Source organism: Streptomyces sp. NPDC056987 (assembly GCF_042673865.1).
Lineage (GTDB): Bacteria > Actinomycetota > Actinomycetes > Streptomycetales > Streptomycetaceae > Streptomyces.
Genome location: NZ_JBHURV010000032.1, coordinates 1 through 54,468, shown reverse-complemented (window position 1 = coordinate 54,468; position 54,468 = coordinate 1). Strand labels below are relative to the sequence as shown.

Below are 54,468 nucleotides of genomic sequence, written 5' to 3'. Positions count from 1 at the left end.
GTCACCGTCAACGACATCTACCTGCTGTTCTCCACCGCCCCCACCGACCGGCCCGCCGCCGACCGTGTCCGCTGGCTCACCCTCGTCGTTCCGGGACTGACCACCTTGGCCCGGCCCGAGGGTGACTGAGGCGCGGCCGTCAGCACGTCAGTACGACCGAGGCGCGGCCGTCAGTAGACGAGTGCCTGGACGCCGTCCGCCATGATCTCGCTGACGAAGACCTGCGCGCCCGCGATCCGCACCCCGTCCAGCACGTCCTGCTCCGTGATGTCCCGCCGGGCCGCGCACTGCGTGCACAGCGTGATCCGGCCCGCCGCCTGGATCGACTCGATCAGGTCGGGCAGCGGCGCGGCGTGCGGCAGTTCGAACTCGGCGGCCCGTCCCGGCAGCGCGAACCACGCCGATTCGCCGGTCAGCCACAGCGACACCTCCACCCCGCTGGCCACGGCGACCGCCGCCACCGTGAAGGCCTGGGAGCAGCGCTCGGGGGCGTCGGTCCCTGCGGTCACTTTGATCACGAGCTTCTTGGCGTTCTGCGCGGATTGCATGTGCCGAATCGTAATCCGCCGCCCTACAACCTCCCCGTGGCCTGGCGGGTCGGATCTGTGCGCGGGTAACGGAACCCGCGCTTCAGGTCTCGTGGGGGGACTCTTTTGGAAGCGCAGCAAGATCCGGAGCCGACCGATGCTTCGGAGACGCAGCCGCCGCCTCCGGCGGCCTTACCGGCCCGAAGACGCGGCCGTACGGCACTGCTGATCGCCGTGGCGGCCGTGCTCGGCATCGTCGGCGGCACGACCACGGGGTACGCGATCCAGGCCGACCGCCCACCGACGCCCCTGCCGCCGCTCGCCCAGCAGGGGCTCGGGTATCCGGCGAAACCCCTGCCGGCGGGGGAGGAGGCGGAGCCGCTCTCCGCCGAGGAGGACCACCAGGTCAGGACGGACGGCGATCTGCGCGAGCTGCTGATCCCCAGGCCCGCCGGGGTGCGGGAGATCGCGCCGGACTGGCTCGACAACGGCTGGGTGCCGCTCAGGTCCTACGCCCACTACTTCGACGGCGGCGGCTATTCGTTCTCCTCGATGCTGGAGAACGGCACCCGCCGGATCGCGGGCATGGCCTGGGAAGAGAGCGGCGGCCGGCAGGGAAACCTCGTCCTGGTCCAGTACCGTCCGAGCATCAACGCGCAGGGTCCGGCCGAGCTGGACATGCTGCCCCTGGGAATGATCACGCGATCCGGTAACGCCGGCGATCCCGTCAAGGGCACGGCCAAAGGCCGCTACTACGTCTACGACGCCGATTACGCGGTCGATCGTCCGCGGTTCCAGGCGTACGCCGCCGCCCATCGGGGCGATGTGCTCATCAAGATCAACCTTTTCGACAGCGAGCCGATCAGCAAGAAGGACATCCGGACACTGATCGAGCGCCAGTTGGAGCGCCTGTGAACGACCACCGCACCCACCGGTTCCTCGGAACCGCGTTGCCCGCGCTCCTCGTCGCCGGTGCCCTCGCCGGCGGGTCCGTGTTCGTCGGAGCCGTCGTCGACGGCGCGGACCGGAGCGCTCCCACCACGGTCTGGGCGGAGAGCCAGGCCAAGCCGCCCAAGGACCCGGCCGGGGACATCGGCAGAGGCCGCGCCGACACCGACCTGACCAGGAAGCTGCTGCCGGTGCCGCCGGGCTACCTGCTCGGACCCGACATGGGCGAATACGGCAACGACACCGAGCTGACCGGCAAGCAGGCGATCGAGCTGGTGAAGGCCGCCGGCGCCGATTACTCCGCCGCCGTACGCCAGCAGGTGTACAAGGAGATCGACAGGATGGGGATCGAAGGGCTCGCGCTCCGCTCGTACCGCTTGAAGGGTGGGAACGGGCAGGGTTCCCTCACCGCCGACGTGTCCCTGGTCGCTTTCCAGGACCGCGCGGCCGCGCGGTCCTGGTACGAGGTGGCGTCCCAGCGGCCCGGAGCGAGCAAGGGGCCGGTGATAGAGGGCGGCAAGCACTCCGCATGCTTCCTGGAGCCCGGGAGCGACGTGGACGGTATCGAGTCGGTGACCTGCGTGGCGTACGAGGGTGAGACCGCCGTCACGGTGGCCGCGGAGGGCATGAAGCCGTTCAACCGGTCCACCTTCACCGAGCTGGTGAAGGATCAGCTCGACCACCTCGCCTCCCCGGGGGAGTCCGTATGAGCGAGCAGACCGTCTCCCCGGCGGCGGACGAGTCCTCCCCGGCCTCCGCCCCCGTTCCGGCTCCCCGCCCGCCCCATCGCCTGCTGCGCGCGGTCGCCCGCTGGGCCCTCGCCGGGGCCGTGTTCGCCGGGCTCGGCAGCGGAGTCGCGTACGGCATCAGCGGGATGGAGCGCACCGACCTCCCCGGGCTCTCGACGCGCGGCGACGGGCGCTGGGACTACCCGGAGCTCTCGCTGCCCGCCCTGCCGGTCGGCACTCCGCGTCCCTTCAACCCGGAGAACGCCGGAGAGATCCACCACGCCGATCTCCGGGCGCTGCTGCTCCGGGCCCCTGCCGGTGCGACGCCCGACAAGAAGCTGACCGGCGGCTGGGTGAGCACGGAGCGGTACGTGTCCGAGTACGCCCCCGATCAGCGCGCCGCACTCTCGGTGCTGCTGGACGACTACGCCGTACGGCATGTCGCCGCCCGGGGCTGGACCATGCCGGACGGCACCGTCTCACGGGTCTATCTGCTGCGGTTCCCGTCGTCCGGTCTCGCGGCCGGCTTCAAGCACGACTCGGTGCTCGGGAACGGCGTGGGCACATCGTTGGCCGCCGCACCCGGCGCGGAACCGGACGCGTCGTGGCCGGACGGGGCGCCCGGCTCCGAGATGTTCGTGAGTACGGATGTGTACGTCGAGCCGGAGCCGTACGGCGCGAAGCAGGCCCGGCACGCGTATGTCGCCGGGGGTGACACCGTCGGGCTGATCGTCCACGAGAAGAAGGGTGGCGCCGCCGCCGTTCCCTTCCACCAGAGCGTGGTGCTCCAGAGCCAGCTTCTGGGCTGACCCCGGCCGGGCCCGGCGGCCCTTACACCCGTCGGCGCACCTCGTCGAGAGGGCCGGCGCCCCACCCATTAGGCTGGGGCCCGGCCCGTACCGCGTCATATCGTTCATCCGAGGAGCACCCCGTGCTTGAGGCTTTCTTCTCCGCCCTGCTGGTTCTTGTCTGTGTCGGCGTGCTCGCCTTCACCGGTCTGGCCGTGAAGAAGCTCTACCAGGGTCAGCGCTGATGATCGAGATCCCTTCCGACCTGCACCCGGACCTCGTTCCGCTCGTCTTCCTCCTCGGTGACTGGGAAGGCGTCGGCGTCTTCGACTTCCCCGGTGAGGAGAAGGCCAACTTCGGGCAGGAAGTCTCCTTCAGCCACGACGGCCGGGACTTCATCGAGTACGTGTCGCACACCTGGGCCCTCGACGCCGAGGGCAAGAAGGTCAGGCCGATCGAGTCCGAGTCCGGCTTCTGGCGCATCGACAAGGATCGCAAGGTCGAGGTCGTCATGGTGCGGGACCAGGGCGTCGTCGAGGTCTGGTACGGCGAGCTGGGGGACCAGAAGCCGCAGATCGACCTGGTGACCGACGCGGTGGCCCGTACAGCGGCCTCCGGTCCGTACAGCGGGGGCAAGCGGCTCTACGGGTACGTCAAGGGCGACCTGATGTGGGTGGGCGAGAAGTCCACCCCGGAGGTGCCGCTGCGCCCGTACATGTCGGCGCACCTGAAGAAGACCGTCAGCCCCGAGCAGGTCGCCGAGTGGGCCAAGGACCTTGGTGACCTCCCGGACGACGGCATCGCCTTCTTCAAGTAGTCCGCGACAAGTAGTTCGCGACAAGTAGGCCGCCACAGGAGGGCCGCCGTACGAAGTCGCGTCCGGGCCGCCGCCATGCCTGCCTACACTGGGGGCGTGGTGAGCACCGACTGGAAGAGCGATCTGCGGCAGCGCGGCTACCGGCTGACCCCTCAGCGCCAGCTTGTCCTCGAAGCCGTCGACTCCCTCGAACACGCGACGCCGGACGACATCCTCTGCGAGGTCCGCAGGACCGCCTCCGGCGTGAACATCTCCACGGTCTACCGGACGCTGGAGCTGCTGGAGGAGCTGGGCCTCGTCTCGCACGCCCACCTCGGGCACGGCGCTCCGACGTACCACCTGGCCGACCGGCACCATCACATACACCTGGTGTGCCGGGACTGCACGGAGGTGATCGAGGCGGACACCGAGGTCGCCGCCGAGTTCACGGCCAAGCTGCGCCGCGACTTCGGCTTCACCACCGACATGAAGCACTTCGCGATCTTCGGCCGCTGCCGGGAGTGCACGGCCCGTGCCGCGGACGGTGACGCCGCCGGGTGAGCCGGCGGCGCCCGGGTGAGTCGTAGGCTTCATGACTATGCAGCGACACTCGACCACCAGCCCCCTCCTCACCCTGCCCGGAGCCGTCGCGGCCGAAGGCCAGGACGAAGGCGTCGCCGCGCACTACGGCGATCTGTTCCGGGAACAACGCGCCCTCGCCGACGGCACCGGCTTCGTCGACCTCTCCCACCGCGGCGTCGTCACCGTCACCGGCGACGACCGGCTGAGCTGGCTGCACCTGCTGCTCACCCAGCACCTCACGGAGCTGCCCGTGGGCCGGGCCACGGAGGCGCTGATCCTCTCCGCGCACGGTCACGTCGAGCACGCCCTGTACCTCGTGGACGACGGCGCGACGGTCTGGGCGCACGTGGAGCCGGGGACGCGGGAAGCCCTGGTGGACTACCTGGAGTCGATGAAGTTCTTCTACCGGGTCGAGGTCGCGGACCGTACCGACGACTTCGCGGTGGTGCACCTCCCGGCCGGCTCCATCGCCGCTCCGCCGGAGGGCGCCGTCGTACGGGAGACCCCGTACGGCCGTGATCTCTTCCTGCCGCGCGGCGGGCTGACGGCGTACGCGGAGCAGCACGGTCCGCCGGCGGGGATCCTCGCGTACGAGGCGCTGCGCGTCGAGGCGCACCGGCCGCGGCTCGGCTTCGAGACCGACCACCGGACCATCCCGCACGAGGTGGGGTGGATCGGCGGCGCGGTCCACCTCGACAAGGGGTGCTACCGGGGCCAGGAGACCGTGGCGCGCGTCCAGAACCTGGGGAAGCCGCCGCGCCGGCTGGTCTTCCTGCACCTCGACGGCAGCGATGTCCACCTCCCGGGGCACGGCACGCCGGTGCGGCTCGCGGCGGACGGGGCCGAGGGGCGGCAGCTCGGCTTCGTCACCACCTCGGCCCGCCACCACGAGCTGGGGCCGATCGCGCTGGCCCTGGTCAAGCGCAATGTGCCGGTGGACGCGCCGCTGCTGGCGGGGGACACGGCGGCGGCGCAGGAGGTCGTGGTCGAGCCGTAGGCCGCCGGGCAGGTACGGGAAGGCCGCCCGGGGCGGTACGGGAAGCCCGCCGGGCCGGTCGTACGGCGGTGACGGGAGGCCTCAGAAGTCCAGCAGCACCGTGAACGGGCCGTGATTCGTGAGCGAGACGCGCATCTCCGCTCCGAACCGGCCCGTCTCCACCTTCGCCCCCAGCTCCCGCAGCCGCGCGACCACCGCGTCGACCAGCGGTTCGGCCACCGGACCCGGCGCCGCGGCGTTCCAGGTGGGGCGGCGGCCCTTCCGGGCGTCCCCGTAGAGAGTGAACTGCGAAATCACCAGGAGCGGGGCGTTCGCCTCCGAACAGGACTTCTCGCCCTCCAGCATCCGTATCGACCAGAGCTTGTCGGCGAGCCGCCGCGCCTGCTCCACCGTGTCCTCGTGGGTGACTCCCACCAGCACACACAGCCCCTCGCCGACGATCTCGCCGACGGTTTCCGTCCCGGACCCGGTCACGGCGACGACACTCGCGCCGTCGACCCTCTGTACCACTGCTCGCATACGGACCAACCTATCGGGGCCGAACGGGTGCGGAGCGCCCCCCTGCGCGGTGCCGGGAGTGGCACGATGCACAGAGGCGGTGCGCGGCAGGCACCCGTCGAGGGATGGGGGTCCCCAACGGTGTGCGGGACGGGTCTCCCCAGTGGAGTGAGGGGAAATACGCGCGATGAGCACATCGAGCACATCCGGCGCCGGACAGCCGAAGCAGCGGTCGAGGCCGCCCGGCCCCGCGCCGGCGACCCGTACGACCAGCGGGGTCGGCAGCGGTGGCCCCGTGGGCGGCGGACCCGTAGGGGGACGCGCGGGGGGCGGGCCTCCGGGAGGCGGGGAGGGGACGGCGGCGCTGCCCGCGCCGCGGCCGTACGACTTCAGCGTCCTGCTCCTGCCCGAACTGCGCGCGCTGCGCCGGGACTCGCACCGGGACGAGGGGGACCTCAGCTATCTGCGGCGGCTGTTGCAGGGCCGTATCGACATCCTGCGGGCCGAGTTGGCGCGTCGTACGGCGCCGGAGACCCCGTTGCTCGACCGGCTCTCCGAGATCCTCACCGACGCCCCGTCGCGGCACCGCAGCTCCGCCCGGCACGTCACGCTCTCCACGCCGCGCAGCGCGGAGTACCGGGCGCTGGCCGCGGAGACGCTGGCGGAGGTGGAGCTGTCGGACCTGGAGGCGCGTACGGACGAGGAGCTGCACTCGGCGATGAGCCGGCTGGTGCGCAACGAGCGTCAGCTCTCGCGCCGCCGTCACCAGCTCCAGCGGACGGCGGACGATTGCAGCGCGGAGATCGCGCGCAGGTACCGTGAAGGCGAAGCACAAGTAGACGACCTGCTCATGTAGGCGGCCCGCTCATGCCGGCGCGATCCGTCCGTGCGTGGGCGGGGTCCGTCCTGCCCCTCCGGAAGGCCGAGGATGACCTCCACCACGCCCAGCAGCACGTCCACCGCGGTCGGTACGGGCCCCGGCATAGCCCGGGACGCGTCGTCGCCGGTACTCGCCGAGGTCGTACGGTCCGGCTTCGTCGAGGGACGCCACCGCGGCGCGCTGGTGCTGCTCGCGGCCGACGGTACGGTCGAGCTGGAGCTGGGCGATCCGGACGCGCCGGTCTTCCCGCGCTCCAGCAACAAGCCGATGCAGGCGGCGGCCGTGCTCCGGGCCGGGCTCGAACTCTCCGGGGAGCGGCTGGCGCTGGCCGCCGCGAGCCACTCCGGCGAGGGCTTCCACCTCGACCTCGTACGGACGATGCTCGCCGAGTACGGGCTGACCCCCGACGACCTCAAGACCCCGCCGGACCTGCCGCTCGATCCGGTGGAGGCGGAGTCGTACCTCGCCGCGGGCGGGGTGCGCGAGCGGATCACGATGAACTGCTCCGGCAAGCACACGGCCATGCTCGCCGTCTGCGCGCTCAACGGCTGGCCGACGGAGAACTACCTCGACCCCGCCCACCCGTTGCAGCAACTCGTGCTGACGGTGATCGAGGAGGCGGCCGGGGAACGCGTCGCCACGGTCGGTACGGACGGCTGCGGCGCCCCGCTGATGGCCCTCAGCCTCACCGGACTCGCCCGCTCCTTCCGGCACTTCGTCCTCGCGGCGCCGGAGACGGCCGAGGGGCGCGTCGCGGAGGCGATGCGCGCGCACCCCGAGTACGTGGCGGGCACGCGGCGCTCCGACACCTGGCTGATGCGGGAGGTGCCGGGGACGCTCTCCAAGATGGGCGCGGAGGCGGTCCAGGCGGTGGCGCTGGCGGACGGCCGCGCGCTCGCGTTCAAGATCGACGACGGCGGGGCGCGGGCGCTGGGCCCGGTGCTGGCGCGGGCGCTCCGGCTCCTGGGCGTCGAGGCGGAGGTGCTGGGCCGGATCGGCCGGGCGCCGCTGCTGGGCGGGGGCGCGGAGGTCGGGGCGGTCCGGGCGGCGTTCTGAGGCGTACGGTCCGGGCGGGCCGTTCCACGGCGTACGGTACGGGCGGCCCGTTCCGCGGCGGACTGTCCGGGCGGAGAGACGGATCGTACGGGCGGAAAACCGGGTGCGCCGGTGGGAGACCGCGCATACCGTGCCGACCATGAGCCTTGAGGTCCGTACCGTCACCGAAGCCGAGTTCCCCGACTGGAATCGCGCCCTGAACACCGGATTCCTGCGTCCGCCGGGCGACGCGGAGGAGATGGTGGCGTGGCGGCGCGGGGGCGCGGACCTCACGCGTACGCGCGGGGCGTTCGACGACGGGCGGTGCGTCGGGACCTTCCGTTCCTTCGCCCAGGAGCTGACGGTGCCCGGCGGCGCGGTGCTGTCCGCCGACGCGGTCTCGAACGTCACCGTCTCGCCCACCCACCGCAGGCGCGGGCTGCTCGGCCGGATGATGGGCGCCGATCTGGCGCAGGCGAAGGAGCGCGGGGACACCCTCGCCACGCTCATCGCCGCCGAGTACCCGATCTACGGGCGGTACGGCTTCGGGCCCGCCGCGTCGATCACGGAGTGGGCGGTCGACGTGGCGCGCTCGGGGCTCGACCCGCGCTGGGCCGGCCCCGGCGCCGAGGACGGCGGCGGCCGGATCGACCTGGTCGAGGGCGCGGACGTACGGAAGCTCGGCCCCGAGCTGCACGAGCGCTTCCGGGCGCGGCAGCCGGGCGCGGTCGGCCGGGACGAGCGCTGGTGGCTCCGGCAGACCGGGCAGGCGCCCGACATCCCCGGACACGCCTGGGTGGAGCCCTTCCACGCCGTGTACCGCTCGGCGTCGGGCGAGGTGGAGGGCCTGGCCACCTACGCGTCGGACGACAACTGGGGCGACGCCAAGCAGCCGCTGAACACCGCGTCCGTACGGGATCTGATCGCGCTGACCCCGGCGGCCGAGCGCGCGCTGTGGCGGTTCGTCTGCTCGGTCGACTGGATCACGACGGTACGGACGGGCTACCGCGCGCCGGACGACCTGCTGCCGCACTTCCTGCCGGACCCGCGCGCGGCGCGCGTCGTGACGCAGGCGGACTACCTGTGGGTGCGGATCCTCGACGCCGTACGGGCCCTGGAGGCGCGTACGTACGCCGTTCCCGGCACGCTGGTGCTGGAGATCCACGACGCGGCGGGGCTGGCGGGCGGCCGTTTCCGGCTGGACGCCTCGCCGGAGGGCGCGAGCTGCGCGCCCACGACGGAGGCGGCCGGACTGGCCCTGGACGTGCGGGAGCTGGGCGCGCTGTACCTGGGCGACGCGTCGGCGCTGCGGCTCGCGGCGCTCGGGACGGTGACGGAGGAGCGGCCGGGGGCGGCGGCGGTGGCGGAGACGCTGTTCCGTACGGGGCGGCGGCCCTGGTGCCCGGACGTCTTCTGATCCTGATCCGTGCAGGGTCAGCCGTGGCCGAGCCGCGTGACGAGGAGGGCCAGGACCGCGGCGCCGATCCCCGCGCAGGTGGCGTTCCTGGCCTTGACGCCGAAGGTGAGCAGGAGAAGCGCGACGGTCCCCGCGGTGCCGAAGCGCCAGTGCACGAGCTGGTCGAGCCCGATGCCGAAGGCTGTGGTGAGGAGCGCGGACACAGGCATGGCGGTCACTCCTTTACGGCGGGTGGGACGAGCAGGAGTCGAGTTGGCTGCCAACTCGACGCCAACTAATGAAGTTGTCCCGCCAAGTTGCGATCCGTAAACAAGTTCACTGTTACAACTGCCGAGAGATGGCAGGAAGTTGTAACGTAGGGTCGTGACCTCGGAACAGGCTGCTGTGAACGGCACCGGAAAGCCCACGCCGGAGGATGTGGCGGAGGCCCTGCGTGCCCGTATCGAATCGGGTGACCTCGGAGCGGGTCAGGCCCTGCCCACGCAGAAGAACCTGGTGGCCGAGTTCGGCGTGCAGCGCGGGGTGATCCGGCAGGCCCTGCGGCGCCTCCAGGAGGACGGGCTGCTCACCGAGGTCACCCGCGGCGCCCCGCCCCGTATCGCCGACCGCGCCGCCACTGAGCGCGCCGCCGCCGAACGGGCCGCCGCCCGGCGGGGAGCGGGGGCGGGCGGGGACGAGACGCCGCAGGAGACGATGGTCGCGCTGCGCCCGCGCATCATGGCCGCCTTCGAGGCCGAGCACGTACGGATAGACGCCCTCTGCCTGACGGCGGAGTCGCTGAGCGCGGCCCTGGGCGAGCAGCGCCTGCGCGTCCGGGACCGGGCGGCCCTGTCGGCGGAGGCCGGGGCCGGGGCAGGCGTCGGCGCCGGCGCCGGGGCGCGGGGTGCGGGCGCGCTGCCCGCCACGGTGACGGTCCGGGTGCTGCTGCCCAACCGCGACATCGACCTGGCGTTCCCGCGCTCCGTCGCCGCCACCGGCACGCACCCGGACGAGAGCGACCTCGTCCACCAGCGCTGGCTCCAGCAGCGCAACGCGCACGGCACGGTCCTGAGCGACCATCTGATGGGGATGCGCTCGGCGGGCATCGACGTCGACGTACGGTTCAAGGCGCTGCCCTTCACGCCGCCGGTGAAGCTGTACGTGCTCAACGGCAGCGAGGCGCTGTTCGCTTACTACAAGGTCACCGTGCGCGAGACGGAGATCCACCGGACGTCCGTCGAGATGTACGACGCGCTCGGGGACCGGTCACCGCTGTTCTCGTTCGGGTCGGGGGAGCTGCGGGCGCAGCGCGACAACGCGTTCGTGGCGGAGTCGGGGGCCTGGTTCGACGCGCTCTGGGAGACGATCGCGACGGACCTCGCGCTGGGATGACCCGTGTCGTACGGGTGTGGTTCGGGGCAGGATGTGGGGCGGACGGTCCGAAGTCCTGACGTCCCGGGCGCCCGAAGGCCCGCAGGCTCGAAAGCCCGAGGGCCCGAAAGCCCGAACTTCTGACGTCCCGAGAACCCGAAGAACGGAGCGACGTGACCGACTCGTACGCGGCCGACTCCCGCGCGGCCGGCTCCCGCGCGACCGGCGGGGCGGGCCGGCTCGGTGCGCCCGCCCCGGCCCCGGCTCCGTCCCTGGCCCCGGCGCCGGTGCGCTGCGTGCTCTTCGACTTCGACGGTCCCGTCTGCGCGCTCTTCCGCAACCACCCGGCGCCGGGCGTGGCCGCCCGCCTGCTCGCGGCGCTCCCCGAGGAGGTCCGGCGCGCGGTGGGGACGGCGGACGGCGCGCCGGTCACCGACCCGCAGGCCGTGCTGCGCGGGGTGGGCGAGCTGGCCCCGGGCGGCGCGCGGGTGGCGGAGCTGGAGGCGTGGCTGACGGAGGAGGAGATACGGGCGACCGAGTCGGCCGTACCGACCAGGAACGCGGCGGAGCTGATACGGGCGCTGAGTGACGCCGGGGTGGCCCTGGCCATCACCACGAACAACTCGCCGAGGGCCGTGCGGCGCTACCTCGAACGGACCGGCCTCACCCGTTGCTTCGGCGGCCACGTCTACGGACGTCGGCACGACCCGAGGCTGCTCAAGCCGCATCCGGACTGCCTGGAACGCGCGCTCAAGTGGACGGGCGTACCCGCGGGCGAGTCGGTGATGATCGGTGACGCGGAGGCCGACCTCCGCGCGGCCCAGCAGCTCGGCGTCCGTTTCCTCGGGTACGCGACGAGGGAGACGAAGAGCGACGTGCTGTACGGGGCGGGGGCGCGGGTGGTGATGGACGAACTTCCGGACAACTTGACGAAGTTGGCAGCCAAAGTCCGCCAAGTCCACCAAGCCCGCCACCTTTGATGTCATAGTCGCTGCGCGACGTCGTCGGTGGGCGACGTCGGCGGGCGGGTGTCGGTGCGCGGGCGACCGCTGATCCGAGTTGGTGAAGAAGGCGCCGACTTGCCCGCACAGCGGCCACCGGAGAGGTAGCTTCCGCAGGACAGCTCCACACACGCCAGACACACCGCATAGGTCACGCGCACCGCATACGTCACACACACCCCACAGACGTCACGTAGTTCAGAGGCATCACCCGTACCGAGGGCATAAGGCACAGTGCACAGGGCAATGACAGTCGGCAGGGCATCCCGCAGGGCATCCGCGGCGGGATCCGACATGCGCAGGCGAGCGGGTGAGCTGAGCCGCGACGGCCAGGGGGTCACCGGCCCCCTGAACGGCTACCACCACGAGACGTACGCCTTTCCGCTGCCCGCCACGAACGAGCTCAGTGCCCGCTTCGAGCGCGCCAAGCTCCGTGCGCCCCGCCCCGGGCTGCTCTGGTTCGACCGGCGCTGTTTCGCCTCCGAGGACCTGTTGCTCACCGCGCTCCAGGGCCGGGTGGCACGCATCCCGGAGATCATCAGGGTGGATGACGGCGTGTACCTCCAGGGCTTCATCGAGGGCCGGACCCTCGACGCCCGCCAGGTGCCGGGACACCAGGTCTCCGGCCGTGGGCTCTCCCGGCGCCATGCCGCCCAACTCCGGGAGTTCTTCCACCAGCTGGTCTCGATCGACCCGAAGGAGCTGGCGGAGCACAGGGTCACGCGGATCTGCGCCCCGGACGACTGGACGGCCGAGGGGGACTCGGCGGCGTTCCTGGACCGGCTGATCCGGTTCACCGAGGAGCAGGTCCACCTGGGCCACGGCGAGCCCTACCGGACGCTCTTCGCGGAACTCGGCGTCGGCGCCGACGCCCTCGGCCGGCTGCGGAAGCGCACCGTGGAGCTGCACTCGCGCCCCTTCGCGCTCCTCCACTGCGATCTGCACCGGAAGAACCTGATCGTCGACCGGGGCGGTGACCTCTGGGTCATCGACTGGGAACTCGCCATGATCGGCGATCCGCTCTACGACCTGGCGACCCACCTCCACCTGATGGGCTATCCGCGACAGGAGGAGGCGCGCGTCAAGGAACTGTGGGTCGCGGCGGTGGAGGAGGCGCGCGCCGGCAGCTCGTACGGCTGGGAGGAGGACCTGCCGCTGCTCCTCGCGTACAAGCGGGTGCAGTCCGTCTTCACCGACATCATCCGTACGGCGCTGCTGCTCGGCCCCGACGCGGAGTCGAACTGGCGGGTGCTGCCCCGGGTGGCGTGGCGGATCCAGCGCGTACTGGCGGCGGCGGAGCGTGAGTTGTACGGGGCGGACGCGGCGCCGACGGTACGGCAGGTGATGACCGCCTACCGGAACTGGTTCCGTACGACGCGCGAGACCGCGACCGGGGGCGACGAGGCGACCCAGGGCGACGAGGCGAGCGGGGCGGGTCGGTAGGGAGGCGGTTCGGTAGCGAGGCGGGTCGACTGGGAGGGGACGCCCTCACGAGGTCCGCGCCCGGAACAGCACGCCCGACAGCCCCAGCGCGACGGCCAGGATCCCCGCGCTCCAGGCCAGCGCGACCCACGGCGCCGATCCCACCGGCAGCCCCAGCAGCAGGCCGCGCAGCGACTCGATCACCGGCGTGACCGGCTGGTGGTCCGCGAAGCCGTGCAGCCAGGACGGCATCGTCTCGATGGGCACGAAGGCGCTGCTCGGGTAGGGCAGGAACAGCGCGAAGAAGGTGAACCCGGACGCCGCCTCGGGGGACTTGGCGAGCAGCCCCACCGCCGCCGAGAGCCAGGACATCGCGGTGATGAAGACGATCAGGATGCCCGCGGCGGCGAGCGCGGCGGCCGGCCCCGCCGAGGGACGGAAGCCGATCAGCAGGGCGACGCCGAGGACGAGCGCGGTCGAGACGAGGTTACGGACGACGCTCGCCGCGACATGCCCGGCGAGGATCGGCGCACCGCCGACGTCGAGGGAGCGGAAGCGGTCGATGATGCCGCCCTTCATGTCCTCGCTGACGCTGACGGCGGTGCCGGCCGAACCGGAGCCCGCGCAGAGGATCAGGACGCCGGGGACGACGTACGTGACGTACTCCGTACCGGTGTTGATGGCGCCGCCGAAGAAGTAGACGAAGACGAGCATCAGCATCACCGGCAGCATCATCGAGGTGATGACGGCGTCCGTGTTGCGGCGGCTGAGGCGCAGGCCGCGCCCGGCCATCGTGCCGGCCATGGTGACGGAGTGTGTCAGGGCGTCAGACACGTGCGGACTCCTTCGGGTGGGGGTCGGAGTGGGCGGACGAGCGGGTGAGGGAGAGGAAGACGTCGTCGAGGGTGGTGCTGTGGAGGGCGAAGCGCGCCACCTCCGTACCGTCCGGGTCGATCTCGTCCAGCAGGGCGCGCACGTGGGCGGCGCTGCCGTCGGTCGGCAGGCCGAGGGTGAGTGACCCGGGGGCGTGGTGCACGGCCCGGTCCGCGAGGCGCAGATAGGCGTCGGGGCTGGTGAGGACGAGGTCGAGCCGGTGGCCGGAGACCAGGCTCTTCAGCTCGTCCACGGTGCCCTCGGCGGCGATCATGCCCCGGTCCATGACCGCGATACGGTCCGCGAGCCGGTCGGCCTCCTCCAGGTACTGGGTGGTGAGGAAGATGGTGGACCCCTGCGTGGCGAGGTCCCGTACGACCTGCCACAACTCCTGGCGGCTGCGCGGGTCGAGGCCGGTCGTCGGCTCGTCGAGGAAGACGACCTCGGGCGTGCCGACCAGCCCGGCGGCGAGGTCGAGCCTGCGCCGCATGCCGCCGGAGTACGTGGCGGCGAGGCGGTGGCCGGAGCCGGCCAGGTCGAACCGGTCGAGGAGTTCGGCGGCGCGGCGCCGGGCGGCGGCCCGGGAGAGTCCGCCGAGGCGGGCCATCATGCGGAGGTTCTCGGCGCCGGTCTGCTTCTCGTCGACGGCGGCGAACTGCCCGGTCAGGCTGATGGCCCCGCGCACGCGGCGCCGGTCGGCGACGACGTCGTACCCGGCGACGCGGGCGGTGCCGCGGTCGGGGGCGGTGAGGGTGGTGAGGATCCGTACGGCGGTGGTCTTGCCGGCGCCGTTGGGCCCGAGGAGGGCGAAGACGGTGCCGGGCTCGACACGGAGGTCGATACCGCGGAGGACGGGGACGGGCGCTTTCCCCGCCCCCTTTCCCTTGCCTCTGTAGGACTTTTCGAGGCCGGTGGCTTCGACGGCCGGTTGTGAACGCAAGATCGTTCCCCCTTCGGGTCTCTGATGCGTATGGCATACGCATTACTGTGTAAGGGTTACGCATTACTAGGATGGGCGTCAAGCGGCGGGGAGCGGCGGAAGAGAGGTGCGGCGATGACGGGCAACGCGAACAGCGCGGCCGGGGGCGGCGGTACGGGGCATGCGGCGGCTCCCGGCCCTCCGGGATCTCCGGCGGCTCCGGGACCTCCGGGTCCTTCCGGCTCTCCGGGCCCTTCGGCGCCTCCCGGGCTTCCCGCCAGCGTCGAGGCGGCATGGGGGCTGCGCGACCGCCCGTCCAAGGGGCCGAAGCCCGGCCTCACCCTGGCGCGCATCGTCGACGCGGCGGTCGGCCTCGCGGCGGCGGAAGGGCTGGCCGCGGTCTCGATGGGGCGGGTCGCCAAGGAACTCGGCGTCTCCACGATGTCGCTGTACCGGTACGTCGCCGCCAAGAACGAGCTGTACATCCTCATGATGGAAGTGGCGCTCGGCGCGCCGCCCCCGCCACCGGACCGGGCCGTCGGCTGGCGCGAGGCGCTGACGCTCTGGGCGCGGGCCCAGCGGGCGGCGTTCCACCGGAACCTGTGGTCGCTGCGTCTCCCGATCTCGGGCCCGCCCAGCACGCCGAACATGGTGGCGTGGTGGGAGCGGGGGATGGTGGCGCTGGACGGCACGGGTCTGGACGACGGCACCAGGCTCTCGGTGATCCTGCTGGTCAGCGGCTACGTACGGAACGAGGCGCTGCTGATGGCGGATCTGGACGCGGCGGTCGAGGCGAGCGGCGCCACGCCCCGGCAGGTGATGGAGGGGTACGAGAACACCCTCCGCCGGCTGGCCGACCCGGCGCGCTATCCGTCGGTCGCCCGCCTGATGGCCGAGGGAGGGCTCGGTGAGGCCGGATCCGGCGGGGAGGAGGAGTCGGACGCCGAGTTCACCTTCGGCCTGGACTGTCTCCTGGACGGGGTCGAGGCGCTGATCCGGCGAAGGGGGTGAGCGGGCGGGCGGGGTACGTGCGCACCAGGCCGTATGCCCCGCCGTCCCGGCGCCGGGCGCTGCGTAGGCTTCACCGTCATGAACGGCGACGACGACAACGAGGTCCTCGACCCCGACCCGGCCTCCCACCCGGCCCCCCACGTCTCTTCCCCCGCCGAGGTCGGCCTGCGTGAGCGCAAGAGGCAGCGCCGCTACCAGGACATCTCGGAGGCCGCGATCGCGCTCTTCCTCGCGAAGGGCTTCGACCGGGTCTCGGTCGCGGAGGTCGCCGCCGCGGTCGAGATCTCCAAGCCGACCCTCTTCCGGTACTTCCCGGCCAAGGAGGACCTGGCGCTGTACCGGTTCGCCGACCACGAGGACGAGGCCGCGCGCGTGGTCGCGGGCCGGCCCGGCGGCGTACGCCCGCTGGAGGCGCTGCGCCTGCACTTCCTGGCCGGACTCGACCGGCGCGACCCGGTGACCGGCCTCAACGACCACGAGGGCGTGCTCGCGTACCACCGGCTGCTGTACGGGACGCCGAGCCTGGTGGCCCGGTTGTACGGATACCAGCGGCGCTCCGAGGAGGCGCTGGCCGCCGCCCTCGGAAGCGGGATCGAGGGGGCGCTCGGCGCCGGGCAGATCATCGCCGTGCAGCGCATCCTCGCGCAGGAGAACTGGCGGCGGATCGCGGCGGGCGAACCGGCCGGGGCGGTCCATCCGGACGCGGTCGCGGCGGCGGAGCTGGCCTTCGAGCGGCTGCGCCACGGGCTCGTGCTCTGGTGACCGCATTTTTGATTTACTGAGTAACGTTATTTACCTGGTCACGCTATTCTCGATGGAATGACGGTATCCGAGGCGGCACCTGAGCCGGCACCCGAGACGGCATCCGAAGCGGTATCCGAGGCACTCGATGAGGAACGGACCTACCACCAGGCCTGCCGCGCCGCCCTGGCCGGCATGGTGGACGACGCGCACGAACAGATCGTCACCGGCGAGAACGCCTTCGCGTCCGGTGCGGACGCCGAAGTCCTCGGCCGCCATCTGCGCAGCTACGCCAAGGAGTTGCGGCAGGCGCCGGACGGCCCGCTGTTCTTCGGCCGGCTCGACTTCACCGAGGGCCCGGCGGCCGGCGACCACAGCGGGCAGAGCTACCACATCGGCCGCCGCCGGGTCACCGAACACCCCGCGGCCCCGCCCCTCGTGGTCGACTGGCGCGCACCCGTGTCGCGCGCCTTCTACCGCGCGAGCGCCGCCGACCCGCAGGGCGTGGCCGTACGCCGCAGGTTCGGGTGGGCGCCCTGGAGCAAGGGGGAGCCGGAGGATTTGACCGGCCTGGAGGACGAGCCTCTGGGGCCGGGGCTGGGGCAGGAGGTGGGGGCGGCGGCCGGTCCTGCCGCGAGCGCCCTCCTCACCGGTGAGATCGAGCGTCCCCGTATCGGGCCCATGCGTGACATCGCCGCCACCATCCAGCCCGAGCAGGACGAACTCGTACGCTCCGAACTCGGCCGCTCCCTCTGCGTACAGGGCGCCCCCGGCACCGGCAAGACCGCCGTCGGTCTGCACCGTGCCGCGTACCTCCTCTACACCTACCCGCGGCGGCTGCGGCGCGGCGGGCTGCTGGTGCTCGGGCCCAACCGCACCTTCCTCTCCTACATCTCCGAAGTCCTGCCCGGCCTCGGCGAGCTGGGTGTCCGCCAGTCGACGGTCGGCGAGGAGATCGCGCGCCATCCGGTGCGTGTCCAGGACCCGGAGGAGACCGCGGCCGTCAAGCACGACGCCCGTATGGCGGAGGTGCTGCGCCGCGCGCTGTACGGACGCGTCGCGACGCCCGACGGCACCGCCGACCTCGAACCGCTCACCGTGCCGGACGGTTCGTACCGCTGGCGCGTCGGGCCCGGCGAACTGGCCCGTATCGTCGCGGAGGTACGGGCCGAGGCGCCCCCGTACGCCATCGGCCGGGAGCGCGTGCGCAGCCGCGCCGTACGGGCCCTCCAGCTCCGGGCGGAGCGGCGGGCGGGGCCGCAGTCGGCGCTGTGGGTACGGCGGTTGAGCACTTCGCGCCCGGTCACCGCGTATCTGGACTCGGTCTGGCCCAAGGTGAGTCCCGAGGAGGTGCTGGCCGGGGTGCTGGCCGATCCGGCGGCGCCGGCGGACGGCATCCTCACCGCCGAGGAGCAGCGGGCGCTCCGCCGCGCCGGGATGCGCGTCCCCTCGGGGCCGCGGGCGGCGCGGTCGCTGCGCTGGTCCGCGGCCGATCTGGTGCTGCTGGACGAACTCGCCGGGCTGATCGAACACCCCGAGGGGTACGGGCATGTCGTCATCGACGAGGCGCAGGACCTCTCGCCGATGGAGTGCCGGGCGATCGCGCGCCGGGTGTCCTTCGGTTCGCTGACGGTGCTGGGGGATCTCGCGCAGGGCACCACCCCGTGGGCGGCCCGCTCCTGGCCCGCGCTGCTCGCCCATCTCGGCCGTCCCGACGCGGTTGTGACGCCGCTGACCACCGGATTCCGGGTGCCCGGCGCGGTCGTGGAACTCGCCAACCGGCTGCTCGCCTCGCTCGACGTGGACGTACCGCCGGCGCGTTCCCTGCGGGGCGCGGGGGAGCTGACGATCATCGGGCCGGGCGCGCCGGGTGGCCTGGACGGGCCGGATGACGGGCCCGGCGGCCTGGACGCGGCGGTGGTCGGCGCCGTACGCCGGGCGCTCGCCCGCGAGGGTTCGATCGGCGTGATCGCGGCCGGGGCCGAGGCGGAGCGGCTCCGTACCGTACTCGCCGGGGCGGGGGTGGCCACCGCGACGGCGGACGACCTCGGCGCGACGGCGGCGCGGGTGACGGTGCTGCCCGCGACGGCCGCGAAGGGGCTGGAGTACGACCATGTCGTCCTGGTCGAACCGGCGGCCGTCATGGCGGCCGAGGCGCGCGGGGCGCACCGGCTGTACGTGGCGCTCACCCGCGCGGTCTCCCGCCTGGACATCGTCCACAGCCGCCCGCTCCCGGGGGAGTTGACGCCTCCGGGCCGCTGACGGACGGCGTTGGGGCAGGGGCGGAAGCGGAACGGAGGCCCTGGGCTGTACGTTGCTCTCGGCGAAGTGGGGAGCCTTATCCGTATGCGGTCGTACAGCGATATTCCGTCCATGTCCAGATGAACCGGAACCAGGTGTTCCGGGCGCACCAGCGAGGCCACTTTCATGAAGCTTCTGCACATCGACTCCAGCATCTCGGGCGCCGACTCGGCCAGCCGCCAGATCTCGGCGGCCGTCGTCGCCCGCTTCAGGGCCGAACACCCCGGCCTTGAGGTCACGTACCGCGATGTCGCCGCCGAACCGCTGCCGCACCACTCGGAGGCCGTCCAGAAGCTCAAGCTGGCGTCCATGGCGCGGGAGGCGTCCATGGACGCGGTTGTCGCGGCCGGTACGGACATCGACGCGGGTGCCCGCGCCCTGGGCGAACTGAGCAGACTCGACGAGGCGTTGGGGGAGTTCCTGGCCGCGGACGTCGTCGTGATCGGTGCCCCGATGTACAACTTCGGCATCCCCAGCCAGCTCAAGTCGTGGATCGACGCCCTGCCGGTCTCGGGCAAGACCTTCCGCTACACCTCACAGGGCCCCGAGGGGCTGGCGGGCGACAAGCGCATCATCGTCGCCTCCTCGCGCGGCGGCGAGTACGTGGCGGACACCCCGACGGGGGGCTTCGACCATCAGGAGACCTATCTCAGCAGCTTTTTCGGCTTCCTCGGGGTGCTGAACCTCGAATTCGTCCGCGCCGAGGGCATCAACTACGGCCCCGAACGGCGCAAGCGCGCGATCGAGGCGGCGCTCGCCGAGGCCGTCACGCTCAAGGCGGTCTGAGTCTCAGGGCGGTCTGAGCCTCAAGGCGGTCTGAGTCGGTTCCGAGGTGCGGATGGGAACGCGGCGCACACCGCGACCGCCAGTGCCTCGAACCCGGCCGCCGTCAGCAGCGCGCCCGGCAGCGACCAGGTGGCGACCGGTCCGGCGAGGGCGGCGCCGAGAGCGTATCCGGTGATCTTGAGGCTGGCGCCCGTGGTGAAGACCTGCCCCCGCAGCCGTTCGGGCGCCTCCCGGTGGCGTATCGCGAAGAGGGCGGTGAGCTGCGGGCCTTCCCCGGCACCGGCGAGCACCATCGCGGCCAGGACCAGGGCGGGCCGGCCGGTCGCCGCGAGGAGCAGGGCGACGGCCGCGGCGAGGCTGCCGAGCCACAGGACGGCGTCCGGCGCGGGGGCCGGGGCCCGCGGGCGGGAGAGCGCCGCGTTGGCCGCGAGGGCGGAGGCGGCGGCGACCGAGAGCAGGAGCGGGCCGTGGCCGGCCGTACCGAAGGCCCGCTCGCCCAGCAGGGGGCAGCAGACGATCAGCATGCCCCTGCCCACGGACGAGACGACCGACGCCGCCGTCGCGCGGGCCAGCGGCCGGGCGCGCGCCACGGCGCGGAATCCGGCGGCGAGTTCGGCGACGACCGGAACAGGAGAGACGGCGGACGGCCGGACGCCGGACGGTCCGGTGGTGGACGGCCGGGCGCCGGATGGTCCTGCGGTGGACGGCCGGGCGCCGGACGGCTCGGCGGCGGAGGACTCGGCGACGGAAGGCAGCGCGCCGCACGGCCCGGCGGCGGGGAGCGCCAGCGCCGACGGCAGGGCGGCGCAGATCAGCGCGACGGACACGAGCACCCCGGCCGGTGCCCCGCACAGCGCCGCGACGGCACCGGCCAGCGCGGGCCCCGCGAGGCTCGCTACGTGGAAGGTCATCGCATCCCGTGCGGTGGCGCGCCGCAGCCCGTCCGGCGGGACGACGCGCGGCAGTTGGGAGGTCCAGCCCCCGGACAGGGCCGGCGCCGGCAGCCCGGCGGCCACCGCGACGAGGAGCGCGGCCCAGACCGGCACGCGGTCCAGGTGCACCAGGGCCAGGAGGATGCCGAGCCCCGCCGCGTAGAGGGCGAGCGCCCCGCCGAGCAGCCGCCCCGGCGCGGCCGACCGGTCGAGGAGCACGCCGAAGAGCGGCCCGCCGACCGCCGCCGAGACCATGACCCCGGCCAGCAGCGACGACGCCGTGGACGCGGATCCGGTGGCCGCCAGCGCGGCCAGCAGCAGGGCGGGGCCGGACATCTCGTCGCCGGTACGGGCCGCCGTGGCCCCGGCGACGTACACCGGGAGCGCGTAACGCCTTTTCATTCAGGGGACGTTACGCGGGTAACTCAAACATCCGCCAGGTGCGTTACAGTCGCGCCATGGAGCCCCCTTTCTCGACGCGGCTTTCGGTACGGGCCGCGGCGGACCGTACCGTCGCCCTCGTCAACGCCCTGACCGCCGCGGAGGACGGGGACCCGCCGGAACCGGACGCCGTCGCGGACGTTCTGCTCGGCCACGGCGAGCCCGGCCCCGTACAGCTCACGGCGGACGACGTGGCGGAGATGCGCTCGGCGGCGCTGCACCTGCGCGAGGTCTTCGCCGCACCCGGCGTGGACGCCGCCGCGGCGGTCCTCAACCGTCTCCTGGGGCGCACCCTCGGCACCGTGCGCCTCACCTCGCACGAGGGCCGCACGCCCTGGCATCCGCACCTCGACAGCGACGACGAGGCCCCGTGGGGCGAGTGGCTGCTCGCCTCGTCCTGTCTCGCCCTGACCGTCCTGGTCTGGGACCACCAGCGCCCGCCGGGCGGCCTCTGCGCCTCGTCGAGCTGCCGGAACGTTTTTCTTACCCAGGGCGCGGGGCCGGCCCGCCGCTACTGCTCCCGGCGGTGCGCGACCCGCGAGAGGGTCGCGGCGCACCGCCGCGCCGCCAGGACGGTCTGACGTACGGCGCTCAGAACCGGTACTCGGGCGGGAACCCGGTCCAGCGCAGCTCGTCGGGCAGATGCCGCATGTCGTTCGCGCAGACCACGGACGGCGGCCTGTCGGGCGCGTAACGGATCACCGTCAGCGCGGCGTTGGCGAAGTTGAGGCCCAGCCAGCGCGCAGGGGGCGCGTCGAGGGCCGCGCGTACCAGCCAGCCGATGAGGAAGTTGTGCGTGACGACCAGTTCATGGCGGGGCGTGTCACCGGTGACCGTACCGGTGAACCGCGCCTGCGCCTCACGCGCCAGGGCGCTGCCGACCCGGGCCTCCTCCTCCGTCACCCCCGCGAGAAAGGCGAGCAGGGCGTCGGCGGAATCCGGCTGCAGCTCCTCCCGGCGCGGCAGATGCGGGATGTAGTCGCCGGCCGCCTCCGACCGGTGCGCCGGTACGCCGTCGAGCTCGGCGGTGAGCAGGGTGGCCGTCTCCTCGGCCCGGGGGAGCGGCCCGTGGTGCACCGCCGACAGCGGTACGTCGCGCAGCCGCCGGCCCAGCAGCGCGGCCTGGCGGCGGCCGTTGGCGGTCAGCGCGGTCTCGTCCGCCGTCGCCTCGCCGTGCCGGGCGAGATAGAGCCACCGGGGTGCGTCACTCATGATCGTCCGCGCCTCTTTCCGCAGGGTCCCCTCGATGGGCAACCGTCGGCAGCCACTCTCCCCGACGGTCCGGCTCCGAGGCACGGCGGGTGGCGCGAGCCGCGGTGAGGCGTCGCGACGTGTGATCCGGTGACGGGTGGTCAGCGGGGCGCGGCGGCGGGTTCGGTGATACGGCCCCGGGCGTCCGCGCGCAGGGTGGCGGTTCCTTGAGCGCCCTGCACGGTCACCCGGATGACCAGGGTGTCCGTCCCCGCGTCGTGGCCGATGTCGATGCGCCAGGAGCCGTCGGTACCGAGGCCGGAGGAGGCGCGGGCCTCGCGGACCAGGGCGGGGAGCCGCTCGTACGGGAGGGAGCCCAGGTCGAACGACGGCTGACCGGCGTCGGGCCCGCCGGTGTCCGTACCGTCCGCACCGCCGCCGACTCCACTGGCCGACATGGTGTGTTCCTCGATCCGGAACGCGGTGGCCGTCGACACGTCGGCCAGGGCCAGCGCCTCCACGGTGCTGCGCATCCGGCCCTCCTGGAGCATCGACTCCGTGGTCCGCGCGGTGCTCGTCCGCGACGAGACGGAGGTCGAGCCGGAGACGGAGAAGGAGGCGGAGAGCGAGGCGGAGGCGGAGACCTCGACGCCTCCGGGGTGTCCGCCGGCCCCCTGCCCGCCCGGGTCGTCGTCCCGGAACAGATCGGTGCGGAAGAGCAGGACGACGACCGCCGCGCCGAGCAGGATCGCCAGGAGGGAGACCAGGCAGTGCGCGCCTTCCGCGCGGGGGTTCCTGACGAGAGTGGACTCGGGGGCGGAGTCCATCGACGCCTCGGCGGCCCGCCGCGCCCACTCCGCGTCCGGCTGGACAAGGATCGTGACGTCCCACGGTTCGTGCGCGGGGTACTCGACGACCACGACGCGGCGCGGCGGAAAGTTCGCGATGTCGACGAGGTTGATCGCCTGGGAGAACGCGACCCGGTAGGCCGGGCGGTCCTCCGGAGCGACCGTCAGGACGAAGCTGACCGGAACGTCCGCCATTTCACCGCTGGTCGCGCGCCGGCTCTCGATCATCGCGAGGGCCCTACGCTTCTCGGGCTGCGGCGCCCGCGCCCGTTCCCGGCGTCCCGAGACGACCGTGAACACGACGACGAAGAGGAAGAACCCGGCACCGCTGCCCCACAGCGCCGTCTTCCCGATGATGATTCCGACCACCACGGCCGCGAGCGCCGCGCCGACCACCCCGCCGGTCAGCGCACTGCCCAGCAGGGTGGCGGGTCTGTCGCGGCGGGACTCGGTGGACCCGCTGGTCTCTGTGATCGTCACAAACGGCCATTGTCCCCTTGGCCCCTGACCCCGGGAAGCCCTCGCGGCGGGCTTCCCCCGGGGGACCGCCGCGCGACGGACCCCGTACACGTCACCGTAAACAGATCACCCGGGGTCAGCACGCCACGAGGGTGAGATAGGCGAAGCCGAGGATGCCCCGGTAGCCCAGCCACCTCGCCCGGTGCGCGTCGGCGGCGGCGCGGACGGAACCGGCGTCGGGATGGCCGCCGTTGGCGGCGAGCCACTCCTCCTTGCCGGCGAGGTATCCGGACTCGAAGTGCTCCCACTCGTCGAGGGAGGCCGTCTCGATCCACAGGGGCCGGAACCCTGCGGCGCCCGCGAGACCGACGAGCGTGGTCAGGTCCGGGTGCTCGTCCGCCGACGCGCCGGGCCACATGGCCGCGAGTTCACCGTCCGTGGGCGGCCGCTGCCAGAAGCCCTCGCCGAACAGCACCCGGCCGCCGGTGTCCACCCGCTCCCGCAGGGCGCGCAGCGCCACCTCGGTGTGGGCCGGTGGCGCGGCGTCCCCGAATGTGTGGCTCGCACCGACGCACAGGACGACGTCGCCGCGGCCGGGGGCGAAGTCGGCGACGGCCCCTTCGACGAACGCGACCCGGTCGGCAAGCCCACGCTCCCCGGCGCTCACCCGCCCCCGCGCCAGCAGCTCCCCGTTCATGTCCACCCCGGTACCGACGGCACCCGGCACCGCCGCCAGCAGCCGGAGCAGCAACTCACCCCAGCCACAGCCGAGATCGAGCACGGTCGACGGTCCGCTCCCGGCGAGGCGTTCGACGAGGCGGGCCGCCCGTGCCGGTGAGAGCGGCGAGTTGAAGTCGAGGTGGGCGTGCAGGGGCGGCGGGGAGGACGAGGCGGAAGAGGTGGCAGGAGCGGCGGAGGATGTCATGATCCGGGAGGCTACCGAGGGCTTCCGGAGGCGTCACCCGAGTTCTTCGGAGGAGGGCCGAGGAGGAAACGACCAAAATTCCCGCCGATCGGTACGGTGTGACCCGACCCGCGTCCGGGAGTGTGCCGGTCGCCGTGAAGGAGCTGCCATGCCCGTCCAGCTGAAGCTGAGAGCGATAACCCTCGACTGCCCCGATCCCGAGGCGCTGGCCGCGTTCTACCAGCAGGCCACGGGGCTCGATCCGCACCCCGGCTCCCACGGCGAGTTCGCCGGCCTGACCGGCGAGGGCGGGCTTCTCATCGGCTTCCAGCGGGTCGCCGATCACCGCGCTCCGAGCTGGCCCGACCAGATCGTTCCCCAGCAGCTGCACCTCTGCTTCGGCGTCGCGGACCTGGACGAGGCGGAATCCCACCTGCTCGAACTGGGCGCGGGCAAGCCGGACCACCAGCCGGACGAGGACAGATACCGGGTCCTCACCGACCCGGCCGGGCACCCCTTCTGCCTGACCACGAACTGACACAGCCGCACCTGGCCGGGCGTCACGCCGGCGGCCGGGCGAGCCGGGCGGCCACGGCGTCCAGGACCCAGTCCAGGCCGGTCGTGAAGGATGCCTCGGCGTCCACGTCCGTGCCCTCGCCCTTATCCAGATGATCGACCGGAGAGCCTCCGGTGGAGCACGCGGACATGCCTGAGGCCTCAGGACAAGCTGAGTATCTGCTCAGCTGCGACGTGACCTGTCCGCATGCAGGGCCCGGCGGAGCGCCTCCAACGGGTACGGGGTCTCCCTGTTCTCGTCCTGGATCTTGACGTAGAAGTCCGTCATCACTGCGGCGAGCGGTGCATGGCGGGAGAGGATCGCCCTGGCGTTCTGCGGCCCGTCCGGCGGGTCCTCTCCTTCCGCGCACGCGCGGATGAGTGCCTCGCGTTCTTTCCGCTCGTATCCGTACAGCTTCGTGATCAGCCTGTTCACCAGCCAACTGCGTGTGTAGCAGCGGTCGTAGGTCCTGTGCAGTTCGAAGAAGCTGGTCTCGGACGGTGACAGATCGAATCGGGACGAGAGGGCGAGGCCGTAGTCGGCGAAGTAAAGGCGTCGGCCGTCGACCAGGATGTTCTGAAAATGGGCGTCGAAGTGCAGAAGCCCGCGAGCGTTCATGAAGGACGTGCCGGCCTCCAACTCGCTCTCCACCAGGGAACAAGCCCGGTCGGCAGACTCTTCACCAGCCTGTACCTGCTCGGTAAGCCACTCGTCGAGCGTCTGAGGGATGTACTCAAGGAACAGCGCGAGGCTCGCAGAGGACTGCTCAAGGGCCTCGATACGACGGCGCACCTCCGGCCTGCCTCCCCAATAGGCCACGACCCGCTCCACGTCCGCGAGTTCCTCGGGAAGCGCGGCCGTGTCCGGCAGCACGCGCCAGTGGTACATCATCGGGAACCCTTGGTACTGCCCTCCGAGCACCCAGTTCGTCGTCATGGTGTGCACGGCGAGCTCCCGCCATGCCCCGAAACCAGGCCCCCCACCGACGCCGTACTGGCAGTAGGTGGGAATCCCGAACAGGTTGGCCGTGGATCGTGCGTGCTCCGGCAGCCGCTCCATATCCGTCAGCGGCACCCGCTTCACGAAGACCGGCTTCCCATCGACCTCCAGGAGCGCAGACCTCCCGCCGATACCGGAGCCAAGGGGTACGGCGGCGTCAACGAGCTCGCCAAGCCGTCGATCACTTTGCAGGGCGAGGGACGTGGAGACCGCGCTGTAGGCGGCCAAGCGAGCGCCTTCCGGCATATCGGGATGCGCGGCCGCTACCTGCATCGGAATGCCGACCCCGTTTCCACCCTGCACGTTGGTGCCCACCGACTGCTGCCTGCGCACTGTATGCGCAGGCTGACAGGCCGGGCAGGGGGCGTCTTCGCCGCGCGACGTCCGTAGGGCAACTGTCCCTTCCCAACAGAGGTGAGCGGACGGACCTGTTCTGATCAGGGAGCTGTCGCTTTCGCTGGGACGGTGCCAGGCGGGGGCGTCCCAGCGAAGTTGTCGGGACGATTCTCATCTTCTGTTTCGTTCTCAGGAGCCCCGTGCATCTGAAATTTGGCGACGATCGTGACCTGGCCCTGTTCAGTTCTCCTGGGACGCCGGTGTCGTTTCCGCGCGGCGCCCCGAAAGACGAAGGGGAGACGTGGTGTGTCCTGGTCGGTCAGATCCAGCGCGACGCCCGACTGCTCGAAGGCCGTGCGTGCGGCCTGGCAACGGGCGGAGTCATGGGAACCTCTTGCCAAGCTCCGTTCGTCCTTATCTACCTGAGCGGCCGCAGTTTCCGAACCGGCCCTGATGCGCGATGGAGGCAGGCGTTGCGCCAACCCGTAGGCCGGTACGTGTACTGGTCCCAGCGCCTGGTCACCGAGGTGATCGACGACAACGGGGTCCGGCTGAACCCCCGTATCAAGCCCGCCCTCAATCTCGGTCTGGCGGGCAATGGCGTCAGCCTCGCCGGCAGGGACCAGGAGAACACCACCTTCGACGTCGCCGAGAAGCTCAAGAGGAAGCTCCGCAAGTCGATCATCACGGACTTCAGCCCCCCGGCTTCTGGGCAACTCGTTCAAGGGGCAGGCCATGCTGAGGTGGCGGAGTTCCAGACGTGGGGGTACCCACAGCACCGCCTCCACCAGCGCACCGCTGTGATCCACACACAGGGAATCACGCGGGAGGGACGAGTCGATCTCTGCCTGTTCGGAAGCCTGAAGAACCTGAGGGGGTTCGCTGTTGCGGAGGAGGACAGTGTCGGCGGGTGGACTTCGTCGGCCGCCCCAATGATCGAGGAGTTCATTGCCCTCCGAGGTGCAGAGGTGAGCACGCGGACGGGACACGAGTTTCCGTTCGACGATGAGCAGCTTGCCGTGGAGATCCTTAAGGTCGCGATGTCGCAGGGCATCTACACCGAACCCGCTGCCCATCAGGGGCGTCCCGAGACCCGCGCATACACAGTGTTGGGGTTCGACGCGACCGAGTACGTCGCTCTCGTCTACAGGGACGTGGTCCTTACACCGGGGCGGTGGGACTTCCGGGTGGAGCCGGAGCTGGATGGCGTCCGCCGCATCCTCATCGGGGCTCCTCTATGGATGCGTACGACGCGTCAAGACTCCATCCGGCGGTACTTCGGTGAGAACCGGGTAGTGATCCCTCGAACTCTGGGTACATCGAGCACACTTGCAATTGGCCCCTCGCAGGCGACACCCCCCGGGCCCGACCACGCGCTCCTTCGACCCCCGTGGGACGGGGATCGTACGCAGGACTGAAATGCCCGTTGTCCCCATCCGCACCATGACGACGGCATCACTTACTCAGATTAAGTAGGTCCACCGAGAACTTCTTCTAAATCCCGGCGTGGTCAGATGCTGCATCACTACGGTGACGGTGTGGCTACCACGAACATGCCCGCAGCGGGCCATCCACTCGCGCCGATCTATCCGTACAACGAACCGAGCCAGGCCGTCCTTCTGTACGACGGCCTGATCGGCGGGCTAGGAGCAACTGACGTTCCTGGCCGCGTCGAGTTGATCTATTCAAACGGCTTCAACTTTGAGTGGAAGGTCGGAGATGGGGCATCTCCAGGCTTCGCGAACCGTGACGAGGTTGCCCTGACTCTCCATCGTCCGATAGGCGACATGATCATGCCTGGGGTGCCGCGGAACATCGACGGAGAATGGTCGAACGGGGCCTCGTTCGGGGACTCCGGGGCCCCATTGACTCGACTCGTCGTTCATTGGTTCAACCTGCCCAACTGGCATGGTCCGCTGGGGCTGGTGGCGAGGACGGCCGACGGAGAGCAGGAGTGGTCAGGCCGTTGGGAGCATCAAACGAGTGGCTGGAAGATCACGCTAGATGTTCGCCCCGACTATTAGAGGGTTTGGCGCGATCTCCACAAGACTGATGTGTACGTGATGACGCACGTAATGGAGGTGCGTCGTACCGACGGCTCGCTCTTTACAGCCGACGAGGTGGATCCCGTGCTGACAGCGATGCACGTCGGGGTCTCGTTCGCGCTCGGCCGATGGGCTGCTCCCATGCTGTCAGTTGGCGAGGACAGCGGCGGTCGCGTGGGGTGGGAGCAGTGGGGAGCCTCCCACTGTGACCCGGCGCGCACGAGTAGCAATGGTTGGTGGTACGACCAAGATCACCAATCGCTTGGCGACTTCTTGAGCCTCGTGATCGACGCCTTTGCGGATGCTGACCGACTCGTGCCGCTGCGCTTTCAGATGATGTATGCCATCTCCGCCATGCGCAGCCGTGACTTCGTCGAGCCTCGAATCATCATGGGTACAGCTGGACTGGAACACATCATGTGGGAAAGTCTCGTCCTCAACGGCGTTTTGACTAAGCAGCAATACAAGCAACGCCCGGCACATGAGTTGCTGCGCAAAGTGCTGCTGAGTGCCCAGATCCCCGTCGAAATCAATCCTCAGCTCCTGCCGGCGGCCGCACAGTACGCCGCTGATGTAAAGATGAACGAGAACAAGGTCATTGACGGGGCTGACGTCGTAACCTGGGTCAGGAATCGACTGGTGCATCCGCAAGAGTCGCAGGAGCCGGTTTACCGATTGGATGGCTTGACGATGGATGCTTGGCTTCTCGCTCGCCATTACCTAGTGCTGTTGATTCTGAACTCACTAGGATACAGCGGCAATTATAGGGATCTCACACGAATCCGGGGCTGGGTGGGTGACGTGGCTAACGTTCCCTGGGCGTGATCAGCGGATTGCAGGTCGTCTGGGATGCGACCTCGGGACTCGCCCGACGTATACGGGAGTTTGCTATTTCTGCTGGAGCTCATCCCGAAGGGCGTCGTGGTCGTCCGGCGTCATCACCAGCATCAGTGATCTTCCCAAAGGGTCGGTCCAGCGGAAGAGGGCGTCGTTGGAGAAGGTGTGGGAGTGGAGCTTCTCGCGAAGGGTGGGGACGTTCAGCCGGTGCTCGGCCTCTGCGTAGACGGCGTTGATGGTGCGCCGGTGCTGGCTGAGGTTCGCCCATCGGCGAGGCGCACGCAGTGTCCGCCAAGCAGGATCGGCCAGCATGCCCAGCAGCGTGACGAACTCTGGATAGGTCGCGATGTAGTCCCGCTCGTCGACGCGTCGCCTGATGATGTTCCCGTAGATGGCTTCCTTGGGAGGGAGCTGGGCGAGGCGGTCATTCCAGCGTGAGAGCAGATGAGGTTGGTTCTTGTTATGGAGCCAGGAGCAGACCAAGTGCTGCGCTTCTTTCGTCGCTGCTTCCAGGGTGTCGGGGAAACGGCGGGCGATCCGTCGGTGTCGGTGCTCAGCGGAAACGAGCTCTGGGAGGTGGCCGACACGGTAGTGACGGTTGCCGTCCACCCAAATGCCGTGTCGGCGGCAGAGCTGGAGATCGGCGGGGCGATGGGCGAGGACGGGTCTGGTGATCCCGCGGCGGTGCATGCAGTGTGAGCAGGCGACGTAAAGACGCCGACGATAGCGGACTACGTCGCCTGCGGTGCGCGCCTCAACCCGGGCGATCGCCGGTAGCAGCATCCGAAGGGTCTCGGGCGTAAGACCCGTCAGGGCGGCCAGCCGTGGCAGAACCATCGGAGTCCAGCGCCATAGTGTGTCTGTCCGCTTGCCGACCTGCGCGTTTTTGAACGGTGTCAGAGTTTTCGCCAGTTGACCCGCTGTCACTTGGTTGGCGGCGGCGAGGCGGTGCAGATACCAGCCGAAGACCTCCCCGTGAACCGGTGGCAGAGGAAGCGGCAGGAGCCGGACCGGGGCTTCCCAGGGCTCCAACGCTCAGGCCGCCCTCGGTTTGCGGGCGTGCTTGGCGCGGCGGTGATCAGAGTGAGGCTGCTGGACAGCGTGGTCGAGCTCAATCGCGTCGAGCATGCGCTTGGTGATCTTTTCTGCGCCCGTGTCGATGGCGTCCACCGCGGCTTCTCGGACGAGCTGGGAAAGGCTGCCGATCAGTCCGCCGGTGCGGTCGTGCAGGTAATCGGTCATGGCGACCAAGGTGCCCGGACGATGGGCGTGCAGTCGGAGGGAGTCCTCCATGGTCGCCACCAGGGCCTGCCAGTGCTCCTTGTCCGCGCGGTTCTTGTGGCCGAAGGGTCGGGAGGGGATGACCGTGTAGCGGCCGGCGATCTGCTGCCCGCGGGTGCCCTGGAACAGGCTGCTGGTTTCAACATCGAGACCAGCGAGCACGAAGGTGGCCGCGATCCGTTCCGAGAGGTACTTCAGCTGGTCGGATGCCTCGGCTCCGTTGCGGGTGGTCAGGTCGAGGTTGTGGATCTCGTCGACCAGGACGAGCGTGGTGCCGAGCCTGCCGAGCAGGTCACAGACGGCGTTGGTGATCTGGACCTGGCTCATGCGGTGCTCCAGCGGGACGCCGAGGAATCGGGCGAACTCGCCTGCGAGCATCTTCGGGGTGGCGGCCGGGGGAACGGTGACGAAGACGACCGGCAGTCCGCCGACAGCAGCGGGGTTGCGGCGCCGGGTGATCTGTTCGACGTTCTTGCCCAGCTGGGTGATCGCTGTTGTCTTGCCGGTCCCGGCGGAACCGGACACGATCAGGCCGCGCCGGGCTGAGACCTGGTGCCGGTTGAGCACGATGCGTTTGCGGCCGGTGGTGACGACGCCGCGGATCGTGGGGGTGTTCACGATGACGGATCGTGTGTGGTAGTCGATCCGCGCTTCCTTATAGGATTCCAGTTCGCCCTTGTCCAGGACGGTGCTGGACCCGAGGGACGGCGGGGGCTCCGGGTTCTCGTCGACGAACGCCCGCCAGCCTTCCTTCGTGGTCAGCGACGCCTGCGGATTGGCGATGTCCTGTGGCGGGGCCTGGCTCACAGGCGGCTCCCGTCAGTGAAGGCGTCGAAGACGCCGAAGGGGATGACGTTCGACGGCTGCTCCAGGACGGCGGTCTCGTCCTCGGTGTCGTCCGGAGCAGGTGCCTGTGGCAGCGCGGCGACGGGCCGAGCGGGTTCCAGGGCTGCGCGGGTGCGGGCTGCGATCCGGCGGTCCGGCCCGCTTTCCGCCCGGGTCAGCAATTGGTCTACGGCAGCGGCCACGGCGGCCTGGTCGGTGTCGTCCCGCCCTCGCATCGCGAGCAAGTCCCGGGCCCGGCGCCATGTGAAGTCCGCAAACGGCGCGGAGACCAGGTGCCGGTGTGTCCACGGAACCGTGATCCACTCTCCGGTGCGCGCGTCGCGTACCCAGACCTGGGACAGGTCGTAGGGGTCGTAGTGGACTTCCCAGAGCCCGCCTTTGGCGGTCACTCCCGAGGAGCGGCGCCGTAGCGGGTTCAGTCCGGGGCAGTTGTAGGTGCGATGGTTGATGCGGATGCCGTAGTCGTTGACCGAACGCCAGAGTGCCGGCAGCAGCTCCATGTAGTCGGTGCCGCTCAGCGGCATCGGCAGGTAGCCAGTGCGGGAGACCAGCAGGGCATATGCGTCGTTGGGAGACATGGGTTGGCCCGGTAGGAACGGGCTGCGCAGCCCTTCGTGTGGCCGCTGTTGCCAGCAGGCCACGATCCACTCCTGGAGTAGGTCGTCCAGTTCCGCGAGCGTCCAGACAGCCTCGATCCCGGCGCCCCGACGGGTCGTGTTCGAACCGGTGTAACCGGGGATGTGTTGGCAGAACAGCGTGTTGATCGAGGAAAATGTCCTCTCGACGATTCCCTTGTCAGTCGGGGTCGCCGGGCGGGACGGCTGGACGGAGATGCCCAGTGACCGGCAGGCGGTCAGGAAGGTGTCGGAGACGAACACCTTGCCGTGATCGATGCCGATCGTCTCCGGCACGATCACCGGCTTGGCGGCCGCTTGCTCCAGGCGTGTGTCGATGTCCAGCAGCCTTTGGTGGGGGATCAGCGTCATCGACATCGCCAGCGCGTCCGACCAACCGGGCCGCAGCGGCTCCGGGACCAGCATTTTGGCCAGCAGCAGTGCGGCGTCCACGGCCTTGGTTCCTGCCGGTCGCAGTACCGCAGCGCAGATCGACCTCGTTGCCACGTCAACGGCGATCGTGAGTTCCGGGCGTCCGCTCACCCCGTCCTCCAGGATCACCAGCACGTCCAGCGGTGTCGTGTCGATCTGCACCATCTCGCCGGGTCGGCAGGCCGAGGAAGGGGTGAACGCTCCTGGAGGGCGGCGAGCCGCTGACCTGCGTGATGTGGCCGCGCCGAAGGCGTGCGTACCTTCGCTCATCACCTCGACGAGCCGATAGAACGCAGACTTCGACGGCATCGCCACTGTGCCCGGCCCGTGCCGTTCCGCCAGCAGCGCCTCCACCCGCCGACGCAGCCGGCCGCGGGTGCCAGTGGACTCATCTGTCGTCGCGGCCAGGATCTCCGTGATGGCGGCCACCACCCTGTCATCGGCCCGTCCCGTCGGTGAGGACGGGCGAGTTGCACGGTGATCCACCAGGCCCCACAGCCCCTGCTCGCGGTAGCGCCTGCGCATTCGCTGAACGGTCCCCACACTCGCCTGCCAGCCGATAGCCCGCAGTTCCGCCGCCTTGGCCGCCACCCGCTCCTCCACCGTGTGGCGGGCCGGGTCGTATTCCGGACGAGGCAGGGCTGTGGGATCAGCATCCAGCGGCTTGCCGAACTCCACCTCGGTCACGTGCTGTTCCCAGGCCGCCGCTTTCTCGGCCTCCCGCTCCGGCACGATGTCCAAGAGCGCGAACGGTGGCATGCGCGCCTGATCGGCACCCTGGCCGATCAGCTCAAAACCTTCCGAGGCCAGCAGATGGGGTAACAGCACCAGGCTCGCTGACCCGGCTTCGTCCAGGAGCCGCACCGTCGTGCCGGAGAGGCCGATGACTGTGTGCAGCCGGTCATCCAGGCGCACTCGGTCCCCGACCCTTAACGCCGCCCTCGGCCCGGGGCGCCCGTTCACAGGGCCTCCGACCGCAATACCAGAGTGGCATCTGACAGTGGCCGCGACAGATCGGCTGTCAGCCGCCCCAGCCAGAGCAGATGGAACACCACTGGTAACACCGCGATCGGATCACCGAGTAAGGCAGCCTGTGCCACCAGCGGCGACGGCACCGAGAACAGCGCCAACAAACGGGTCACGAGTCCCTCATCCGCCCCGTGCCGCGGATGCCGATATCCCGCCAGCCAGCGGACGTTCGCCATCCGCGCTTGATCCACCTCGCCGACAACCCGGTAGCCCCACCCCACCGCCTCACACGCTGTCTGTGCCGCCGCGAACTTGGCCGCCGACCGTGCGTCGATCCGGTCCAGCGGCCGGCAGTCCACCACCAGCCCCCGCCCGTCCTCGAACCGAGCGAAGTAGTCCGGAGCGTGCGAGACCCGCTTGCCCCGCTCGTCCTCCCAGAACAGCCACAACGGCTGCGACAGCAGCCCCGTCACCTGCGGAGTGAAGTCGAGCAGCATCGCGTGATCCCGCTCCAGCCAGGACTCGAACCCCACGTGCCCACCGGTCGTCGAAGACCAGTACAACCCAGGGAAATGCCGTTGCCTGCGATACGACGGGAAGCTGCGGACCGGCCGCCCGGCCTCGAACCGCACCGAAACCGCATCCGCCATGGGCAGCCGATGTTCACCCTGGTCGTCCCGCCAGCCGACCTCGAAGCCGTCCACTCGCGACGGCGTCGCCCCTTCCTCCACGCGCATCCCCATGGTGGCCACTGTGCAGTTCCATGGGGACTGAGGGGACCGAACGGGACCAAACCCATAATCCGAGTGAACATCCGCAGCACGATGGCACCTCAGCGGTGAGGCCGTCCGGCGTCGGGGATGAAGCGTCAGTCGGTGACCTGGTCTCGATGAAGCTGGGCGGGTAGGGCCGCGACGACCCAATGCAGGATTCCATCTCCGCGTTCACGGAGGTCCTTGACCGTCTTCTTGGCCTCGGCCTTGGTGATGGTGAGAAGTAGCTCCGGCCTACGCCTCTTGCTGACCAAAGCCATGGTCTCGATCACGGGTTCAGGGGCCGTCTCGGCAGTACGGGTGTCGCTATCGCTGGCAATTGCGATGAGGCCGTGCACGAGGTTGTTCCGCGTATTAAGCAGGTCTTTCAGTCCCGACAGCAGCGCCAATCCTTCGGTTCGCTGGTCGCTGTTGATCTCCTTGTTCACCTTGAGCAGGACTGTGCAGGTGTCGATGAGATCGCCTGCGCTCAGGCCAGCTGCGACCAACTTCGCGTATCTGGAGTCCAGTAGCGCGACCATGAGTTGGCGGAGGTGAAGTTCCACGAGGGCGCCGCCTGCCCGACAAGTGTGATCATGTCATCGTAAGCAGCAGCGCGGATCTTCTGCTGCCGTTCGAACTCGTCGTGTCTCGCCTGTTCTTCTGCATTCATTACGGGAGCGTAGCCAGAGTTCAAGGCACCGTGGGTGTCGGTCTTATCCCTCGCTCGGTCCTCACCAGTCGCGGCCGTCCGGAGGGAGTTCATCTGTCACGTCCTGTATACGGTCCAGGGCAGAGGCCGCGAGGTCGCGGTAGAACTGTTCCTCGACGCTGCCCGTGGCGCATCCGTCGGCCAGCTCAGTGGCCTTCGCGTGTTCCTCGACATCCTCAGGGTAGGGCTGTCCGGGTGTCCCGGAGCGCATTCCGCTGTTGCTGGCGTTGTACAGAGCGCCCCTCATTCTCCTCAGGCTGGCGTCTCCATGGCGGTCCGCGGCACGCAGGCAGCGGCGTACGAACCCGACGTCCCAGACGAGCGTCCGAGGGGCCTTGGACAGCATCGCCGCGGCGACTTTGATCTTCACTGGGTCGCTGCCATCGAGATACTCGTCGATCACGTCAGTGACTCGACTGTCGTAGGACCCAGCTACAAGCTCGAAGATATGGACTCCCAGGTAGCGCCTGCGGGTGGACTCCGGGTCGGCGGCGATCCAGTCGCGAATCTGTCGCAGCAGGTGTGGGAAGTCGTCGTGATCGCGGAACGGCGGGGTCACGTGCCAGCGGAAGGGCAGGGGGGAGTGCATGCCTGTCACTTGGTGTAGTGGGCTTTCCACCCTGGCTTCGAGTAGTTCGATGACGGCGAGGGGCTCGGTGCGGGCGAGTTTTGCGAGGAACTGGCCGATCTCGTAGCCGTCGATGGACGGTGCCGCGGCCAGGGCGGCGAGGAATGCGCTCTGCTGGTCCTTGGAGAGATCCGACCAGGACAACTGACTGTATGGAGGACCTGCTACAGCCAGGGCGAACGCGTCGAAGTCCCCTCTCTCCACGGGGAGCGATGCGGTGAGCAGTTCGACGGCCAAGTCCTTGTGCTGCGCGGCGATGGCGTGCACGGCGCCGAGAGCGGCCCTTCGCACGACGTTGTCCCCGTGGGCAGCGAGTTTCCGGAGCAGGTCCCCCTCGCTATCCAGTAGATCGCCGCGACCGCGCTGGATGCCGAAGGCGTGCGCCACTTCTCGGGTGAGTTCGGTGTTCCCCGAGCCCATGAGCGTCCGGCCCCAGTGGACCGCGCGGTCGCCGGCGACATGTCCCATCGCAGCGAGAGCGACCGACGCCAACGAGGTCAGCGAACTCTCGGGCGCGGCCATGGCCTGTTCGCAGATGGCTTCGCCGATGGGCGGGCGGTGGGTGACCAGCGTCAAGATGAACGGCCGGGCCCGTCCGATGTCCGTGTCGAAGACTCTGTCGTTCTCGCTGAGCAAGGCATCGACACGCGCGGCGATCGTATGGTCTGCCCAGTCGGCGAGAGCGGCCATCACGTCTCCGAACAGAGAGTCTTGCGCGGCACGCCAATCCGGGATGTCGGCGTAGATCGCAGGGTCGGCCGGTCCGCCGTGCAGCGCACGTGCGAGCTCGTTGTCCGGTGAGGTGAGAATCGCGCTCAACAGGTCCTCAGCGGGGCGGCGAAGGCCGTCGGGTCCGTACTGTGCGAGCCAGCGCAACTCGGTGCGCACCGCGACCAGGATCGCCGGTGGCAGGGTGTGCTGGACGATGTATTGGTGCAGCCGATCGACGGTGCTTGCCAGGTGCGGGATCCACGGCTGCTGCATGGCGTCTGTCACCGTCAAGCCGAAACCGCCAAGTGGCAGGCTGAGGGCCTTGCCGATCAGCGAGCAGGCCTCCGAGGCTCGTTCGAGTTGCGGGTGTCCCAGCTCCTCGAACGCCAGGTCGAGCACCGCGCCTCGCATGTCCAGGACTTCCCTGGTGGGGGGTAGCACGTAGGGGCGGAAGGTCAGGGTCCAGGTGGAGGGTGTCCACACCTCATCGTGGCCATCTATGGACAGCAATGGGGCGAGCACGCTCAGCGGCTGGTGGACGGATGGAGCGGCGGGTGTACGGGTCAGCCAGCGCTCGACCTGGCTGATGAGTATCTCCTGATACTTGGTGGGGCCCCAGCGGGTGTAATCGGCCCGTTCCGCGAGAATCCGCAGGGGGTGCGAGGGGTGTTGAGGCAGGCCGCGTTGGTCGTCGCGCCCTAGATTCCAAAGAAGGGTGGCCGCCTGCGGCAGGAACTCCAGATGATGGACGATGGCTTGGAGGACAGGGGCCAGGGCATAGCGCACTTCTGTGTCAGTCCACGTGTGGGTGAATCCAAGTCCGACCTCTGCCGTGACGGGGTCGCAGGGGTTGTCCACGGCCCACGTGGCTAGGTCGAGGGCGCGTCGTGGTTGGAAGAAGGCGAGCTTCGCCACGACCTCCAGTAGGCTCACCCGCCCCCGCGCATCCGCGGCGCGGAACGCTCCCGTGATCTGCTCCCACAGGGGCTCGATTAGTCCGGTGCCGGGGCCGTGTTGCTGCTGTTGCCAGTCCACACGGCCGGTGTTCACCACCAGGTTGGCCAGCGCGCTGCCCTGGCCGGCTTCCATGGCTCTGGCGAGGTAGCCCGTGGGGAGGCCCGTGCCTGAGTGCCGCGCCGCTTTGATGAGCAGGGCATCGCCCAACAGGTCCGGCACCAAGCGCACTGCGGTGCCATGGCTCAGCGCTACCCCGGCATCCTCAAGGGTCGCCAGGTGCTGCGCGCAGAGATCGAACGGCAACCTGGTCAGGGCTTCCAGCGATGTACGGACCTCCGGTTCCGCGAGGCGCACAGGCTGGAACGCGGCGAGGGCGCAAAGCAGTTCCTGGGGTACCTGGCCGGAAGCCGGGTCGGCGGTCAGAGCCTCAGCAAGCCGGTCCGTAAGTTCCAAGTGGAGTTGCTCGTCGCCTTCGAACCTCTGCGGATCCACAGCGCCGCTGTTGATCAGCGCCGCGCCGGTGACGATCAGCAGCGGACAATCCCGTGCCGCTGCGGCGAGCCTCGGTGCATGGAGCCGTACCGCTTCGTCCAGAATCTCGCTGGCCAAGGAGAGTGCGTCGTCGAACTCCAGGTCCCCGATCTCGACCACAGTGGCCTCGCTCACGTGCAGGCCAGCCCGGGCAAGCGCGCGGCGGGCATGGACCATGCCGTAGGGCCGTAGGGAGAGCAGCACGTTGGCGGACGTGTTGACGCTGCGGACCCCGGAGACGATCTTTTCCAGAGGGAGGGTGTCGTCGTGTGCATCGTCGACGATCACCAGCAGTTCGCCGGTGCTCGGCAGTTCCCTGAACGCGCCCGGGCCGATGGAGGAACCAGGGCCGAGCACCCGTACTTCGACGGTGGGCTCTGCGTCGCGCATTGCTTCACACAGGGCCGTCACGATCTTCGTCTTCCCGGCTCCGCCCCGGCCGACGAGGAGCGCGACGCGTCCTTGCTCGTTTCTGGCGAACGGTACGAGGCTGGCCATTGTCTGCGTGCGTCCGACGAGTCGCCAACGGTGCGTGTAGACCGAGCCCTTGTTCACCTGGTGGAGGTAGTCGTCGGGTTTCATCCAGGGATCCGGCTCCACGGCCCCCTGTACCAGCGTGTCAATGTGCATGTAGCCGGTGTTGGCGATTCCGCCCCCGCTGGCAGTTGCTTGCCCGGTGTAGGACAGGCGTACTGGGGGGTGAGGAGTGTCGCCGGTTACCGGGGCCGGACCGCGGTAACCAGTCACGGCCATGCCTCCGCTCGTGGCCTGGGCGTTGCCGGTGTCCGCCACGGTTACCGATGGCTCGGGCGCCTCGTCCCGCGCTTTGCCTGATGATGCTTTCGCCATGGGTGCGCGGGTCCTAGTTCGAGTAGTCGATGCCAGAGACGGAGTCCGTGCCGCTGGCTTCTCCCGTACGCTCGGCTGTGGCCGCGCCGCGCCCCCGGCCACCCGGTCGTCTGATACCGGTGACGCCGCCGCCAGTCGCCTTTCCGGTTCGGCTGGCCTTGTCTGTGGGGCCAGCCGGGGACGGGTGCTGCAACAGGGCCCAAACCAGGGCCACGATGCCGACGGCGGCTTGGATGGAGGCGCCGGCCAGCGCTCCCGCTTCGGGGTTGTTTAGCAGCCAGATCAGCGGCGTGGAGACAATCCCTACCACCGCCAGCACGATGACCGTGATCTTCCGCCCCTGCGTCATGCCGGTCCTCCCACTGGGCCGTCAGAACGGCGACCCGCCCATCCGTACAGTCTCGCCACATCTTCGTCTATGAGGAACGCGCTCTGCGTCCCTCATGGTTCCGGGCTCCTCACACGGCATGCGCGGCATCGCTGGCGGTGCACAGTGATGGGTGGCCTTCCTTGGGCATGCCAAGCCGTACTTGCCCAGCTTGGCTGCACTCGCAATAGGCGGGCTGAGCTGGGCAAAGTGATCCGCCCCTAGATAGCCAGCGCTGCAGTTTCGGTGGGACTTGATCACACTGCTGATCGGATCCAGAGGGACTGCTCATCTTTGCTGGGAACGGACAGCAACCGCAAGGGACCGCACTCGTCCGCTCGGTGGCGCCGCACACTTTTGCAAGCACCTGCTTGCAAAAGTTAGCAAGGCGACGCACCATGGGGTCATGGCATCACTCAACGTCGGCAATCTCGGTGAGTACCTGCGCGAGCAGCGCCGCAACGCGCAGCTCTCGTTGCGGCAGCTCGCCGATGCCGCCGGGGTGTCGAATCCGTATCTGAGCCAGATCGAGCGCGGGCTGCGCAAGCCGAGCGCGGACATCCTGCAGCAGCTCGCCAAGGCGCTGCGGATCTCCGCGGAGACGCTGTACGTACAGGCCGGGATGCTGGACGAGCGGGAGCGCGAGGAGCTGGAGACGCGTGCCGTCATCCTCGCCGATCCCTCGATCAACGAGCGGCAGAAGCAGGTGCTGCTCCAGATCTACGACTCGTTCCGCAAGGAGAACGCCCTCGACACGGAGGCGCCGGGGACGGATCCGGCGTCGGATTCGGGACCGGCCTCGGAGCCGGGTTCGGAACGGGCCTCGGAGCGGGCCGCCCGTGCGGACGGCGGCAGTGGTGTCACCCACCCTCACACTGATTGATCCGGGAGGACCCAAGTCATGGCCATCACTGATGACCTGCGTAAGACCTTCAGCGACCCGAAGCCCCTCTACTTCGCGGCCGGCACCGCCGATCTCGCCGTGGAGCAGGCCAAGAAGGTGCCCGGTCTGATCGAGCAGATCAGGTCCGAGGCGCCGGGGCGGATCGAGGCCGTGCGGAACTCGGACCCCAAGGCCGTCCAGGAGAAGGTCGCCGGTCAGGCCAAGGAGGCCCAGGCGACCGTGCAGGCCAAGGTCACCGAGGTGATCGGTTCGCTCGACACCGATCTGCGGAAGCTGGGCGAGACGGCTCAGGACCTGGCGCTGCGGGGCGTGGGCGTGGCCGCGGAGTACGCGGTCAAGGCGCGTGAGACGTACGAGAAGGTCGCCGAGCGCGGCGAGCAGAGCGTACGGGCGTGGCGCGGCGACGCGGCGGACGAGATCACCGAGATCGCCGTCGTCGTCGAGCCGGAGCCCGTGGTCAAGGCCGTGCCCACGGCCGAGGCCACGACGGAGGCCAAGGCCGACGCCAAGGCCAAGCCCGCCGCCAAGAAGTCCGCGCCGCGCAAGCCCGCGGCGAAGAAGGCCACGCCCCCCTCCGCCGAGTAGGGCAGGCGGGACTTCTCCGACACGGCCAGGGGTACGGACCGGCCGGGCCGGGCCGGGCACCTCAAGGGTGTCCGGCTCGTTGTCCGGGTACCTTCGACGTTACGGATCGGCGCACGGACCGCAAGGCGTCCCACCCACTGTTAGGCGGTGCTCAGCATGTTGCTCTCGGCATTCGGTTCTGTTCTGTGGCTGCTCAATATGGCCATGCTCGTCCTCGCCGTCGTCGCGCTGTTCTTCTCCGCGACGACCCGCGAGGACGCCTACCGGGCGGCGGACAAGCAGACCAAGAAGTTCTGGCTGATCATTCTCGGTGTCACGGTCGCCGTGAACCTCTTCGTGCCGATGCTGTTCCTGCAGATCGCCGGGCTCGTCGCCACGATCGTCTTCATGGTCGACGTACGCCCCGCCACCCAGCAGATCTCCGGCGGTGGCGGCGGACGGCGCGGCGGTTCCAGCAGCGACGGCCCTTACGGCCCGTACAACGGCGGGCGCTGATCCGCGGCGGCCGACGGTGGCGGCCGAGCGCCGCGGGCCGGGCGCGGCGGCCGGGAAGGAAGCGCGCGGTACGGCGCGGGGCTCAGGCGCCGCGGCCCAGCAGCAGTACCGCCACGTCGTCGGTCAGCTCGCCGCCGTTCAGCTCGCGCACCCGCGCGACGGCCGCGGCCAGCAGGTCGTCGCCGCGCAGCCCCGCGTCGAGCTGGGCGTTGATCATCTCGACCATGCCCTCCTCGCCCAGCCGCTGCTTGAGCCCAGGGCCCGCCCGGCCCTCTATCAGCCCGTCCGTGTACATCATCAGGTTCCAGGTCCCGCCCAGCTCCACCTGCCGCCGGGGCCAGCGGGCGCGGGGCAGCAGGCCCAGCGCCGGGCCGCCTTCCTCGTACGGGAGGAGCCGCGCCGCCCGGCCCTTGCGGGTGACCAGCGGCGACGGGTGGCCGGCCAGGCACATCCCGGCGCGCCGCCCGTCCGGCGAGATGTCGACGGTGCAGAGCGTCGCGAAGATCTCCTCGCTCTCCCGCTCGTGCTCCAGTACCTGCTGGAGCGTCGAGAGCAGCCGGTCGCCGCAGAGCCCCGCCAGCGTCAGCGCCCGCCACGCGATGCGCAGCTCCACGCCGAGCGCCGCCTCGTCGGGGCCGTGTCCGCAGACGTCGCCGATCATCGCGTGGACCGTGCCGTCCGGCGTACGGACGGTGTCGTAGAAGTCTCCGCCCAGCAGCGCGCGGGAGCGGCCGGGGCGGTAGCGGGCCGAGAAGCGCAGCTCCGACCCCTGGAGCAGGGGAGTGGGCAGCAGACCGCGCTCCAGCCGGGCGTTCTCCTGGGCGCGCAGCCGGGATTCGGTGAGCTGGCGCTGGGCGATGTCCGCGCGTTTGCGCTCGACGGCGTACCGGATGGCGCGGCTCAGCAGCCGCCCGTCCAGCTCGTCGCGGAAGAGGTAGTCCTGCGCGCCGACCCGTACGGCGGCCGCGGCCCGCTCCCCGTCGCCCTCCGCCGCCAGCGCGAGGACCGCGTGGCGCGGGGCGAGCCGCAGGACGTGCTTCAGGGGGCCCAGTCCGTCGCCGTCGGCCGCGCCGGGGAGCGCGAGATCCACCAGGATGCAGTCGATGTCGTCCGTGAGTAGCCGCTCGGCCTCGGTGAGGTTGCGGGCGCTGCGGATCCGGACACGCGTACCCGCCCCCTCCGGCAGTTCCGGGGTGGCGAGGGTGCCCGCCGGGTCGTCCTCGATCACCAGCAGCGTGAGGGTGCCGCCGGCGACGGACTCGGTGGCGGGCACGGTGGCGGACGCCGCGGCGGCGTTCGCGCCGGCCGTGGCGGTGGCGGTGGTCGTGGTGCCCGTGCCGGCGGCTGAAGAACCTGTGCGCTGCCGCGGTACGGGTACAGGTGCGGGTACGGACATCGGTCTGGGTTTCCTTCCCTCCCCCTGAGGGCGCGGTGGAGCGACGATCGACGCTTCACCAGACGGGGACCATAGCGTTAGCCGCCGCCCCAGCGGAATGCCGTACGGACCGGGTCACACCGCCATATGCCGCTTCCCGTAACGCATCCGGCGCTATTCGGCGCCAGGGGCCCATGACAAACATCACGTGCGTATGCGCGTGTCATTCCGGATAAACATGGAACACGTCACACAAGCCACATACGCCTCATGGACGTCGGGTGTCGGCGTACCGATCGCGCGGCCGGGCCGCGGTGGTCCTATATGTCCGGGCGGACGACCCCGAGTATGCGCATCGACCCCGCGCCCGTGACCGTCACCTGCCGCCCTGGCCGGGGCGAGTGCACGATCTTGCCGTTGCCTATGTACATCCCCACGTGGCTCGCGTCCTGGAAGTAGATGATCAGGTCGCCGGGCCGCATGTCCTTGACGTCGACGCGCGGCAGCAGCCGCCACTGCTCCTGCGAGGTGCGCGGGATGGGCCGTCCGCCCGCCGCCCAGGCCTTCATGGTCAGCCCCGAGCAGTCGTACGAGCCCGGGCCCTCCGCGCCCCAGACGTACGGCTTGCCGATCTGCGCGGTCGCGAACTCGATCGCCTTCCTGCCCTGAGCGCTCGCGGTCCGGTTGATCTCCTGGAGCGCGCCGGAGCCGAGCCATGCCGACTGGGCCGTGGCCGCGGCGTCCTTCTCCAGCTGTGCCAGCCGGGCGCGGTCCTTCTCCGCCAGGCTCGACTCCAGCTTCTCGGCGGCGGCGATCTGCTTCGTGATCTCCTTCTTCGCCTTCTCCTTCTTGGCCCGGTTGGCCTCCAGCTCCTGCCACCGTGTCCCCGCGTCCGCGGTGTAGGTCTTCAAGTCCTCCTGCGTCCTGGAGAGTTCGGCGATGAGGTCCCGCGTGGCCTTCTGGCCCTGCCGGGCCCGCCCCACGCCGTCCAGGAAGAGCTGCGGGTCGCCGGTGAGCATCAGCTCCGCCTCCGGCGGCAGCCCACCGCCCCGGTACTGCGCCCGCGCGGCGGCGCCGGCCTGCTTCTTGAGGGCGTCGAGCCGCACCTGCCCCTTGACGATGTCCTCCGTCAGCCCGACCACTTCCGCCGACTGCTTCTTCGCGCGTTCGTCGGCGAGGTTGTACGCGTCGGTGGCGGAGGCGGCCTTCCGGTACAGCGCCTCGATCTCCTTGCGTACGTCGTCCAGGGAGGGCGCGGCACTGCCCGACGGGGTGATGTCCGACTGCGAGACGCCCGGCGGCAGTTCGACCGGCGGCGGCGCGACGGCGGGCGGCGAAGCGGTCGGCCCGGGACCCGGGGCGCCGGGAGCGGTCGGGGCGGCGGGCGACGCGGGGGCCGCGTACGCCTGGCTCAGCAGGCCGGCTCCCGGCGCGGACAGCACGGCGAACGCGCAGACCAGGGTGATCGCGGCAGAGACGCGGGCACGTCGCCGTCGGTTCACAAGCTCCCCCTCCAGACCAACCGCACAGCACACATATCTGATTTACCGTCAGTAACGTCTCGTCACAGCGAGATCGTGCCATGTCCGCCGTCAAAACGACAGAGGTCCCACTCCCCGCAGGTGAGACGAACGGACGCGCACAGACGTTCCCTCAGCCCCTGCCGTGTTCCGGACTCCCTCGCGGCTCACCGGCCGCGGACACGGGGCGGGCCGGCGCCGGAGCCCGGGGCGAGCGCCGCCCACTCCACCGTCAGCTCGCCCTGCCGCCAGCGGCGCGCGTCGTCCGTCAGCGGCCAGTCGGCCGACAGCTCCCGTACGGCCCTGATCCAGCGCTGCCGGGCACCGAGCGAGGCGTACGGGGCCGCCGCGGCCCACGCCCGGTCGAAATCGCGCAGGAAGGCGTGGACCGGCTCGCCCGGCACATTGCGGTGGATCAGCGCCTTCGGCAGCCGCTCCGCGAGATCGGAGGGGCGGCCGAGCGAACCGAGCCGCGTCGCGAACGTGACGGTCCGCGGCCCCTCAGGACCCAGCGCCACCCATACATGGCGCCGCCCGATCTCGTCGCACGTCCCCTCCACCAGCAGCCCGCCCGGCGCCAGGCGCGCGCACAGCCGGTCCCACACCGCGGCGACCTCGGTCTCGTCGTACTGGCGCAGGACGTTCGCCGCCCGGATCAGCACCGGCTGCCGGCCGCCGGGGAGCGGTACCTCGAAGCCGCCGTGCCGGAAGCGGAGCCCGTCCCTCTCGTACGGGAGCGCCGCGGCGACCCGCGCCGGCTCGATCTCGATGCCGACGACCTCGGCGCGCGGATCCGCCGTACGCAGCCGCCGCAGCAGCTCGACGGCGGTCCAGGGGGCGGCGCCGTACCCCAGGTCCACCACCACCGGATCGGCGGAACGGCGCAGCGCCGGGCCGTGGACGGCGGTGATCCAGCGGTCCATGCGGCGCAGCCGGTTCTGGTGGGTGGTGCCACGGGTCACGGCCCCCACCGGCCGCGCCGAGCCCGTCGGCCGCGCCGAGCCCGTCCGCCGTGGCGAGCCCGGTTGGCTGCCCACTGAGGGGGACGAAGGGGACAGGTGCTGCGCCATACGGGTGAGCGTATCCAGATCGGGCACCGGCGCGCGGGTTGATCCGTTGTCGGTAATGATTTGGCAAAACGGAAATGAAGGGGGTGCGTTCCACTGTTGACGGCCTTCGGAGGGTTCCCCACGCCCTCTCTTCGTCATGTTCCACCGCATGTCTTCCGGCATGTTTGCCTGCGAGAGGACCCTGGACGTGAGCCAGTACGTGTCCCGAATCGCCAACACCTTCGCAGGTCAGGCCAGGCCGCCCCGGCTGCGGCGCCTCCAGGGACCACACCGCGGGCCGCGCCGGATAGCCATGCTCAGCGTCCACACCTCGCCGCTGCACCAGCCCGGGACGGGCGACGCGGGCGGGATGAACGTCTACATCGTCGAGCTGGCGAAGCGCCTCGCCGCGATCGACATCGAGGTGGAGATCTTCACCCGGGCCACGACCGGCGGCCTGGAGCCGTCGGTGGAGCTCGCGCCCGGGGTGCTCGTCCGCCACGTGGACGCCGGCCCGTACGAGGGGCTGGCCAAGGAGGAGCTGCCCGCGCAGCTCTGTGCCTTCACGCACGGCGTGATGCAGGCCTGGGCGGGGCAGCGCCCCGGTTATTACGACCTGGTCCACTCGCACTACTGGCTCTCCGGACACGTCGGCTGGCTGGCCTCCGAGCGGTGGGGCGTCCCGCTGGTCCACGCCATGCACACGATGGCGAAGGTGAAGAACGCCGCCCTGGCGGAGGGCGACCGCCCCGAGCCCGCCGCCCGGGTCATCGGCGAGACCCAGATCGTGCGCGCCGCCGACCGGCTGATCGCCAACACGGCGGAGGAGGCCGACGACCTGGTCCGCTTCTACGAGGCGGAGCCGGACAAGGCCGCGATCGTCCACCCCGGGGTGAATCTGGAGTGTTTCTGTCCCGCGGACGGACGCGCCGCCGCCCGCCACCGGCTGGGGCTGCCCCCGGACGCGTTCGTCCCCCTCTTCGCCGGCCGTATCCAGCCGCTGAAAGCCCCCGACGTGCTGCTGCGCGCCGTGGCCGTTCTCCTGGAGCGGGATCCCTCGCTCCGCCGCAAGCTGGTCGTGCCGATCGTCGGCGGCCCGAGCGGCAGCGGCCTGGCCAAGCCGGAAGGACTCCAGAAACTCGCGGCGCGGCTGGGCATCGCCGATGTCGTACGGTTCCGGCCGCCGGTCGGCCAGACGCTGCTGGCGGACTGGTTCCGGGCGGCCTCGGTGCTGGTCATGCCCTCGCACAGCGAATCCTTCGGCCTGGTCGCCATAGAGGCCCAGGCGGCGGGCACCCCCGTGGTGGCCGCGGCGGTGGGCGGCCTCCCGGTGGCGGTGCGGGACGGGGAGACCGGCTTTCTGGTCCCGGGCCACGAACCGGCGGCGTACGCGACGGCCCTGCGGCGTTTCCTCGACGCCCCGGAGCTGGTCGACCGGATGGGCGCGGCGGCCGCGCGCCACGCCCAGTCCTTCGGCTGGGACACCGCGGCGGCGGCGACGGCGGAGGTGTACACGGCGGCGGTCCAGGACCACCGGCGCCACGGCCACCCCCAGCAGCACGGCTGACCTGTCGTAGGCTCGGCCCATGGCTGAGGTCGATGTCGTACAGCGGGCCGGGCGCACCGTCGAACAGGCGCTGAGCGGCGCCGAGCTGGAGTGGGAGAGCCCCGAGCCCGGCTCGTACGTCGTCTCCCTCCCCGGCACCCGCAAGCTCTCCACGACCTGCGCGCTCCGCGTCGGCCGGCACGCGCTCTCCGTCACCGCGTTCGTGATCCGCCACCCGGACGAGAACGAGGAGGGCGTCCTGCGCTGGCTGCTGGAGCGCAACCTCAAGCTGTACGGGGTGAGTTACGCGGTCGACCACCTCGGCGACATCTATCTCACGGGCAAGTTCCCGCTGGCGGCGGTCACCGAGGACGAGATCGACCGGCTGCTCGGCTCGGTGCTGGAGGCGGCGGACGGCTCCTTCAACACCCTGCTGGAGCTGGGGTTCGCGAGCGCGATCCGCAAGGAGTACGCGTGGCGGACCTCGCGCGGCGAGTCCACGCGGAACCTGGACGCGTTCGCGCACCTGACCCGGCCCGCACAGCCGTAAGCCCGCCGCGTACGGCCGTACCGGAGGTGCGGGGTGCCCGGCCCCGGGCGACGATGCGGCCATGGCAGACATATCGGAGCGGAGGGGCCGGCTCGACCGCCGGCGCTTCCTCGGGGTGGCCGCCGCCGGTGCCGCCGGTCTCGCGGCCGGCGTGGTGGCGGCCTGCGACACCGCCCCCACCGGTACGGGGACGGGCGCGGCCGAGGAGCCGGCGCGCACCGGCACCGGCACTCCCCACCCCGCCGATGCCGCCGAACGCTCCCGCCCCGGCAGCCCCGACTGGCGCATCCGCACCCAGGGCCCGCCCGACGCGGTCCTCGGCTACACCGACCGGGTGAGCGTCCTGCCGGGCGAGGAGTTCGGCCTGCACGTCTCGACGACCGCGCCCGGCTTCCGCGTCTCGGCGTACCGCGTCGGCTGGTACGGCGGCGCCCAGGCCCGGCTGGTCTGGCGCTCGGAGCGGATACCGGGCCGGGCCCAGCGCGGCCCGCGCGACGCGCGCCTGGTGCGCGCCACCCAGACGGTGCGCGCCGACTGGGACCGTACGCTCACCGTCCGCGCGGCCGGCTGGCCCGAAGGCGCGTACCTGCTCCGGCTGGACGCGGAGAACGGCCACCAGCGGTACGTCCCGCTGATCGTCCGCTCGTCGGCCGGCGCGGGCCGGACCGTACTGGCCCACGCCCCCGCGACCTGGCAGGCGTACAACCTGTGGGGCGGCCGGAGCCTCTACGAGGGCCCGAACGGCGGGTACGGGAGCCGCTCACTGGCCGTCAGTTTCGACCGGCCGTACGACAAGAACGGCGCCGAGAAGTTCCTCGTCTACGAGCGCGCGGCGGTCGTCCTCGCCGAACGCCTCGGCCTCCCGCTCGCGTACACGACGGGCCCGGACATCCACGCGGACCCGGCCGTCCTGCGGGGCGCGGCGGCGCTGGTCTCGCTCGGCCACGACGAGTACTGGACCCCGGAGCAGCGGCGGCACTTCACCGAGGCGCGTGACGCCGGAACCAATCTGGTCTTCCTCGGCGCGAACACCTGCTACCGCCGGATCCGGCTGGAGGGCCGGAAGGGCCTGGCGGGACCACAGGGACTGACGGAAGCGGACGACGCGACGGGGGCGGACGGAAAGAACCCCGGGAACGCCCGCACGGTCGTCTGCTACAAGACCGACTACGCCAACGACCCGTACCTGGTCCAGCACCGCACCATGGTCACCACCGACTTCCGCCAACCCCCGGCCGCCGACCCCGAGTCCACCCTGACCGGCGTCCTCTACGAGGGCTTCCCCGTGGACGCCCCGTACGTCGTGCACAGCGCGGACCACTGGGTCTTCGAGGGGACGGGGGTACGGCCCGGGGACTCCTTCGCCCATCTGGTCGGGGTGGAGTACGACCGGGTCACCCCGGAGGCGCCCACCCCCTCGCCGCTGGAGATCGTCGCCCACTCCCCGCTGACCTGCAAGGGCCGCAGGAGCCACGCCGACTCCGCGTACTACACGGCGCCGAGCGGCGCGGGGGTCTTCGCGTCGGGAACGATGCGCTGGGTCGAGGCACTGATGGCGGGCACCCGCGACAACGGCCGCAACCACGGCCTGGACCGGCGCACCGGGGCCTTCGTCACCCGCACGACCGAGAACGTGCTCCGCGCCTTCGCCCAGGGCCCGGCGGCCCACCACAGACCGGCGCCGAGGGACAACGTACGGACGGTGTACGGGCGAGCCGCGGGCGCGCCGGGTGACCGGGCCTGACGGGGCCACGGGTTACACGGGTTACGGAGCCACAGGAGCCACAGGAGCCGCAGTGCTACGCGGTCTGCCGTACCGGCGCCCCGGACCCCGGACCCGCCTTCTCCGCCTGCCCGTCCACCGCTGTCTCCAGCTCCGGCGACGGCTCCTGCGAGGGCTCCGGCGAGGGCTCCGCCGAGGGCACCGGTGATGGCTTCGGTGACGGCTCCTCCTCCGACAGCCCCCGTACCAGCAGCCAGTACCCCAGCCCCGCCGCCGTTCCCAGCACCGCGCACGCGCCCCACAGCCAGTCCGCGCCGAACCGGTCGATCACGAAGCCCGACACGAGCGGGGCGATCAGGGCCGCCGCCGACCAGGACATCGTGTACATCCCCTGGTAACGGCCCCGCCCGTGGAGCGGGGAGAGCCGGGCGACCAGGCCGGTCTGCGTCGGCGCGTTGACGATCTCGGCCAGTGTCCAGACGCAGACCGTCACCGCGTACACCGCGATCGACCCGGCGAACGCCGTCAGGCCGAAGCCGTATCCCGCCACGACCGACGAGACGATCAGGAGGTGGCGCGGGTCGCGGTGCTGGATGAAGCGGGTGACCGGGATCTGCAGGACCACGATCAGCGCCCCGTTCACCGCGATGGCCATGCCGTAGTCGGCGCTGTCGAACCCGTCCGCGCCCATCGCCACCGGCAGCCCCACGTACCCCTGCTGGAAGATCAGCGCCACCAGGAACGACAGCCCGACGACGCTCATGAAACGGCCGTCCCGCAGGACCGTCCCCATCCCCACCTCCGACCGGACGGACGCCGTGGCCGCCCGCTCCGTACGCCCGGAGCCGGACTCCGGCCGGGACTCCGGCAGCTTCAGGAAGACCACGACCGCGCAGGCCAGCGTCAGCGCGGCCTCACCCAGGAAGCCGGCGAGATAGCTGTACTGCGCGACGAACCCGGCGCCCGCCGCCGAGACCGCGAAGCCCAGGTTGATCGCCCAGTAGTTCAGGGAGAACGCCCTCAGCCGGTCCTCGGGCCGGATGATGTCCGCGATCATCGCCTGTACGGCGGGCCGGGACGCGCTCGACGCCATCCCGACCAGGAAGGCCACCCCGGCGATCGCCACCGGGTCCCGCATGAAGCCGAGCAGCGCGACCGACACCGCCGTCGACACCTGCGCGACCAGCATGGTGGGGCGCCGCCCGAGCCGGTCGGTCAGCACCCCGGCGCCGAGCGAGGCGACCACCCCGCCGAGCCCGTGGAGCGAGGCCACCAGGCCCGCGTACGAGGCGGAGTAGCCCCGGTCCAGCGTCAGATAGAGCGCCATGAAGGTGGCGACGAACGCCCCGAGCCGGTTGACCAGGGTGCTCGTCCACAGCCACCAGAACTCCCGGGGCAGCCCCGAGACGCTCTCCCGCACCGCGCGCCGCAGCCCGGCGACGCGGGCGGCGAACGATGCGGTGACCGACGTGGAGACGGACATACGGATTCCCCCCGGGACAAGCGATACGAAGCGATACGAAGATGTGTCGTGAGGTGCCGGTGTCGTGCGCCCCGGCACCGTGCACCCGGCACCGTGACGACCAGGGGAAACGTACGTAAGCGGCCCGCTGCCGCGCCACTCGATTGACGCCCTCCGTCAATCGTCGGCGGGCGCCGGTTCCGCGGTACGAGGCGTGCCCCGAAGCGTGCGGAACGGGTCCATTAGGCTTTGGCCCATGGCCGACGCACCGTACAAGCTGATCCTCCTCCGCCACGGCGAGAGCGAATGGAACGCGAAGAACCTGTTCACCGGCTGGGTGGACGTCAACCTCACCGACAAGGGCGAGAAGGAAGCCGTCCGCGGCGGCGAGCTGCTCAAGGACGCCGGCCTGCTGCCCGACGTGCTGCACACCTCCCTCCAGAAGCGCGCCATCCGCACCGCGCAGCTCGCGCTGGAGTCCGCGGACCGCCACTGGATCCCCGTCCAGCGCTCCTGGCGCCTGAACGAGCGCCACTACGGCGCGCTCCAGGGCAAGGACAAGGCGCAGACGCTCGCCGAGTTCGGCGAGGAGCAGTTCATGCTCTGGCGCCGTTCGTACGACACCCCGCCGCCCGCGCTGGAGGACGGCACGGAGTTCTCGCAGAGCGACGACCCCCGCTACGCGACGATCCCCGGCGAGCTGCGCCCGCGCACGGAGTGCCTCAAGGACGTCGTGGAGCGGATGCTCCCGTACTGGTACGACGCGATCGTCCCGGACCTGCTCACCGGCCGTACGGTCCTGATCGCCGCCCACGGCAACAGCCTGCGCGCGCTCGTCAAGCACCTCGACGGGATCTCGGACGCCGACATCGCGGGCCTGAACATCCCGACCGGCATCCCGCTCGTCTACGAGCTGGACGCCGACTTCCACCCGGTCACCCCGGGCGGCACCTACCTGGACGCGGACGCGGCGGCCGCCGCCATCGAGGCCGTCAAGAACCAGGGCAAGAAGAAGTAGCAGCGGCGGCGGAGGCAGCCGCGGCGAAACCGGAGGGCCCCGCCCGGGGGAACGTACTCGCACGTTCGACCGGACGGGGCCCTTCGCATACGTAACGGTGTGCGTCGGTACGGCGCGCGCCGGCCGTCGGCGGCCGGCCGTCGTCAGCCGCAGTTTCCGCCGCACTGGCACGAGCCGCCCGACTGGCAGCCGCAGCCGCAGCCGGAGCCGCAGCCGCACGCGCCGAGAACGGGCAGACGTACGACGGGGACAGGAGCCGCCGGGGCCTCCTGCCGGGGTGCGGTCGTAGGGGAATCGGCCATGGGATCCTCCTCAAGCCGTGCAGGGATGTCGCCTGCGCCCATTGCATGCCTGCCGGAGCGGGGACAACAACGGCGCATGCGCGGCGCACCCGCGCAAGCGCGGCGGTACGCGCCCCTTCCGCGCTCCCCCGCGTCACCTCTGCACGACTACGCGCCCTATGCCCTCTACGCGCCCTCGACCGGGGTGTCCACCGGCTGGATCTCGTCCGCGTGCTCGCCCGTCACCAGGTAGACGACCCGCTTGGCGACCGACACCGCGTGGTCCGCGAACCGCTCGTAGTAACGGCCCAGCAGCGTCACGTCCACGGCCGTCTCGATGCCGTGCTTCCAGCGGTCGTCCATCAGGTGCTGGAAGAGCGTGCGGTGCAGCAGGTCCATCTCGTCGTCGTCCTGTTCGAGCTGAAGCGCCAGGTCGACGTCCTTGGTGACTATCACCTCGGCGGCCTTCGCCATCAGGCGCTGCGCGAGCTGCCCCATCTCCAGCAGCGTCGCGTGCAGGTCGTGCGGCACGGGCGACTCCGGGAAACGGAGCCTGGCCTGCTTGGCCACGTGCTGGGCGAGGTCGCCGGCGCGCTCCAGGTCGGCGCTCATCCGCAGCGACGTGACCACGATCCGCAGGTCCGTCGCCACCGGCTGCTGGCGCGCCAGCAGCGCGATGGCGCGCGCCTCCAGGTCGTGGTGGAGCGTGTCGACCTTGTCGTCCGCCGCGATCACACTCTCGGCGAGCTTCAGATCGGCGTCGAGCATGGCGGTGGTGGCACGCCCGATGGCGGAACCGACCAGCCGGGCCATCTCGACCAGGTCTTCGCCGATCGAGTCCAGTTCCTCGTGGTACGCGTCCCGCATGGGGTTTGTCCCTCTCTTCACGTTCCTGTGACGTTCTTGCCAGGGCCCTACGCTCCCACGTTCTGTCCGCCACGCGTCCGGCGCCTCCCTCTCAAATGAACCAGCACTTTCCCCTCAGTGAACTCTGGGCGACGAGTGTTCGAGGAGACACCTCGATGGCTGGGAGCATGTCCGTGGCCGCGCATAACCTGGGACACATGGACGTGAACGCGGCAGTCGCCGCATTGGCAGCGATCGCCGGGGTGTGCACCGGCGTGATCGCCATGCTGGCGTTTCGCTGGAGCGAACGCGACCAGGCAAGACCCACCCGCAGCTCACTGCACACGGATGCCGTGCTGCCCCCGGGCGTCGACACCGTGCTCTCGGTGCTGCGCTCCTCGGCGGTTGTGCTCGACGAGAGCGACTCCGTCGTCAAGGCCAGCTCCGCGGCGTACGCGCTCGGCCTGGTCAGGGGTGGCAAGCTCGCCGTCGAGCCCATGCTGGTCATGGCCCGCGACACCCGCAGGGACGGCGAGATACGACAGGTGGAGCTGGACCTCCCCCGGAGGGGCACGGGCCGGGGCGAGGCCCTCGCCGTCTCCGCACGGGTGGCCCCGCTCGGCTCCCGTCTCGTCCTCCTGCTGGTCGAGGACCTGACGGAAGCCCGCCGTATCGAAGCGGTACGGCGCGACTTCGTGGCGAATGTCAGCCACGAACTGAAGACCCCCACGGGCGCGCTCTCCCTGCTCTCCGAGGCCGTCATGGACGCGTCGGACGACCCCGAGGCGGTCACCCGGTTCGCCGGCCGGATGCAGATAGAGGCGACGCGCCTCACCAATCTGGTCCAGGAGCTGATCGACCTCTCCCGGGTGCAGAACGACGACCCGCTGGAGGACTCGGAGTCGGTACGGGTGGACGAGCTGGTAGCCGAGGCCATCGACCGGTCCCGGCAGCCCGCGTCCACCAAACAGATCACCATGGCCTCGGGCGGCACGGCCGACCTGCGGGTCTGGGGAAACCGGGGCCAGCTGGCCGCCGCGCTCGGCAATCTCGTCGAGAACGCGGTCAACTACTCACCGGCCCGCACCCGCGTCGGCATCGCCGCGCACCGGGTCTCCGCCACCGGCGGGGACCTGATCGAGATAGCCGTGACCGATCAGGGGATCGGTATCTCCGAGAAGGACCGGGAGCGGATCTTCGAGCGCTTCTACCGCGTCGATCCGGCCCGCTCCCGGGCCACCGGTGGTACGGGCCTCGGTCTGGCCATCGTCAAGCATGTGGCCGCCTCGCACGGCGGGGAGGTCACTGTGTGGAGTTCGGAAGGTCAGGGCTCCACCTTCACCCTGAGGCTGCCCGAGGCGGGCGCCGGACGGGACCGCACACCCACCGGGCAGGACGAAGACGACCGCGCCCCCTACGACACCGTCGCCGGCACAGCCGCCGAGGCTGACCCCGACACCGGCATCGGCATACCCGCCGTCGCCGTCAGGGACACCGGCGACGACACCGACAGCGGTACGGACGACACCGCTTCAGACACCAGCCGCAGCCTTCGGCTGGATTCCCCGACCGTGATTCCTGCCCCGGAGGTCCTTCCGTGACCCGAGTGCTCGTCGTCGAGGATGAGGAATCCTTCAGCGACGCCCTGTCCTACATGCTCCGCAAGGAAGGCTTCGAGGTCGCCATCGCGACCACCGGGCCCGCGGGGCTCGACGAGTTCGAACGCAACGGCGCCGACCTCGTCCTCCTCGACCTGATGCTGCCCGGACTGCCGGGCACCGAGGTCTGCCGCCAGCTGCGCGGCAGGTCGAACGTCCCGGTGATCATGGTGACCGCCAAGGACAGCGAGATCGACAAGGTCGTCGGACTGGAAATAGGAGCCGACGACTATGTGACCAAGCCCTTCTCCTCGCGGGAGCTGGTGGCCCGCATCCGCGCGGTCCTGCGCCGCCGCGGCGAGCCGGAGGAGGTCACCCCGGCGGCCCTGGAGGCCGGCCCGGTCCGGATGGACGTGGACCGTCACGTCGTCACCGTCTCCGGCGGCAAGGTCGACCTCCCGCTCAAGGAGTTCGACCTGCTGGAGATGCTGCTGCGCAACGCGGGCCGGGTGCTGACCCGTATGCAGCTCATCGACCGGGTCTGGGGCGCGGACTACGTGGGGGACACCAAGACCCTCGACGTCCACGTCAAGCGCCTGCGCGCCAAGATCGAGCCGGACCCGGGCGCCCCCCGGTACCTGGTGACGGTGCGGGGACTGGGCTACAAGTTCGAGCCGTAGAAAGAGCGGGGCCCGCGCGTCCCGCGGGGCCGCTCGGCA

At 70.7% G+C, this 54,468-nt stretch carries 55 protein-coding genes and 1 pseudogene (1 of these 56 only partly in view); 31 read left to right on the top strand and 25 right to left on the bottom strand.

What is annotated here, in order from left to right; genetic code table 11:
- Positions 1-129, top strand: partial view of a TetR/AcrR family transcriptional regulator gene (locus ACFTZC_RS30455; RefSeq protein ID WP_382895118.1) — the end only. It extends 447 nt beyond the left edge of the window; 129 of the gene's 576 nt are visible here — the last part of the coding sequence; its start codon lies off the left edge, out of view; it ends in the stop codon at positions 127-129.
- A 41-nt stretch (positions 130-170) separates the two neighbouring features.
- On the opposite strand, the gene ACFTZC_RS30450 is transcribed toward ACFTZC_RS30455, so the two are convergent.
- Complete coding sequence (locus ACFTZC_RS30450) at positions 171-548, bottom strand: DsrE family protein (RefSeq protein ID WP_382895116.1); 378 nt, start codon at positions 546-548, stop codon at positions 171-173.
- 105 nt (positions 549-653) lie between these two features.
- On the opposite strand from ACFTZC_RS30450, the gene ACFTZC_RS30445 reads away from it, so the two are divergent.
- The 6 genes from ACFTZC_RS30445 (at position 654) to ACFTZC_RS30420 (ending at position 5,366) form a co-directional block, all read left to right on the top strand.
- Complete coding sequence (locus tag ACFTZC_RS30445; protein WP_382895115.1) at positions 654-1,442, top strand: hypothetical protein; 789 nt, start codon at positions 654-656, stop codon at positions 1,440-1,442.
- The gene (locus tag ACFTZC_RS30440; protein WP_382895113.1) at positions 1,439-2,185 is read left to right on the top strand and encodes a hypothetical protein; all 747 of its coding nucleotides are present in this window, start codon (positions 1,439-1,441) and stop codon (positions 2,183-2,185) included. Before ACFTZC_RS30445 ends, ACFTZC_RS30440 begins: the two co-directional genes overlap by 4 nt.
- The gene (locus ACFTZC_RS30435) at positions 2,182-3,012 is read left to right on the top strand and encodes a hypothetical protein (protein ID WP_382895111.1); all 831 of its coding nucleotides are present in this window, start codon (positions 2,182-2,184) and stop codon (positions 3,010-3,012) included. The genes ACFTZC_RS30440 and ACFTZC_RS30435 overlap by 4 nt, the downstream gene beginning before the upstream one ends.
- Before the next feature lie 223 nt (positions 3,013-3,235).
- On the top strand, positions 3,236-3,808 hold the full coding sequence (locus ACFTZC_RS30430) for an FABP family protein (RefSeq protein WP_365813655.1): 573 nt from the start codon (positions 3,236-3,238) through the stop codon (positions 3,806-3,808).
- 96 nt (positions 3,809-3,904) lie between these two features.
- A complete protein-coding gene (locus tag ACFTZC_RS30425; protein ID WP_382895110.1) occupies positions 3,905-4,348 on the top strand; it encodes a Fur family transcriptional regulator in 444 nt (147 codons plus the stop codon).
- Positions 4,349-4,385: 37 nt separating this feature from the next.
- Positions 4,386-5,366 (top strand): YgfZ/GcvT domain-containing protein, encoded by a 981-nt coding sequence (locus tag ACFTZC_RS30420; protein ID WP_382895220.1) that lies wholly within the window; start codon positions 4,386-4,388, stop codon positions 5,364-5,366.
- Between the two features lie 81 nt (positions 5,367-5,447).
- Here the strand turns inward: ACFTZC_RS30420 and dtd are convergent, their stop codons facing one another.
- Positions 5,448-5,885 carry a D-aminoacyl-tRNA deacylase gene (gene dtd, locus ACFTZC_RS30415; protein ID WP_365813658.1) on the bottom strand — a complete coding sequence of 146 codons (438 nt, stop codon included), beginning with the start codon at positions 5,883-5,885 and terminating at the stop codon, positions 5,448-5,450.
- A 166-nt stretch (positions 5,886-6,051) separates the two neighbouring features.
- Between dtd and ACFTZC_RS30410 the strand changes: the two genes are divergently transcribed.
- The 3 genes from ACFTZC_RS30410 (at position 6,052) to ACFTZC_RS30400 (ending at position 9,196) form a co-directional block, all read left to right on the top strand.
- Positions 6,052-6,720, top strand: coding sequence for an ABC transporter substrate-binding protein (locus tag ACFTZC_RS30410; RefSeq protein ID WP_382895108.1), 669 nt, complete (start codon positions 6,052-6,054; stop codon positions 6,718-6,720).
- Between the two features lie 72 nt (positions 6,721-6,792).
- Positions 6,793-7,800: an asparaginase gene (locus ACFTZC_RS30405; protein ID WP_382895106.1), complete on the top strand. Its 1,008-nt coding sequence runs from the start codon at positions 6,793-6,795 to the stop codon at positions 7,798-7,800.
- A gap of 139 nt (positions 7,801-7,939) precedes the next feature.
- Positions 7,940-9,196 (top strand): GNAT family N-acetyltransferase, encoded by a 1,257-nt coding sequence (locus tag ACFTZC_RS30400; RefSeq protein WP_382895105.1) that lies wholly within the window; start codon positions 7,940-7,942, stop codon positions 9,194-9,196.
- Between the two features lie 17 nt (positions 9,197-9,213).
- Here the strand turns inward: ACFTZC_RS30400 and ACFTZC_RS30395 are convergent, their stop codons facing one another.
- Entirely contained in the window at positions 9,214-9,405 is a 192-nt protein-coding gene (locus ACFTZC_RS30395; RefSeq protein WP_382895103.1) for a hypothetical protein, read from the bottom strand.
- Positions 9,406-9,559: 154 nt separating this feature from the next.
- Between ACFTZC_RS30395 and ACFTZC_RS30390 the strand changes: the two genes are divergently transcribed.
- The 3 genes from ACFTZC_RS30390 to ACFTZC_RS30380 all read left to right on the top strand — a co-directional run bounded on the left by ACFTZC_RS30390 (position 9,560) and on the right by ACFTZC_RS30380 (position 12,990).
- On the top strand, positions 9,560-10,567 hold the full coding sequence (locus ACFTZC_RS30390) for a GntR family transcriptional regulator (RefSeq protein WP_382895101.1): 1,008 nt from the start codon (positions 9,560-9,562) through the stop codon (positions 10,565-10,567).
- A gap of 152 nt (positions 10,568-10,719) precedes the next feature.
- Entirely contained in the window at positions 10,720-11,526 is an 807-nt protein-coding gene (locus ACFTZC_RS30385) for an HAD family hydrolase (protein WP_382895099.1), read from the top strand.
- A 315-nt stretch (positions 11,527-11,841) separates the two neighbouring features.
- Positions 11,842-12,990: a phosphotransferase gene (locus ACFTZC_RS30380; RefSeq protein ID WP_382895098.1), complete on the top strand. Its 1,149-nt coding sequence runs from the start codon at positions 11,842-11,844 to the stop codon at positions 12,988-12,990.
- A 45-nt stretch (positions 12,991-13,035) separates the two neighbouring features.
- Here the strand turns inward: ACFTZC_RS30380 and ACFTZC_RS30375 are convergent, their stop codons facing one another.
- Positions 13,036-13,773, bottom strand: coding sequence for an ABC transporter permease (locus ACFTZC_RS30375; RefSeq protein WP_382895218.1), 738 nt, complete (start codon positions 13,771-13,773; stop codon positions 13,036-13,038).
- Positions 13,774-13,795: 22 nt separating this feature from the next.
- Entirely contained in the window at positions 13,796-14,782 is a 987-nt protein-coding gene (locus ACFTZC_RS30370; protein WP_382895096.1) for an ATP-binding cassette domain-containing protein, read from the bottom strand.
- A 279-nt stretch (positions 14,783-15,061) separates the two neighbouring features.
- Here ACFTZC_RS30370 and ACFTZC_RS30365 point away from each other — a divergent pair, with 279 nt between their 5' ends.
- The 4 genes from ACFTZC_RS30365 (at position 15,062) to ACFTZC_RS30350 (ending at position 19,600) form a co-directional block, all read left to right on the top strand.
- Positions 15,062-15,772, top strand: a complete 711-nt coding sequence (locus ACFTZC_RS30365) for a TetR/AcrR family transcriptional regulator (RefSeq protein ID WP_382895216.1) — start codon at positions 15,062-15,064, stop codon at positions 15,770-15,772.
- 78 nt (positions 15,773-15,850) lie between these two features.
- On the top strand, positions 15,851-16,534 hold the full coding sequence (locus tag ACFTZC_RS30360; protein ID WP_382895094.1) for a TetR/AcrR family transcriptional regulator: 684 nt from the start codon (positions 15,851-15,853) through the stop codon (positions 16,532-16,534).
- 57 nt (positions 16,535-16,591) lie between these two features.
- Complete coding sequence (locus ACFTZC_RS30355) at positions 16,592-18,775, top strand: HelD family protein (RefSeq protein WP_382895092.1); 2,184 nt, start codon at positions 16,592-16,594, stop codon at positions 18,773-18,775.
- A 165-nt stretch (positions 18,776-18,940) separates the two neighbouring features.
- Positions 18,941-19,600, top strand: coding sequence for an FMN-dependent NADH-azoreductase (locus ACFTZC_RS30350; protein WP_382895090.1), 660 nt, complete (start codon positions 18,941-18,943; stop codon positions 19,598-19,600).
- 20 nt (positions 19,601-19,620) lie between these two features.
- On the opposite strand, the gene ACFTZC_RS30345 is transcribed toward ACFTZC_RS30350, so the two are convergent.
- Positions 19,621-20,934 carry an MFS transporter gene (locus ACFTZC_RS30345; protein ID WP_382895089.1) on the bottom strand — a complete coding sequence of 438 codons (1,314 nt, stop codon included), beginning with the start codon at positions 20,932-20,934 and terminating at the stop codon, positions 19,621-19,623.
- Between the two features lie 56 nt (positions 20,935-20,990).
- Between ACFTZC_RS30345 and ACFTZC_RS30340 the strand changes: the two genes are divergently transcribed.
- Positions 20,991-21,554: a CGNR zinc finger domain-containing protein gene (locus ACFTZC_RS30340; protein WP_382895087.1), complete on the top strand. Its 564-nt coding sequence runs from the start codon at positions 20,991-20,993 to the stop codon at positions 21,552-21,554.
- A 10-nt stretch (positions 21,555-21,564) separates the two neighbouring features.
- Here the strand turns inward: ACFTZC_RS30340 and ACFTZC_RS30335 are convergent, their stop codons facing one another.
- From ACFTZC_RS30335 to ACFTZC_RS30325, 3 genes are all read right to left on the bottom strand, one after another.
- The gene (locus tag ACFTZC_RS30335) at positions 21,565-22,185 is read right to left on the bottom strand and encodes a histidine phosphatase family protein (protein ID WP_382895085.1); all 621 of its coding nucleotides are present in this window, start codon (positions 22,183-22,185) and stop codon (positions 21,565-21,567) included.
- A gap of 140 nt (positions 22,186-22,325) precedes the next feature.
- Positions 22,326-23,492, bottom strand: coding sequence for a hypothetical protein (locus ACFTZC_RS30330; RefSeq protein ID WP_382895083.1), 1,167 nt, complete (start codon positions 23,490-23,492; stop codon positions 22,326-22,328).
- Positions 23,493-23,607: 115 nt separating this feature from the next.
- A complete protein-coding gene (locus tag ACFTZC_RS30325; RefSeq protein WP_382895081.1) occupies positions 23,608-24,396 on the bottom strand; it encodes an SAM-dependent methyltransferase in 789 nt (262 codons plus the stop codon).
- A 148-nt stretch (positions 24,397-24,544) separates the two neighbouring features.
- Here ACFTZC_RS30325 and ACFTZC_RS30320 point away from each other — a divergent pair, with 148 nt between their 5' ends.
- Positions 24,545-24,913, top strand: coding sequence for a VOC family protein (locus ACFTZC_RS30320; RefSeq protein ID WP_382895079.1), 369 nt, complete (start codon positions 24,545-24,547; stop codon positions 24,911-24,913).
- Positions 24,914-24,935: 22 nt separating this feature from the next.
- Here the strand turns inward: ACFTZC_RS30320 and ACFTZC_RS30315 are convergent.
- Together ACFTZC_RS30315 and ACFTZC_RS30310 are read right to left on the bottom strand one after the other, a co-directional pair.
- Positions 24,936-25,031 (bottom strand): annotated as a pseudogene (locus tag ACFTZC_RS30315) (TetR/AcrR family transcriptional regulator); the annotation flags it as partial.
- 83 nt (positions 25,032-25,114) lie between these two features.
- Positions 25,115-26,176: a protein kinase family protein gene (locus tag ACFTZC_RS30310; RefSeq protein ID WP_382895214.1), complete on the bottom strand. Its 1,062-nt coding sequence runs from the start codon at positions 26,174-26,176 to the stop codon at positions 25,115-25,117.
- Between the two features lie 617 nt (positions 26,177-26,793).
- Between ACFTZC_RS30310 and ACFTZC_RS30305 the strand changes: the two genes are divergently transcribed.
- The 3 genes from ACFTZC_RS30305 (at position 26,794) to ACFTZC_RS30295 (ending at position 29,136) form a co-directional block, all read left to right on the top strand.
- Positions 26,794-27,684: a hypothetical protein gene (locus ACFTZC_RS30305; protein ID WP_382895077.1), complete on the top strand. Its 891-nt coding sequence runs from the start codon at positions 26,794-26,796 to the stop codon at positions 27,682-27,684.
- Positions 27,685-27,804: 120 nt separating this feature from the next.
- Positions 27,805-28,290 (top strand): hypothetical protein, encoded by a 486-nt coding sequence (locus ACFTZC_RS30300; RefSeq protein ID WP_382895075.1) that lies wholly within the window; start codon positions 27,805-27,807, stop codon positions 28,288-28,290.
- A gap of 39 nt (positions 28,291-28,329) precedes the next feature.
- Positions 28,330-29,136 carry a hypothetical protein gene (locus ACFTZC_RS30295; RefSeq protein ID WP_382895074.1) on the top strand — a complete coding sequence of 269 codons (807 nt, stop codon included), beginning with the start codon at positions 28,330-28,332 and terminating at the stop codon, positions 29,134-29,136.
- A 63-nt stretch (positions 29,137-29,199) separates the two neighbouring features.
- Here ACFTZC_RS30295 and ACFTZC_RS30290 read toward each other — a convergent pair whose 3' ends face one another.
- The 8 genes from ACFTZC_RS30290 to ACFTZC_RS30255 all read right to left on the bottom strand — a co-directional run bounded on the left by ACFTZC_RS30290 (position 29,200) and on the right by ACFTZC_RS30255 (position 38,779).
- On the bottom strand, positions 29,200-30,180 hold the full coding sequence (locus ACFTZC_RS30290) for a TniQ family protein (protein ID WP_382895072.1): 981 nt from the start codon (positions 30,178-30,180) through the stop codon (positions 29,200-29,202).
- Positions 30,181-30,183: 3 nt separating this feature from the next.
- Complete coding sequence (locus tag ACFTZC_RS30285; protein WP_382895070.1) at positions 30,184-31,236, bottom strand: AAA family ATPase; 1,053 nt, start codon at positions 31,234-31,236, stop codon at positions 30,184-30,186.
- The gene (locus ACFTZC_RS30280; RefSeq protein WP_382895067.1) at positions 31,233-33,236 is read right to left on the bottom strand and encodes a Mu transposase C-terminal domain-containing protein; all 2,004 of its coding nucleotides are present in this window, start codon (positions 33,234-33,236) and stop codon (positions 31,233-31,235) included. The genes ACFTZC_RS30285 and ACFTZC_RS30280 overlap by 4 nt, the downstream gene beginning before the upstream one ends.
- 44 nt (positions 33,237-33,280) lie before the next feature.
- Complete coding sequence (locus ACFTZC_RS30275) at positions 33,281-34,033, bottom strand: TnsA-like heteromeric transposase endonuclease subunit (RefSeq protein ID WP_382895066.1); 753 nt, start codon at positions 34,031-34,033, stop codon at positions 33,281-33,283.
- Positions 34,034-34,158: 125 nt separating this feature from the next.
- A complete protein-coding gene (locus ACFTZC_RS30270; RefSeq protein WP_382895064.1) occupies positions 34,159-34,491 on the bottom strand; it encodes a hypothetical protein in 333 nt (110 codons plus the stop codon).
- Positions 34,492-34,532: 41 nt separating this feature from the next.
- A complete protein-coding gene (locus ACFTZC_RS30265) occupies positions 34,533-34,715 on the bottom strand; it encodes a hypothetical protein (protein WP_382895062.1) in 183 nt (60 codons plus the stop codon).
- A 61-nt stretch (positions 34,716-34,776) separates the two neighbouring features.
- A complete protein-coding gene (locus ACFTZC_RS30260; protein WP_382895060.1) occupies positions 34,777-38,430 on the bottom strand; it encodes a hypothetical protein in 3,654 nt (1,217 codons plus the stop codon).
- A 13-nt stretch (positions 38,431-38,443) separates the two neighbouring features.
- Complete coding sequence (locus tag ACFTZC_RS30255) at positions 38,444-38,779, bottom strand: hypothetical protein (protein WP_381051352.1); 336 nt, start codon at positions 38,777-38,779, stop codon at positions 38,444-38,446.
- Positions 38,780-39,203: 424 nt separating this feature from the next.
- Between ACFTZC_RS30255 and ACFTZC_RS30250 the strand changes: the two genes are divergently transcribed.
- The 3 genes from ACFTZC_RS30250 to ACFTZC_RS30240 all read left to right on the top strand — a co-directional run bounded on the left by ACFTZC_RS30250 (position 39,204) and on the right by ACFTZC_RS30240 (position 40,781).
- Positions 39,204-39,680, top strand: a complete 477-nt coding sequence (locus tag ACFTZC_RS30250) for a helix-turn-helix domain-containing protein (protein WP_382895058.1) — start codon at positions 39,204-39,206, stop codon at positions 39,678-39,680.
- An 18-nt stretch (positions 39,681-39,698) separates the two neighbouring features.
- Positions 39,699-40,286 carry a hypothetical protein gene (locus ACFTZC_RS30245; protein WP_382895056.1) on the top strand — a complete coding sequence of 196 codons (588 nt, stop codon included), beginning with the start codon at positions 39,699-39,701 and terminating at the stop codon, positions 40,284-40,286.
- Positions 40,287-40,442: 156 nt separating this feature from the next.
- Positions 40,443-40,781 carry a DUF2516 family protein gene (locus tag ACFTZC_RS30240; RefSeq protein ID WP_365813787.1) on the top strand — a complete coding sequence of 113 codons (339 nt, stop codon included), beginning with the start codon at positions 40,443-40,445 and terminating at the stop codon, positions 40,779-40,781.
- An 82-nt stretch (positions 40,782-40,863) separates the two neighbouring features.
- On the opposite strand, the gene ACFTZC_RS30235 is transcribed toward ACFTZC_RS30240, so the two are convergent.
- From ACFTZC_RS30235 to ACFTZC_RS30225, 3 genes are all read right to left on the bottom strand, one after another.
- Positions 40,864-42,177 carry a PP2C family protein-serine/threonine phosphatase gene (locus ACFTZC_RS30235; RefSeq protein WP_382895054.1) on the bottom strand — a complete coding sequence of 438 codons (1,314 nt, stop codon included), beginning with the start codon at positions 42,175-42,177 and terminating at the stop codon, positions 40,864-40,866.
- A 299-nt stretch (positions 42,178-42,476) separates the two neighbouring features.
- Entirely contained in the window at positions 42,477-43,658 is a 1,182-nt protein-coding gene (locus ACFTZC_RS30230; RefSeq protein ID WP_382895052.1) for a C40 family peptidase, read from the bottom strand.
- Between the two features lie 185 nt (positions 43,659-43,843).
- A complete protein-coding gene (locus ACFTZC_RS30225; RefSeq protein ID WP_382895212.1) occupies positions 43,844-44,599 on the bottom strand; it encodes a class I SAM-dependent methyltransferase in 756 nt (251 codons plus the stop codon).
- Positions 44,600-44,933: 334 nt separating this feature from the next.
- Here ACFTZC_RS30225 and mshA point away from each other — a divergent pair, with 334 nt between their 5' ends.
- The 3 genes from mshA (at position 44,934) to ACFTZC_RS30210 (ending at position 48,565) form a co-directional block, all read left to right on the top strand.
- Positions 44,934-46,292 (top strand): D-inositol-3-phosphate glycosyltransferase, encoded by a 1,359-nt coding sequence (gene mshA / locus ACFTZC_RS30220; protein ID WP_382895050.1) that lies wholly within the window; start codon positions 44,934-44,936, stop codon positions 46,290-46,292.
- Between the two features lie 19 nt (positions 46,293-46,311).
- On the top strand, positions 46,312-46,821 hold the full coding sequence (locus ACFTZC_RS30215; RefSeq protein ID WP_382895048.1) for a YbjN domain-containing protein: 510 nt from the start codon (positions 46,312-46,314) through the stop codon (positions 46,819-46,821).
- A gap of 61 nt (positions 46,822-46,882) precedes the next feature.
- The gene (locus tag ACFTZC_RS30210) at positions 46,883-48,565 is read left to right on the top strand and encodes a N,N-dimethylformamidase beta subunit family domain-containing protein (protein ID WP_382895046.1); all 1,683 of its coding nucleotides are present in this window, start codon (positions 46,883-46,885) and stop codon (positions 48,563-48,565) included.
- Between the two features lie 55 nt (positions 48,566-48,620).
- Here ACFTZC_RS30210 and ACFTZC_RS30205 read toward each other — a convergent pair whose 3' ends face one another.
- Complete coding sequence (locus tag ACFTZC_RS30205; protein WP_382895044.1) at positions 48,621-50,027, bottom strand: MDR family MFS transporter; 1,407 nt, start codon at positions 50,025-50,027, stop codon at positions 48,621-48,623.
- Between the two features lie 235 nt (positions 50,028-50,262).
- Between ACFTZC_RS30205 and ACFTZC_RS30200 the strand changes: the two genes are divergently transcribed.
- The gene (locus ACFTZC_RS30200; RefSeq protein ID WP_382895042.1) at positions 50,263-51,024 is read left to right on the top strand and encodes a phosphoglyceromutase; all 762 of its coding nucleotides are present in this window, start codon (positions 50,263-50,265) and stop codon (positions 51,022-51,024) included.
- Between the two features lie 143 nt (positions 51,025-51,167).
- On the opposite strand, the gene ACFTZC_RS30195 is transcribed toward ACFTZC_RS30200, so the two are convergent.
- Both ACFTZC_RS30195 and phoU read right to left on the bottom strand, forming a co-directional pair.
- Positions 51,168-51,326, bottom strand: a complete 159-nt coding sequence (locus tag ACFTZC_RS30195) for a hypothetical protein (RefSeq protein WP_382895040.1) — start codon at positions 51,324-51,326, stop codon at positions 51,168-51,170.
- A gap of 165 nt (positions 51,327-51,491) precedes the next feature.
- Positions 51,492-52,172 (bottom strand): phosphate signaling complex protein PhoU, encoded by a 681-nt coding sequence (gene phoU, locus ACFTZC_RS30190; protein ID WP_382895038.1) that lies wholly within the window; start codon positions 52,170-52,172, stop codon positions 51,492-51,494.
- 197 nt (positions 52,173-52,369) lie between these two features.
- Between phoU and ACFTZC_RS30185 the strand changes: the two genes are divergently transcribed.
- Positions 52,370-53,752 carry a sensor histidine kinase gene (locus ACFTZC_RS30185; protein WP_382895037.1) on the top strand — a complete coding sequence of 461 codons (1,383 nt, stop codon included), beginning with the start codon at positions 52,370-52,372 and terminating at the stop codon, positions 53,750-53,752.
- Positions 53,749-54,429, top strand: coding sequence for a response regulator transcription factor (locus tag ACFTZC_RS30180; RefSeq protein WP_046498012.1), 681 nt, complete (start codon positions 53,749-53,751; stop codon positions 54,427-54,429). The genes ACFTZC_RS30185 and ACFTZC_RS30180 overlap by 4 nt, the downstream gene beginning before the upstream one ends.
- Positions 54,430-54,468: the final 39 nt, after the last annotated feature.

Bases quoted from the DNA above. Each gene is read 5' to 3' on its own strand.
- ACFTZC_RS30450 (WP_382895116.1), bottom strand. From the start codon at position 548: ATGCAATCCGCGCAGAACGCCAAGAAGCTCGTGATCAAAGTGACCGCA.
- ACFTZC_RS30435 (WP_382895111.1), top strand. From the start codon at position 2,182: ATGAGCGAGCAGACCGTCTCCCCGGCGGCGGACGAGTCCTCCCCGGCC.
- ACFTZC_RS30430 (WP_365813655.1), top strand. From the start codon at position 3,236: ATGATCGAGATCCCTTCCGACCTGCACCCGGACCTCGTTCCGCTCGTC.
- ACFTZC_RS30420 (WP_382895220.1), top strand. From the start codon at position 4,386: ATGCAGCGACACTCGACCACCAGCCCCCTCCTCACCCTGCCCGGAGCC.
- dtd (WP_365813658.1), bottom strand. From the start codon at position 5,885: ATGCGAGCAGTGGTACAGAGGGTCGACGGCGCGAGTGTCGTCGCCGTG.
- ACFTZC_RS30410 (WP_382895108.1), top strand. From the start codon at position 6,052: ATGAGCACATCGAGCACATCCGGCGCCGGACAGCCGAAGCAGCGGTCG.
- ACFTZC_RS30405 (WP_382895106.1), top strand. From the start codon at position 6,793: ATGACCTCCACCACGCCCAGCAGCACGTCCACCGCGGTCGGTACGGGC.
- ACFTZC_RS30400 (WP_382895105.1), top strand. From the start codon at position 7,940: ATGAGCCTTGAGGTCCGTACCGTCACCGAAGCCGAGTTCCCCGACTGG.
- ACFTZC_RS30395 (WP_382895103.1), bottom strand. From the start codon at position 9,405: ATGCCTGTGTCCGCGCTCCTCACCACAGCCTTCGGCATCGGGCTCGAC.
- ACFTZC_RS30380 (WP_382895098.1), top strand. From the start codon at position 11,842: ATGCGCAGGCGAGCGGGTGAGCTGAGCCGCGACGGCCAGGGGGTCACC.
- ACFTZC_RS30375 (WP_382895218.1), bottom strand. From the start codon at position 13,773: ATGGCCGGCACGATGGCCGGGCGCGGCCTGCGCCTCAGCCGCCGCAAC.
- ACFTZC_RS30360 (WP_382895094.1), top strand. From the start codon at position 15,851: ATGAACGGCGACGACGACAACGAGGTCCTCGACCCCGACCCGGCCTCC.
- ACFTZC_RS30355 (WP_382895092.1), top strand. From the start codon at position 16,592: ATGACGGTATCCGAGGCGGCACCTGAGCCGGCACCCGAGACGGCATCC.
- ACFTZC_RS30350 (WP_382895090.1), top strand. From the start codon at position 18,941: ATGAAGCTTCTGCACATCGACTCCAGCATCTCGGGCGCCGACTCGGCC.
- ACFTZC_RS30345 (WP_382895089.1), bottom strand. From the start codon at position 20,934: ATGAAAAGGCGTTACGCGCTCCCGGTGTACGTCGCCGGGGCCACGGCG.
- ACFTZC_RS30340 (WP_382895087.1), top strand. From the start codon at position 20,991: ATGGAGCCCCCTTTCTCGACGCGGCTTTCGGTACGGGCCGCGGCGGAC.
- ACFTZC_RS30335 (WP_382895085.1), bottom strand. From the start codon at position 22,185: ATGAGTGACGCACCCCGGTGGCTCTATCTCGCCCGGCACGGCGAGGCG.
- ACFTZC_RS30325 (WP_382895081.1), bottom strand. From the start codon at position 24,396: ATGACATCCTCCGCCGCTCCTGCCACCTCTTCCGCCTCGTCCTCCCCG.
- ACFTZC_RS30320 (WP_382895079.1), top strand. From the start codon at position 24,545: ATGCCCGTCCAGCTGAAGCTGAGAGCGATAACCCTCGACTGCCCCGAT.
- ACFTZC_RS30310 (WP_382895214.1), bottom strand. From the start codon at position 26,176: ATGCCGGAAGGCGCTCGCTTGGCCGCCTACAGCGCGGTCTCCACGTCC.
- ACFTZC_RS30295 (WP_382895074.1), top strand. From the start codon at position 28,330: ATGACGCACGTAATGGAGGTGCGTCGTACCGACGGCTCGCTCTTTACA.
- ACFTZC_RS30275 (WP_382895066.1), bottom strand. From the start codon at position 34,033: ATGGGGATGCGCGTGGAGGAAGGGGCGACGCCGTCGCGAGTGGACGGC.
- ACFTZC_RS30265 (WP_382895062.1), bottom strand. From the start codon at position 34,715: ATGAATGCAGAAGAACAGGCGAGACACGACGAGTTCGAACGGCAGCAG.
- ACFTZC_RS30260 (WP_382895060.1), bottom strand. From the start codon at position 38,430: ATGGCGAAAGCATCATCAGGCAAAGCGCGGGACGAGGCGCCCGAGCCA.
- ACFTZC_RS30255 (WP_381051352.1), bottom strand. From the start codon at position 38,779: ATGACGCAGGGGCGGAAGATCACGGTCATCGTGCTGGCGGTGGTAGGG.
- ACFTZC_RS30250 (WP_382895058.1), top strand. From the start codon at position 39,204: ATGGCATCACTCAACGTCGGCAATCTCGGTGAGTACCTGCGCGAGCAG.
- ACFTZC_RS30245 (WP_382895056.1), top strand. From the start codon at position 39,699: ATGGCCATCACTGATGACCTGCGTAAGACCTTCAGCGACCCGAAGCCC.
- ACFTZC_RS30240 (WP_365813787.1), top strand. From the start codon at position 40,443: ATGTTGCTCTCGGCATTCGGTTCTGTTCTGTGGCTGCTCAATATGGCC.
- ACFTZC_RS30235 (WP_382895054.1), bottom strand. From the start codon at position 42,177: ATGTCCGTACCCGCACCTGTACCCGTACCGCGGCAGCGCACAGGTTCT.
- ACFTZC_RS30225 (WP_382895212.1), bottom strand. From the start codon at position 44,599: ATGGACCGCTGGATCACCGCCGTCCACGGCCCGGCGCTGCGCCGTTCC.
- ACFTZC_RS30215 (WP_382895048.1), top strand. From the start codon at position 46,312: ATGGCTGAGGTCGATGTCGTACAGCGGGCCGGGCGCACCGTCGAACAG.
- ACFTZC_RS30210 (WP_382895046.1), top strand. From the start codon at position 46,883: ATGGCAGACATATCGGAGCGGAGGGGCCGGCTCGACCGCCGGCGCTTC.
- ACFTZC_RS30205 (WP_382895044.1), bottom strand. From the start codon at position 50,027: ATGTCCGTCTCCACGTCGGTCACCGCATCGTTCGCCGCCCGCGTCGCC.
- ACFTZC_RS30200 (WP_382895042.1), top strand. From the start codon at position 50,263: ATGGCCGACGCACCGTACAAGCTGATCCTCCTCCGCCACGGCGAGAGC.
- ACFTZC_RS30195 (WP_382895040.1), bottom strand. From the start codon at position 51,326: ATGGCCGATTCCCCTACGACCGCACCCCGGCAGGAGGCCCCGGCGGCT.
- phoU (WP_382895038.1), bottom strand. From the start codon at position 52,172: ATGCGGGACGCGTACCACGAGGAACTGGACTCGATCGGCGAAGACCTG.
- ACFTZC_RS30185 (WP_382895037.1), top strand. From the start codon at position 52,370: ATGGACGTGAACGCGGCAGTCGCCGCATTGGCAGCGATCGCCGGGGTG.